The following is a 57,671-nucleotide window of genomic DNA, read 5'->3' on the forward strand; positions in this document are numbered from 1 at the left end:
GCAGCCATTTTTCACGTTCAAAATCGGTGCTGAACAGCGGCTGCACGCGGGAGATAAGATCGGCAGGTCGCTCACCGTTTGGCCACACCTCCGGCGGAAATTGCGTTAAATCCAGCGTGGGCTCGCTCAGGGGGACATTGTATTCTGGTCGCTGGTGTAAACCGCCGGTCACTCGCCCGGCAATTTTCATGGTCATCTCATAGCGACCTTTCTCCCCACGAATACGCAGTCCCATGTCGTGACCACGCAACCACTTATCCTCGGTCTCGTAGTAAATATTCAACAACGGGCTGGGCGCATGATGCTCGCCTCCGAGCGTATTCAGATGGTCACGCAGCGCGTTCACGGCATCGTGATTAACGATAAATTTTAATTCAATTTCCTGAGCCATGGCCTTGTACTTACCGGTTATGTCACATAAGAGAGAATCACGACGAACTTACGGTGATCTTTTTTGTCAGTAGATAGTATTTTGCGCCAAATTGCCATGCAACGAGCAATTTGACGGGCGTAAAAGTTTTGAAGTAGCGGTAAACCGGACACAGATGATTCCGATTGATGTCGAATGCTTTGCGTAGAGACACTGATACCACTACTATCGTTCCACTTTCTATGACAATAACGACAGCCTGATGCCAAAATTACGCCTGATTGGATTTATGTTACTCGCACTTAGCGCTACTGCCGTGTCACACGCCGAAGAAAAGCGCTATGTCTCTGATGAACTGAACACCTGGGTCCGCAGTGGTCCGGGGGATAATTATCGCCTCGTTGGCACGGTCAACGCGGGCGAAGAAGTCACACTGTTACAAACTGACGCCAACACGAACTACGCGCAGGTTAAAGACAGCACCGGGCGGACGGCCTGGATCCCGATGAAAGAGCTGAACAGCACGCCCAGCCTGCGCACCCGCGTGCCGGATCTGGAAAATCAGGTCAAAACGCTGACCGATAAGCTCAACAATATCGACACCACCTGGAATCAACGCACGGCTGACATGCAGCAGAAAGTGTCGCAGAGCGACAGCGTGATCAACGGGCTGAAAGAAGAGAATCAAAAGTTGAAGAACGAGCTGATTGTAGCGCAGAAGAAGGTCAGCGCCGCAAATTTGCAGCTTGATGATAAGCAACGCACCATCATCATGCAGTGGTTTATGTATGGCGGCGGCGTGCTGGGACTCGGCCTGCTTCTCGGTTTGATCCTGCCGCACATGATCCCAAGCCGGAAACGCAAAGACCGCTGGATGAACTAAATCGCCTTCTCCGCCACACTGTCATATGATTAAGGGATTGTATTTCCCTGGAGAGGTGGTGTGGCGTGAAGATTTATCTGGTCGGTGGTGCGGTTCGGGATACGCTGTTAGGGCTACCGGTTAAAGATAAAGATTGGGTGGTGGTTGGTGCTACACCGCAACAAATGCTCAACGCGGGCTACCAGCAGGTAGGTCGCGATTTTCCTGTTTTTCTCCATCCGCAAACCCACGAAGAGTACGCCCTGGCGCGTACCGAGCGTAAGTCCGGCTCGGGGTATACCGGATTCACCTGTTATGCTGCACCGGACGTCACGCTGGAAGACGATCTCCAGCGCCGTGACCTGACCATTAACGCCCTCGCGCAGGATGATGACGGTGAGATCGTCGATCCCTATCACGGTCGCCGCGATCTGGAGCAACGCCTGCTGCGCCATGTTTCGCCGGCCTTTAATGAAGATCCGCTGCGCGTACTGCGCGTGGCGCGCTTTGCCGCCCGCTATGCGCATCTGAGCTTCCGCATTGCTGACGAAACCATGGCGCTGATGCGCGAAATGACGCACGCCGGTGAACTGGAACACCTGACGGCAGAGCGTGTGTGGAAAGAGACCGAGAACGCGTTAACCACGCGTAACCCGCAGGTCTATTTCCAGGTCTTACGCGACTGCGGCGCGCTACGCGTGTTGTTCCCGGAGGTCGATGCGCTGTTTGGCGTCCCGGCGCCGGCGAAGTGGCATCCGGAAATCGATACCGGGATTCATACCCTGATGACGCTGTCGATGGCGGCGCTGCTCAGCCCAGAAGTTGACGTGCGTTTTGCCACGCTGTGCCACGATCTCGGCAAAGGCCTGACGCCGCCGGAGCTCTGGCCGCGTCACCACGGGCACGGCCCGGCGGGCGTCAGACTGGTTGAGCAATTATGCCAGCGCCTGCGCGTACCGAATGACATTCGAGACTTAGCCAAACTGGTGGCGGAGTTCCACGATCTCATCCATACCTTCCCGATACTGCAACCTAAAACCATCGTAAAACTGTTTGATTCGATCGATGCCTGGCGCAAACCGCAGCGCGTGGAGCAGATTGCGCTCACCAGCGAAGCTGACGTACGCGGACGGACGGGGTTTGAAGCCGCGGATTATCCGCAGGGACGTTTACTGCGTGAAGCGTGGGAAGTCGCGCAGTCGGTGCCCACCAAAGACGTTGTCGAGGCCGGATTTAAAGGTATTGAGATTCGCGAGGAGTTGACCCGACGCCGGATTGCGGCGCTTTCCCACTGGAAAGAAACCCGTTTCCCGAAGGCGGTCAGTTAAGGTGTGAATGCCGGATGGCGCTGCGCCTATCCGGCATGATCGGTCTGTCAGAAAAACACCACGTAAACCGCCGCGGCGACAATAAAGCGATAGATCGCGAACGGAATGAACGAGATCCGCTTAATCAACTGCAGGAAGGTTTTGATGGCGACCAGTGCAACCACGAAGGCGGTAATAAAACCGACGGCAAACATGGGGATATCGGCGGCTGTCAGGAACGACCAGCTTTTGTAGAGATCCAGTGCAGTGGCGCCCATCATCATCGGTACGGCCAGCAGGAACGAAAATTCAGACGCCGCATAACGGCTCACGCCCATCAGCATCCCGCCGGAAATGGTCGCCCCGGAGCGGGAGAAACCCGGCCACAGCGCCAGACACTGGAAGCAGCCAATCATGAACGCCTGACGGTAAGTCATGTCATCCAGACCCGGCGCACGTGGTTCTTTCGGCTTCAGACACTCTGCGGCGATCAGCAGTAAACCGCCTACCACCAGCGCATACATCACATTAACCGGGTTAAACAGCGATTTGATCGTATCGTGGAAGACCAGCCCCAGCACCACCGCCGGGATCATCCCCAACAGAATGTGGATCAGCGTTAAACGGCCTTTACTTTCCCCTTCACGCTGCAACGGACGACCAAAGTGAATGCCGATCAGGCCAAACAGGCGCCGCCAGAACATGACTACCACCGCGAGAATGGACCCTAACTGGATCACCACTTCAAACGTCTTTGCCGTGTCACCCTCAAATCCCAGCAGATGGCCCACAATGATCATGTGCCCGGTGCTGGAAACAGGTAAAAACTCCGTCAATCCTTCGACCACACCCAAAATTGCCGCAATCAGCAGCGAGTGCATATCGCTCATCAATAAACCCCTAAATAGAAAAATCTACAGCACAAAAAGATCCCGATTTTTACCCTAAATAATTCGAGTTGCGGGCCCCGAAGGGGCGAAGCCGAAGGCTGAGTCACGCAGCAAGGGAGTGACAAATTCGTCGGGAACGAATTTGACCAGCCGCAGGCTGACTTTCGGTGAGAGACATCCTGTCTCTCATTAATCCCCAGGAGCTTACATCAGTAAGTGACTGGGGTGAACGAGTGCAGCCAACGCACATGCAACCTGAAGTCTGACGGGTATAGGACTCTTTTATATCCGTTTGGTTTAACAAATATGAAGATAATTATTTTTCTTTCAGATTATTGCTACGCTCAATGATTACGCCCACATTGGCCGCGCGCGCCACCGCACCGGGCTTACTGAGTTTGATGCGCACCCACGGCGAGTTAAAGCGTGTGATCAGCAGTTCGGCCACCTCTTCGGCAACGCGCTCCACCAGCGCAAAACGTCCGCCCTCGACGTGGTTAACGATCGTCTCGGCGATATCCGCGTAGCTCAGGCAGTCGGCGACATCGTCACTTTTTGCTGATTTTCGGTTATCCCATGCCATTTCGATATCGAACACCAGCTTCTGTTCGATCGTCTGTTCCCAGTCGTAAACACCAATAGTGGTGATTACCGAAAGTTGCTCTATAAATACAATATCCATCACGACCTGCCTGCTTTTTGGCTAACCCGGATACCACTTCCGGCGAAATATGCGTATTATCCACAGAAGTAGCGTTTTACACGACATTTTCAAAACGGAACAGCTTATGAGTGCAATCGCGCCTGGAATGATCCTCTTCGCGTACCTCTGCGGCTCCATTTCCAGTGCCATTCTGGTCTGCCGCATTGCTGGCTTGCCCGACCCGCGTAGCAGCGGCTCCGGCAACCCTGGCGCGACCAATGTGTTACGAATCGGTGGCAAGGGAGCAGCCGCAGCGGTCCTGATTTTCGACGTCCTGAAAGGGATGTTGCCCGTCTGGGGCGCGTATGCGCTGGGCGTTAGCCCGTTCTGGCTGGGTCTTATCGCCATCGCCGCCTGTCTGGGGCATATCTGGCCAGTCTTTTTCGGTTTCAAAGGTGGGAAAGGCGTGGCGACAGCCTTTGGCGCTATCGCGCCTATCGGTTGGGATCTCACCGGCGTGATGGCGGGCACCTGGTTGCTCACCGTCCTGTTGAGTGGTTATTCATCGCTGGGGGCGATCGTCAGCGCGCTGATTGCCCCGTTCTATGTCTGGTGGTTCAAACCGCAGTTCACTTTCCCGGTCTCCATGCTGTCGTGCCTGATTTTGCTGCGCCATCATGACAACATCCAGCGCCTGTGGCGCCGCCAGGAGACGAAGATCTGGACCAAACTGCGCAAAAGACGCGAAAAAGATCCCGAGTAACGCTGGCCGGAAATGGCGTTGTCCAGTCCGGCCTACAGCACCTGATAGCCTTCGTCCGGCTTGCCTAAGCGCTGCTGGCACCATGCCGCCAGAAACTCCACGCAGACTCCGAGCTTCACGCTGCGGTACAGTGGTTCCTGATAGACCGCCCAGATGTTGGCGCTCTGCGCATATTCCGGCAACACCCGCACCAGCTTGCCGCTCGCCAGAAACGGCTGCACATCCCACTCTGAACGCAGCATGATGCCTTTGCCTTCCAGCGCCCATTGCAGAACGACTTCACCGCTGTTGGAAGAGAGATGCCCGCTCACTTTGACCGATTTTTTCGTCGTGCCATTTCCCAGTTCCCATATTCCGTGCGTCATATCACGCTCTTTTGTCACCAGACAATCGTGGTGACTTAATTCCTGCAAGGTTTTGGGTTCAGGATATTTTTGTAAATATCCTGGGGAGGCACACAATATTCTTTTATTCTTTGTTAACAAATGCGCAATATAATAATCCGGGATCTCATCGTTAATACGAATATCGAGATCGATATTATCCTGAACCAAATCAATTTGCCGATCGAAGAGTTCAAAATGGACCTGTAACTCAGGATAATTGCGCATCAGTTCGGTAATCGCGGGCGCAATATGACTGCGGCCAAATCCGAAACTACAACCAATACGAATCATCCCTTCCGGGCGCGTTTTGATTTGCGTCACGTCGTCGATCAGGCGCTGATATTGCGTCAGGATCACCAGCGCCTGTTCGTAACAGCGCTGACCGCTTTCCGTCAGCGCCACGCCGCGCGCCGAGCGGTTAAGCAGCGTGGTGGCAAGCGTGGTTTCCAGAATCTGGATCCGCTTTGTCACAAAGGCCGGCGTTTGTCCGAGGGCACATGCCGCGGCGCTAAAGCTGCCCGTATGGACGATTTCCACCAGCACCTGAAGGTCTTTGGCTAAGGGCCAGTTTTTGAGCATTTTTCGGGTTATCCATGAAATTGATACCTGAAGTGTAATTCGCAATCTCAGGTTAATCTCTGCCCTTGCTCAATTTTCATCATCTTTCTTCAGCATCATTCACGAACTGTTAATTGCATATACACAGTGGCAAATAATATAAAACCACACATTCAGTGGTAGTTTGTGAGGGAGAATTTATTTCCAGACAAATAAAAGAACTGGAGTTGACATGATGAGCAATCAAAATAATCAAAATGCGGTTAATACGCTGACGGAAATAGTCGCCAATTTTACCGCCATGATTTCCACGCGCATGCCCGACGATGTGGTGGACAAATTAAAACAGCTACGTGATGCCGAAACCTCAAAGATGGGGCAAATCATCTACCACACAATGTTCGACAACATGCAGAAGGCTATCGATCTTAACCGTCCGGCCTGCCAGGACACCGGTGAGATCATGTTCTTCGTGAAGGTGGGTTCCCGTTTCCCGCTGTTGGGTGAGTTGCAAAGCATTCTCAAGCAAGCGGTGGAAGACGCCACGGTGAAAGCGCCGCTGCGTCACAATGCGGTAGAAATTTTTGACGAAGTGAATACCGGTAAAAACACCGGTAGCGGCGTACCGTGGGTGACGTGGGACATCATCCCTGATGGCGAAGACGCGGAAATTGAAGTCTACATGGCCGGTGGCGGCTGCACGTTGCCGGGGCGATCCAAAGTGCTGATGCCTTCCGAAGGCTACGAAGGCGTTGTGAAATTCGTCTTTGAAAACATCTCGACGCTTGCCGTCAACGCTTGCCCGCCGGTGCTGGTCGGCGTGGGGATCGCCACCTCGGTTGAAACCGCCGCCGTGCTGTCGCGTAAAGCAGTGCTGCGTCCGATCGGCACCCGCCACCCGAATCCCAAAGCGGCAGAGCTCGAACTGCGTCTGGAAGAGGGGCTGAACCGGCTGGGCATTGGTCCGCAGGGACTGACTGGCAACAGTTCCGTGATAGGCGTGCATATCGAATCCGCCGCGCGTCACCCGTCAACCATTGGCGTCGCCGTCTCCACCGGCTGCTGGGCGCACCGTCGCGGTACGCTGCTGGTCCATTCTGACCTCTCCTTCGAAAACCTGTCTCACACCCGGAGCGCGTTATGAAAAAGATCCTCACAACCCCGATCAAAGCCGAAGACCTGGAAGACATCCGCGTTGGCGATGTGATCTATCTGACCGGAACGCTGGTGACCTGCCGCGACGTCTGCCACCGCCGCCTGATCGAACTGAAGCGCCCGATCCCCTACGACCTCAACGGCAAAGCGATTTTCCATGCCGGACCGATCGTGCGTAAGAACGGTGAAAAATGGGAGATGGTCTCCGTCGGCCCGACCACCAGCATGCGTATGGAAGCCTTTGAAAAAGAGTTCATTGAGCAAACGGGCGTCAAACTGGTGGTGGGTAAAGGCGGCATGGGGCCGTTAACGGAAGAAGGTTGCCAGAAATTCAAGGCGCTGCACGTGATCTTCCCGGCAGGATGCGCGGTGCTGGCAGCCACTCAGGTGGAAGAGATCGAAGAAGTGCACTGGATGGAGCTCGGTATGCCGGAATCGCTGTGGGTTTGCCGGGTGAAAGAGTTCGGTCCGCTGATTGTCTCTATCGACACCCACGGCAACAACCTGATTGCCGAAAACAAAAAACAGTTCGCCGAACGTCGCGGTCCCATCATCGACGAAATCTGCGAACACGTGCATTACATCAAATAACCCTTCCGGAGAGGCCTGTGCCTCTCCCTCTTTCGCAGGGATACGACAATGGCACCTTTATCTGGTTGGTGGCGATATCTGGCTCCGCTGGTGGTCATCGCCATTATTGCTGTTTTGCCCGTCCCCACCGGTCTTGAGAGCCACACCTGGCTCTACTTTGCGGTCTTTACCGGCGTCATCGTGGGACTCATTCTGGAACCGGTACCCGGCGCAGTCGTGGCGATGATTGGGATATCGATTATCGCGGTTCTCTCGCCGTGGCTTTTGTTCAGCCCCGAACAACTCGCCCAGGACGGATTCAAATTTACCTCCAAAGCGCTCTCGTGGGCGGTTTCTGGTTTTTCTAACTCGGTGATCTGGCTGATTTTCGCCGCTTTTATGTTTGGCACCGGCTATGAAAAAACCGGCCTCGGTCGGCGTATCGCGCTGATGCTGGTAAAAAAAATGGGGCACCGCACGCTGTTTCTCGGCTATGCGGTGATGTTCTCCGAGCTGATCCTCGCTCCCGTTACACCGTCTAACTCCGCACGCGGCGCAGGGATCATCTACCCAATTATCCGCAACCTGCCACCGCTCTATAACTCAAAACCCAACGATCCCAGCGCCCGTTCCATTGGTTCTTACATTATGTGGATGGGGATCACCGCCGACTGCGTGACCAGCGCCATTTTCCTGACGGCAATGGCGCCGAACCTGCTGCTGATTGGCCTGATGAAGACCGCATCCCATACGGCGCTGAGCTGGGGCGACTGGTTCTTAGGCATGCTGCCGCTGAGCATTTTGCTGGTTCTGTTGGTGCCGTGGCTCGCCTATGTGCTGTATCCGCCCGTGCTGAAGTCGGGCGATCAGGTGCCACGCTGGGCGGAATCGGAACTCAAGGAGATGGGGCCGCTCTGTTCGCGTGAGAAAAAAATGCTGGTGCTGATGGTAGGCGCCCTGGTGTTGTGGATCTTCGGTGGGGACTACATCGACGCCGCCATGGTCGGCTATAGCGTCGTCGCTCTGATGCTGGTGCTGCGCATCATCTCCTGGGATGACATCGTCAGTAATAAATCGGCGTGGAACGTCTTCTTCTGGCTGGCCTCGCTTATCACCCTCGCAACCGGACTGAACAACACTGGCTTTATCACCTGGTTTGGCAAGCTGCTGGCCAGCGGATTGAGCGGCTACTCACCGGTGATGGTGATGATCGCGCTGATCGTGGTGTTCTGGCTGTTGCGTTACTTTTTTGCCAGCGCAACGGCCTACACTTCCGCGCTGGCACCGATGATGATCGCTGCCGCGCTGGCGATGCCGGAAATTCCATTACCGGTATTCTGCCTGATGGTCGGTGCGGCTATTGGTCTGGGCAGCATTCTCACCCCGTATGCGACCGGACCAAGCCCTATCTACTATGGCAGCGGTTATCTGCCGACCGTCGATTACTGGCGGCTGGGGGCAATTTTCGGCCTGATTTTCCTGGTGCTGCTGCTGGCGACCGGGCTTATCTGGATGCCTCTCGTTTTGCTTTAACCCCGTTGGGGCGGCAGGGCTGTCGCCCCTTTTTTCCATAAGCGTCTCATATGACCGTTTTCCCGCCGCGCTGAGGCATACTTTTTGCTATGCAAACACCCTCACGCTGAGAAGGGAAACGCTCTGGAAACCGTTGCGCACAAGACACCGACACGGGGCTGGCAGGCCGAACTCGACCTGCGGTTTAGCCATACCGCGCACAAAACGGTGCTCACCCGCGCACGCCACGTCGGTCCCCTGACGGTTCAACGGCCGTTTTATCCGCAAGACGATGTTTGCCACCTCTATTTACTCCATCCGCCCGGTGGAATTGTCGGCGGCGATGAGCTTCAAATTTCCGTCACGCTGGACGAAAACAGTCACGTATTAATCACCATGCCCGGCGCGGGTAAGTTTTATCGTAGCGCAGGCCCGCAGGCGCGCCTGCATCAGACGTTCACGCTGGCCCCAAACGCGACGCTGGAATGGCTGCCGCAGGATACGATCCTGTTCCCCGGCGCTAACGCCAGCCTCCGCTCCGTATTTCATCTCACCGCGGAAAGCCGCCTGCTGGGCTGGGATCTGCTCTGCCTCGGGCGACCGGTCATGCAAGAGATGTTCAGCCACGGCACGCTGCATAACCGTCTGGAGATCTGGCGCGAGGGGCAGCCGCTGCTCATTGAACGCCTGACGCTGAGGGATGGGGATCTCTCAGCCATCGCCAACCAGCCATGGTGCGGCACCCTGCTCTGCTATCCGGCCACGGAACAGATGCTCGACGGTGCACGGGAACGTCTGGCTCCGCTCGGTGATTACGCCGGGGCAACGCTCGTCGACTCACTGCTGACGGTTCGTTTTCTGGCTGACGACAACCTGATTATTCAGCGCGTCATGCGCGACATCTGGCAGTTTTTACGCCCGCTGTTAACCCAAAAGCCACCGCACCTGCCGCGCATCTGGCAAACCTGAGAGACGCTTATGGAACTGACCCCCAGAGAAAAAGACAAACTGTTGCTCTTTACCGCCGCGCTGGTCGCAGAACGCCGACTGGCGCGTGGCCTGAAACTGAACTATCCGGAATCCGTGGCGCTCATCAGCGCCTTTATCATGGAAGGCGCGCGCGACGGTAAAAGCGTTGCCTCGCTGATGGAAGAGGGCCGCCACGTTCTGAACCGTGAGCAGGTGATGGAAGGCGTTCCGGAAATGATCCCGGACATCCAGGTGGAAGCGACTTTTCCGGACGGTTCGAAGCTGGTCACCGTCCACAGTCCGATCGTCTAAGGAGACCCTATGATTCCAGGTGAGTACCGGATCGCAGCGGGAAACATTGCGATCAATGCAGGGCGCGAAACGCGCACGATCGTGGTGGAAAACCATGGCGATCGCCCCATTCAGGTGGGGTCGCACTACCACTTTTACGAGGTCAACCCGGCGCTCCGCTTTTCCCGCGAATCTGCGCGGGGTTTTCGGCTGAATATTCCGGCGGGCACCGCGGTACGTTTTGAACCGGGCCAAAAGCGAGAAATCGAACTGGTTCGCGTGGCGGGCGCACAGCGTATTTTTGGCTTTCGCGGCGACGTCATGGGTGCGCTGGAGGTGAAGCATGGCTGAGATTTCCCGGCAGGCTTACGCCGACATGTTCGGCCCGACCACCGGCGATAAAGTGCGTCTGGCGGACACGGATCTGTGGATCGAAGTGGAACACGACTTCACTACCTACGGCGAAGAGGTGAAATTCGGCGGCGGCAAAGTGATCCGCGATGGCATGGGCCAGGGACAGATGCCGTCTCAGGAATGCGTGGATCTGGTGATCACCAACGCGCTGATCGTCGATCACTGGGGGATCGTCAAAGCGGACATCGGCATTAAAGACGGCAGGATCTTCGCCATTGGCAAAGCCGGGAATCCGGATATTCAGCCGGACGTGACGATCCCGATCGGCGTCGCCACCGAAGCGATCGCCGGTGAAGGCAAGATCGTCACTGCTGGCGGCGTGGATACTCATATTCACTGGATCTGTCCGCAACAGGCGGAAGAAGCGCTGGTCTCCGGCGTGACGACAATGATTGGCGGCGGCACCGGACCGGCTGCCGGCACCAACGCCACCACCTGCACGCCGGGGCCGTGGTACATCGCCCGGATGCTACAGGCGGCGGATACACTGCCCGTCAATATCGGCCTGCTGGGTAAAGGCAATGGCTCCCACCCCGATGCGCTGCGCGAGCAGGTTGCCGCCGGTGCCATTGGCCTGAAAATCCACGAAGACTGGGGCGCGACGCCTGCGGCTATCGACTGTGCGCTAACCGTGGCCGATGAGATGGACATTCAGGTGGCGCTGCACAGCGATACTCTGAACGAGTCAGGCTTTGTCGAAGATACGCTGGCGGCGATTGGCGATCGCACCATCCACACCTTTCACACTGAAGGGGCTGGCGGCGGACATGCGCCGGATATCATCACCGCCTGTGCACATGCCAATATTCTCCCCTCCTCCACCAACCCGACGCTGCCTTATACCGTCAATACCATTGATGAACATCTCGACATGCTGATGGTCTGCCACCATCTGGACCCGGATATCGCCGAGGATGTCGCCTTTGCCGAATCACGGATCCGTCGGGAGACCATCGCCGCCGAAGATGTGTTACACGATATTGGCGCGTTTTCTCTGACCTCATCGGATTCACAGGCGATGGGGCGCGTGGGGGAAGTGATCCTGCGCACCTGGCAGGTGGCGCACCGGATGAAGGTCCAGCGCGGTCCGTTAGCCGAGGAGACGGGTGAAAACGATAATCTGCGCGTGAAGCGCTATATCGCCAAGTACACCATTAATCCGGCGCTGACCCACGGTATTGCTCACGAAGTCGGTTCCATTGAAGCCGGAAAGCTGGCGGATCTGGTGCTCTGGTCACCGGCCTTTTTCGGCGTGAAGCCTGCAACGATCGTGAAAGGCGGCATGATCGCCTGCGCGCCGATGGGAGACATTAATGCCTCCATCCCCACGCCGCAGCCAGTACATTACCGCATGATGTTTGGCGCGCTCGGCGCGGCGCGTCACCATTCCCGGCTGACCTTTCTGTCGCAGGCGGCGATGGCAAACGGCATCGCACAGCAGCTCAATTTGCAAAGCCAAACCGCCGTGGTGAAAGGCTGCCGGACGGTGAAAAAAGCCGACATGATCCACAACAGCCTGCAACCGACTATCACCGTGGATGCCCAGACCTACGAGGTTCGTATTGACGGTGAACTCATTACCAGCGAACCCGCCGATGTTCTGCCGATGGCGCAACGTTACTTTTTATTTTGAGGAGCCGAGATGCTGTTATTGACGCAACGCGTTGACACCCCAGCGCACATCACCGCCACGCTGACGCTGCCGATTGATATCCGCGTGAAGAGCCGGGCGAAAGTACAGCTCAATGACGGGCGCGAGGCGGGGCTGATGCTGCCCCGTGGTCTGCTGCTGCGCGGCGGTGATTGCCTGAGCACGGAGGATGGCGCGGAAGTGGTGGAAATCATCGCCGCCAGCGAAGCGGTATCGGTGGTGCGTTGCGCCGATCCGTTCCTGCTCGCGAAAGCCTGTTACCACCTCGGCAACCGTCACGTCCCGCTACAAATTTTGCCGGACGAACTGCGCTATCACCACGATCACGTTCTGGACACGATGCTGCGCCAGTTCAGGCTAGAGGTGACGTTTGCCCATCTGCCGTTTGAACCCGAGGCCGGGGCGTATGCCGGTGAATCCCACGGCCATCACCACAGCCATGCGCACTGATGCGTGACGCACAACAGCAGTTGCGTCTGCTGCAACTCGCCAGCAGCAGCCTGCCGGTGGGCTCGTTTACCTGGTCCCAGGGGCTGGAGTGGGCGGTAGAAACCGGCTGGGTGGACAGCGTGGACGCCTTCGAATGCTGGCAAATCCGGCAGATGGAAAATAACGTTTTCACCGTTGATCTGCCGCTGTTTGCCCGTTTGTATCACGCCTGTGAACAGGATGATATTGACGCCGCACGCCGCTGGACCGCGTATCTGCTGGCCTGCCGGGAAACCCGCGAGCTGCGGGAAGAAGAGCGTAGCCGGGGTGTAGCGTTCACCCGACTGGTGGTCGACTGGCAGCCAGAGTGCCCGCAGCAATGGCGCACACGCTTTGCCGACAGTCAGCTCTGCGGTATGGCCTGGCTGGGCGTACAGTGGCGTATTCCGCTGCATGACCTGGCGTTAACGCTCGGCTACAGCTGGATCGAGAGCGCCGTGATGGCCGGAGTTAAGCTGGTGCCGTTTGGTCAACAGGCCGCGCAACGGCTGATTATTTCACTTTGCGCACAGTACGCCAAAGGCATGACGCAAGCGCTGGCGTGTCCGGACGACCGTCTGGGTTCCGCCACGCCGCTGGCAGCCATCGCCTCTGCACGCCATGAAACCCAATATTGCCGTTTATTTCGCTCCTGAGGAGAGACAATGAGTGAGTACAAACATCCCCTGCGCGTTGGCGTAGGCGGCCCGGTCGGTTCCGGTAAAACTGCCCTGCTGGAAGCGTTATGCAAAGCGATGCGCGACCGCTGGCAACTGGCGGTGGTCACCAACGATATCTACACCAAAGAAGATCAGCGGATTCTCACCGAAGCGGGCGCACTGGCGCCGGAACGTATTGTCGGTGTAGAAACCGGCGGCTGTCCGCATACCGCCATCCGCGAAGACGCCTCGATGAATCTGTCGGCGGTGGAAGCATTAAGCGAAAAATTCGGCAATCTGGATCTGATCTTTGTCGAGAGCGGCGGCGACAATCTGAGCGCCACCTTCAGCCCGGAGCTGGCGGATCTGACGATCTATGTGATCGACGTCGCCGAAGGGGAAAAGATCCCGCGTAAAGGCGGACCGGGGATCACCAAATCGGATTTCCTGGTGATCAACAAAACCGATCTCGCTCCCTATGTCGGCGCGTCGCTGGAGGTGATGGAACGCGATACGTTGCGCATGCGCGGCGAACGCCCGTGGACGTTTACCAATTTGAAATCGGGTGACGGTCTGGCGACGATTATTGCATTTCTGGAAGACAGAGGAATGTTGCGGGTATAATGCGGTGTATTGCCGGGTGGCGGCTTCGCCCGACCCGGCCTACGGTCTTGTCGATCCGGTAAACGCAGAGAATAGATTCGTAGGCCCGGTAAGCGTAGCGCCACCGGGCAGGACAAACAACATCTAAGCAGCAGGCAGTTCCGCCAATGGCCAACGTGGACGCACGGTCACGCCGAGATCCGCCGTAGCGCCCGCTTTAAAGCGCACCATACCGGCATAGGCAATCATCGCCCCGTTATCGGTGCAAAATTCCGGACGGGCATAAAATACTTCGCCACGGCGTTTTTGCATCATCTCCGCCAGCTTCGCTCGCAGCGTGCGGTTGGCGCTGACGCCGCCCGCCATCACCAGGCGCTTAAAGCCGGTCTGATCCAGCGCGCGTTTACACTTGATCATCAACGTATCCACCACCGCGTCTTCAAACGCCCGGGCGATATCAGCACGGGTTTGCTCATCGTCGCCGTTATTGCGGATCGTATTCGCCGCAAAGGTTTTCAGTCCGGAGAAGCTGAAATCCAGCCCCGGACGATCGGTCATGGGCCGCGGGAAAACAAAACGTCCGGCGGTGCCCTGCGACGCCATTTTCGACAGCATCGGACCGCCAGGATAGTCAAGCCCCAGCAGTTTTGCGGTTTTATCGAACGCTTCACCGGCGGCGTCATCAATCGATTCACCCAGCAGTGCATACTGTCCGACGCCAGTCACGCTGATAAGCTGGGTATGCCCCCCCGACACCAACAGCGCCACAAAGGGGAATTCCGGCGGATTATCTTCCAGCATTGGCGCCAGCAGATGTCCTTCCATGTGGTGTACAGGGATCGCGGGCACATTCCACGCAAACGCCAGAGAACGACCGACGGTTGCGCCAACCAGCAGCGCGCCAACCAGACCCGGTCCTGCGGTATACGCCACCGCATCAATCTCTTTTGCACTCAGTCCCGCCTCTTTCAGCGCCGCCTGGATCAACGGCACCGTTTTGCGAACATGATCGCGGGAGGCCAGTTCAGGCACGACTCCGCCGTAGTCAGCATGTAATTTCACCTGACTATACAATTGGTTGGCTAACAGACCTTTTTCGTCGTCGTAAATGGCGATGCCGGTTTCATCGCAGGATGTTTCAATTCCCAGTACACGCATGACTTGTTTCTACCTCACTTTATTACCGCGCAGTGTAGGTCGAATGCGGGTAGATGTATACCCTCACTCCCGATTTCGTGTATACTCTCCCCCCTTATAAAAGTCCCTTTCAAAATCGCATCGGTGCTTTACAAAGCAGCAGCAATTGCAGTAAAATTCCGCACCATTTTGAAATAAGCTGGCGCTGATGCCAGCGGCAAACCGAATTTATTAAAGGTGAGAGTTACATGCCGGTAATTAAAGTACGTGAAAACGAGCCGTTCGACGTAGCACTGCGTCGCTTCAAGCGTTCCTGCGAGAAAGCAGGCGTTCTGGCGGAAGTTCGTCGTCGTGAGTTCTATGAAAAACCGACTACCGAACGTAAGCGCGCTAAAGCTTCTGCTGTGAAACGTCACGCGAAGAAACTGGCTCGCGAAAACGCACGCCGCACTCGTCTGTACTAATCTCTGTCGAGGGCTGAGGCTCTCGATTCAGACCGAGTTGTAGTTGTAAGGCCGTGCTTCCGAAAGGAATGCGCGGCTTATTTTCGTTTATATACGTCGTCATTCAAGCTGCCTCTGCGTTGGCTGCGCTCGTTCACCTCAGTCACGTACTGATGTACGCTCCTGAGGATTCGCTCTCTTGCCGCCTTGATGCAACCTGAATGATTTTGTGTATATGAGTCATAAAAATAAACGGGGCATATGGCTGGACGAATCCCACGCGTATTTATCAATGACCTGCTGGCACGAACCGACATCGTCGATCTCATCGACGCGCGGGTAAAGCTGAAAAAGCAGGGCAAGAATTATCACGCGTGCTGTCCGTTCCATAACGAAAAAACCCCCTCTTTCACCGTAAACGGCGAAAAACAGTTTTATCACTGCTTCGGATGCGGCGCGCACGGCAACGTCATCGACTTCCTGATGAACTACGACAAGCTCGAGTTCGTGGAAACCGTCGAAGAACTGGCGGCCATGCATAATCTTGACGTCCCGTTTGAAGCAGGCACAGGCCCCAGCCAGATAGAGCGCCATCAACGGCAAAGCCTTTATCAACTGATGGATGGCCTGAACACGTTTTATCAGCAATCTCTGATGCAACCCGCCGCTACCCCTGCGCGCCAGTATCTGGAAAAGCGAGGACTCAGTAGTGAAGTGATCGCGCGTTTTGCTATTGGCTTTGCGCCCCCCGGTTGGGACAACGTCCTGAAACGGTTTGGCGGCAATAGCGAAAATCGCCAGTCGCTGGTGGATGCGGGCATGTTGGTCACCAACGATCAGGGACGCAGTTACGATCGTTTCCGCGAACGGGTGATGTTCCCCATCCGCGACAAGCGTGGCCGGGTGATAGGTTTTGGTGGTCGTGTGCTGGGTGATGCCCTGCCGAAGTACCTTAACTCCCCGGAAACCGATATTTTCCATAAGGGTCGCCAGCTGTATGGCCTTTATGAAGCGCAGCAGGATGACGCCGATCCGCAACGTCTGTTAGTGGTGGAAGGCTATATGGATGTGGTGGCGCTGGCGCAGTATGGCATTAACTATGCCGTGGCTTCGTTGGGCACTTCAACCACCGCCGATCATATTCAGCTTCTGTTCCGCGCCACGAACAACGTCATTTGCTGTTATGACGGTGACCGGGCCGGACGAGACGCCGCCTGGCGCGCACTGGAAACCGCGCTGCCGTACATGACGGATGGTCGTCAGCTACGCTTTATGTTTTTACCTGATGGCGAAGACCCCGATACGCTGGTGCGTAAAGAGGGGAAAGAGGCATTCGAAGCCCGGATGGAGCAGGCCCTGCCGCTCTCCGCGTTTTTGTTTAATAGCCTGCTGCCGCAGGTGGACCTGAGCACCCCGGACGGACGTGCGCAGTTGAGTACGCTGGCGCTGCCGCTCATCACACAGGTACCGGGTGAAACGTTGCGCATTTATCTGCGCCAGGAATTGGGCAACAAGCTTGGCATTCTGGATGACAGCCAACTTGAACGATTAATGCCAAAATTGTCCGAAAGTGGGGCTTCCCGACCCGCTCCGCAGCTAAAACGCACGACCATGCGTATACTGATAGGACTGCTGGTGCAAAATCCGGAACTGGCGCCGATGGTGCCGCCACTAAGTGGTCTGGATCAGAATAAACTGCCCGGACTTGGCTTATTCGCTGAACTGGTCAACACTTGTTTGTCCCAGCCCGGACTCACTACCGGACAACTTTTAGAACACTATCGTGGCACAAATGATGCGGCCACCCTTGAAAAACTGTCGATGTGGGACGATATAGCAGATAAGGATATTGCTGAAAAAACCTTCACCGACTCACTCAACCATATGTTTGATTCGATGCTTGAGCTGCGCCAGGAAGAGCTAATCGCCCGCGAGCGCACACACGGTTTAAGCAGCGAAGAACGCCGGGAACTCTGGACGTTGAATCAGGAACTGGCGAAGAAATAATTGAAACAGACAAAATCATTCGAGTTGTATCAAGGCAGCAAGAGAACGCCGCTAACACAGAGACAACTTGAAGGATGAAGTATTTAACGGCTTAAGTGCCGAATAGCGATCGGGAAGCCCCCGACAGCCGCACTGAGAGGCAGCGGCACAAATATAAGTACGCCCTCGCTTTAAATGTTGGCAGCAACGGCTTGCTGACGCTAATCAAACGAATTAAGTGTGGATACCGTCTTATGGAGCAAAACCCGCAGTCACAGCTGAAGCTTCTTGTCACCCGTGGTAAGGAGCAAGGCTATCTGACCTATGCCGAGGTCAATGACCATCTGCCGGAAGATATCGTCGATTCAGATCAGATTGAAGATATCATCCAAATGATCAACGACATGGGTATTCAGGTGATGGAAGAAGCACCGGATGCCGATGATCTGCTGCTTGCTGAAAACACCACCAGTACCGACGAAGACGCGGAAGAAGCGGCTGCGCAAGTTCTGTCCAGCGTAGAGTCTGAAATCGGTCGTACCACTGACCCGGTTCGCATGTACATGCGTGAAATGGGTACCGTTGAACTGTTGACCCGCGAAGGCGAAATCGATATTGCGAAACGCATCGAAGACGGGATCAACCAGGTTCAGTGCTCCGTGGCTGAATATCCGGAAGCCATTACCTATCTGCTTGAGCAGTACGATCGCGTTGAGGCTGAAGAAGCCCGTCTGTCCGATCTGATCACCGGTTTTGTCGATCCGAACGCGGAAGAAGATATGGCCCCTACCGCCACTCATGTCGGCTCTGAGTTATCTCAGGAAGACATGGATGACGATGAGGACGAAGACGAAGAAGAAGACGACGACAGCAGCGATGACGACAACAGCATCGACCCTGAGCTGGCGCGCGAGAAGTTCGGTGAACTGCGTACGCAGTACGAAGTCACGCGTGACACCATCAAAGCGAAAGGTCGTAGCCACGCCGATGCCCAGGCTGAGATCCTGAAGCTGTCTGAAGTATTCAAGCAGTTCCGTCTGGTACCGAAGCAGTTCGACTACCTCGTGAACAGCATGCGCGTCATGATGGACAGGGTTCGTACCCAGGAACGTCTGATCATGAAGCTCTGCGTTGAGCAGTGCAAAATGCCGAAGAAGAACTTCATCACCCTGTTCACCGGCAACGAGACCAGCGAAACCTGGTTCAACGCGGCTATCGCGATGAACAAACCGTGGTCCGAAAAACTGCACGATGTGGCCGATGACGTTCACCGTGGCCTGCAGAAGCTGCAACAGATCGAAGAAGAGACCGGCCTGACTATCGAACAGGTCAAAGACATCAACCGTCGCATGTCCATCGGCGAAGCGAAAGCGCGTCGTGCGAAGAAAGAGATGGTTGAAGCCAACTTACGTCTGGTTATCTCTATCGCCAAGAAATACACCAACCGTGGTCTGCAGTTCCTGGATCTGATTCAGGAAGGCAACATCGGTCTGATGAAAGCGGTCGATAAGTTCGAATACCGTCGTGGTTACAAGTTCTCCACCTACGCCACCTGGTGGATCCGTCAGGCGATCACCCGCTCTATCGCGGATCAGGCGCGCACCATCCGTATTCCGGTGCATATGATTGAGACGATCAACAAACTCAACCGTATCTCTCGCCAGATGCTGCAAGAGATGGGTCGCGAACCGACGCCGGAAGAACTGGCTGAACGCATGCTGATGCCGGAAGACAAGATCCGTAAAGTGCTGAAGATCGCCAAAGAGCCGATCTCCATGGAAACCCCGATCGGTGACGATGAAGATTCGCATCTGGGGGATTTCATCGAGGATACCACCCTCGAGCTGCCGCTGGATTCTGCGACCACCGAAAGCCTGCGTGCGGCAACGCACGACGTGCTGGCCGGTTTGACCGCTCGTGAAGCGAAAGTCCTGCGTATGCGTTTCGGTATCGATATGAACACCGACCACACGCTGGAAGAAGTGGGTAAACAGTTCGACGTTACCCGCGAACGTATCCGTCAGATCGAAGCGAAGGCGCTGCGTAAACTGCGTCACCCGAGCCGTTCTGAAGTCCTGCGTAGCTTCCTGGACGATTAATCCCGTCGCATAAACTGCAAACGCCACCTTCCCGGTGGCGTTTTTTTTACATTCCGCGCACGATCAGCGCCTCATCCAGTTCCCTGAAGGCTTCCACCAGTTTATCCAGGGTAATACGGCTCAATCCGCTGGTATTCGGCAATACCCACACCTGCGTTGCGCCAATCGTTATACTCTGCTTTCCCCACTGTACGCCGCGCTGGCTGAAGCCTTGTTCAAACGCCTGCTTACCCAGAATCGCCAGGGCATGCGGTTGGTACTGCTCAATCTTAGCAATCAGGCTACGTCCACCATCGTGCAACTCCTTACGCGAGACTTCATTAGCCTGCACCGTCGGTCTGTCGACCAGTTTGGTCACGCCACAGCGAAAATCCAGCAGGTGCTCTGCCTCTTCCGGTTTGAGCTGGCGATCGGTAAAACCAGCCTGATGGATCACCTTCCAGAAACGGTTTGCCGGATGCGCAAACGGAAACCCCGTCCCGGCAGAAGAGAGCCCCGGATTGATGCCGCAGAACACGACCCGCAACCCCGGCGCTAAAATGTCCTTAACCATGATGACTCCACTACATAACATCGTAGGGAAAAGTATAACGGATTGAAAATACGTTGTTTAATAAAACAGCATACGTACGGTTATGGCTGGATTGCGCGCAGGAGTTACTTTATAATTCACCGCCACGGCCCCTTAGCTCAGTGGTTAGAGCAGGCGACTCATAATCGCTTGGTCGCTGGTTCAAGTCCAGCAGGGGCCACCAAATTCAATGAGTTACACTCGCGCAGCAATACAGAGAAAGGGATGCTCTTCCCCACTGGCAAGAGCATCAAGACAGGTTGTTGGCTTCACGCGCGCTCAACTTCGACCAGTTCCTGAAGCTGCTCACGCATATACAATGAAAAATATTCAGGGTCTCTAATCAAAACCCGTTCACCGGCTTCAAACTTCTCAGCCCACTTAACCAGTTTTTGCGTAAACCCAGGGTTCCACCCCTCCTGCTCCCCACGCGCAACAATATCCGACGCACTTGCCGGGCGGCCCAGTTCTTTCAAATATTTCAAAATTCCTTTCGCCGTGCTTTCATCCATGGGTTCTGGAGATGAGGCCGAGGTGTTCATACCGTTAATGAAATCTAATGCTTTATCAATGACTGCAGGCATACTTTTATCCTTAAAATTTACCATGTAAAACACAAGACTACCCTATGACCTTAAACCGATTTCAGCATCAAAGAAATCATTAAATTTCATTGTCCCGACGGTGCTCACTTTACTTGCTGTGCCAGTACGCCGCTGCACGGACTAACTGCTGATCAAACGGCGCCTGCTCAAAGCGCTGACTGAGGTTTTTCACCACTTTCCCTTCCCCGGTGATCCAGATGAAGTAATCTTCTTCCGGTACTTCGATCTGCGCCAGTCGCGCGGCAATCGCCTGCTCATCGTGTCCCAGCCATTCAATGGCAAAATCGTCCAGATGCGCGAGGTAATCCTGATACGCAGGATCGGCGACGCTCACCAGCGCGGTCACCGTCGGTTTTACCGGTAAGCGACTCAGCGCCTCAAGACGACGCCGCAACGCTGGCATACCGGACTCATCACAAACATAGAGCTGATAAGCGTAGTCTTCCGGCACCACCAGCGAACCACGTGGCCCGCCGATCGTTAGCGTATCGCCTTCGCGCGCTTTCATCGCCCAGGAACTTGCCACGCCACCGTCGTGAATAAAGAAATCCAGCGCCAGCTCATGGCGGGCTTCATCGTACAACGGTGTGTAATCGCGAGAAGCCGGACGTACGCCCTCACCCCAGACAATGCCTTCTTCCGTCACGGTTGGCGGAACAAACTGGCTGCCGGGTTGCGGGAAAAACACCTTGCTATGGTCGTCAAAGCCGCGCGAATTAAAGCCTTCCAGCGCATCGCCACCGAGGACAATACGCTGAAAACCCGTGCCGATACGTTCTACGCGCAAAACGGTAAGTTCGCGAAAGCGCAGTTCATTGCGCACGCGCTGTGGGTAACGTGAAGTTTTATCCATCATTTTTTGGCCTTCGTGTGATAATCAGATATATCTAAATAGATTTTTCAAATGATAATGATTGTTAATAGCCAGAATTGCAAGTCATTTTTTGATAGCGTCTACAATGTTGCGTCGTTAAATATTTATCATTTAAATTCATATAATTAGTAAAAACTTCAACACTACCCTTGTCAAAATCTTAAATTTAGATATAAATTAGATATATCTAAACAACAGGAGATTATCATGCGACATCATCATGAAGGTTGCTGTAAAGGCGAAGGGCATCATCACGACGGTTGCGAACATCGTCACGGTAGAGGCGGCGGTGGCGGGCGGCGTCAACGCTTTTTCGGTCATGGGGAGTTGCGTCTGGTGATTCTGGATATTCTTTCCCGCGAAGCCAGCCACGGTTATGAGCTAATCAAAGCCATCGAGAATCTGACGCAGGGCAACTATACGCCAAGCCCTGGCGTGATCTACCCAACGCTGGATTTCCTCCAGGATCAGGCCTTTATTACGATCAGCGAAGAGGATGGCGGGCGTAAAAAAATCACCATCACTGACACCGGCGCACAATGGCTGGAAGAGAATCGTGAACATCTCGGTCACATCCAGGAACGCGTCAACGCACGTAATGTCGGCTTTGAACTGCGTAAGAATCCGCAGATGAAGCGAGCGCTGGAAAACTTCAAGGCGGTACTGGATCTGAGGGTGAATCAGGGTGACATCAGCGACGCACAGTTAAAAAAGATCATTGGCGTGATCGACCGCGCGGCGCTGGAAATCACTCAGCTTGATTAAGCAGGCAAGGCGTCGCCGTCGCGAACGCGGAACACTTTCACCATCTCTTTTAAGTGTAACGCCTGCTCATTCAGTGACGCCGCTGCCGCAACGGACTCCTCAACCAGACAGGAGTTCTGCTGGGTGGTGGCGTCAATCAGGCCAATCGCGCTGTTGATCTGCGAAATCCCCTCGGTCTGCTCACGACTGGCCTGGCCGATCTCCCGCAGGATCACATCCATCTCCTCGACGTTGCTGACCATGCCGTTTATCAGGCCGTTAGCCTTCTCGACCAGCAGCATCCCTTCCTGGGTCTGACCGGTGGAATCCTCAATCAGATGGCGGATCTCGCTGGCAGAGGATGCACTCTTCTGCGCCAACTGGCGTACTTCTCCTGCCACCACGGCAAACCCACGACCATGCTCACCGGCTCGCGCGGCTTCGACAGCCGCATTAAGCGCCAGAATATTGGTCTGGAATGCAATGGAGTCAATCAGGTTGATAATGTCCGACATGCGGTTAGATGTTTCATTAATCACGCGCATTTTTTGCGTCACCTGATTCATCATCTCGCCATTGTTCTTCACAACGGTCGCCGCCCCCGCAGAGAGCTTCGTCGCTTCTCCGGTATGTTCGGCCGTGTTTTTTACCGTGGCGGTGATCTGCTCCATTGACGCCGCGGTCTGCTCGACGGAGCTCGCCTGTTCTTCGGTACGCGCAGCCAGATCCTGGTTCCCGGCGACGATCTGCGCTGCCGCGCTGGAGATATTCTCCGACCCGTTCTGAACTTCCTGGACAATCTCCAGCAGACGAGTTTTCATTACCATCAGCGCATGCAGCAGTTCGCCGGTCTCATCTTTCTGCGTGGTGAGGATATTGCGGGTCAGATCGCCCTCGGCAATCGCTTCGGCAAACTGCACCGCTTCATTCAGCGGCCGGGTGATGGACCGTACGATATACCAGCCCATCATACAGCCCGCAGCAATACCAATGAGCGCCAGCGCGATAAGCAGCGCCCGGTTCGCGGTGAAGTCGCTTGCCACCTGGGCGCCAGCACGCAACATCTGCGTATCTTCAATGGCGATCAGCGCCTGAACTTTCTCTTTATAGGCCTGCTGTACATTGACCGTCGTGGTCATCATCTCCTGCATTGCCGCCTGTCGGTTATGGTTTTGCAGTTCCTGCAGAATGCGGAATCGGGAGGCGAGATATTGCTCGCGCACGTCGCGGATCCCGGCGATGACCTTTTTCGATTCGGCGTTTAGCGGCGCAGCGTCCAGTTCATCCAGCAGCACTGTAATCTGCTGGCTAATGGTATCGAGCTTTTTCTGTGACGTCTGGGCCCAGCGCCCCTCTTCGTCCATCAGCATCAGCTGCTGTGTGCTGACAAAATCCTGAAAATGATCGATGAGCTTATTGGCTTTTACCGTGACGGGATAGTCATTGGTAATGATGTTTTGCATACCGCTGTTGGCGCGGTCCAGGCTAAATAATGAAAGGCCCGAACTCACCATCATCAGTACAATAAACAATCCAAACGCGATAAATAATCTTGAGCGGATCTTCATGTTACGCAAAAACATATATTCTCCCTGGAGATAGTTTTCTTCAGACAGATTCCTTTATCGGTAACAAACTCACTAACTTTATGATATTGATCGCTTTTTATTATCAATAATTTTCTGAAAATAGTTTTTGACGATGAATAGACGCAGACCGATCGTTATATAAACGATTTTTTATAATGTCTTAATCGCCAAAAGACAGAAATTGAAAGATATGAATAAAATAAAAAAACCACCCGCAGGTGGTAATATTTAATATATCATTAACATTATTATTACAATAACGCTTACCATTACCGGTAAGCGTTGATGAGGATAAAAGAAAGGATCAGTGCAGCACCGTCACGGCATCCGCCAGACGGCTGGCACGGTGTTTAACCATAGCGGACACCTGCGCGCTCTCTTCAACCAACTCGGCGTTCTTCTGCGTGATGTCGTTAAGTTCGCCTACCGCACGCGTCAGACTGGTCAATCCGTCAGACTGCTCCAGCGTTGAATGGCTGATTTGCGCAATCAACTGGGTGACGTTTTGTACCTGAGAGACAATATCATCCATCGTACGTCCCGCCGCATGGACCTGCTGAGAACCCGACTGTACTTTATCCGCACTGGCATCGATCAACTTACGAATATCATTCGCCGCGCTGGCGCTGCGGCTGGCCAGATGGCGTACTTCACCTGCCACGACGGCAAACCCTTTGCCCTGCTCACCCGCCCTGGCCGCTTCAACCGCGGCGTTCAGCGCCAGGATATTCGTCTGGAAAGCGATGTCGTTAATCAGCGTGGTGATGGTGCCAATGCGCTGTGTGCTGTTGGCGATGTCATCCATGGTTTTAATCACGGTGTCCATCGCTTCACCGCCCTGCGTCGCCGCGCTACTGGCGGCAATCGACAGCTTATCGGCGGCGGATGCGGTTTCTGAGTTTTGTTTTACCGACGCCGCCATTTGATTCATGGTGGTCACCGTCTGCTGGACGTTATCGACCGTCTGACGCGTATGCTTATTCAGATCGTCATTGCCTTTCGCTAAGGTTTCGCTACCGTTTCTGACGCTCGACACCTGGCTTGAAACGTCGTTGATTAGCCAGCGACACATCAGACCAAGTTGCCCGACAGCGCGTAGCGTCAACCCCAGTTCATCACTGCGATTCAGATGCGCCACGCTGTTTCGCTCACCGGTCGCCACTTTCAGCGCCTGTTTCGCTACGTTCTCAATCGGGCGAACAATCTGCCACTCAAACGCCGCCGTACCCAACAGCATCACCAGCGCACACGTCAGTTGTGCAAGCCATGGCACGCCGGACAGGTGTAGCGCCGCCGCCAATACCACGTAGATCAGCGCCATCACGCTGCGGACCCGCCAACGCACCGGCATTGCCGGTAGTTTCCCGAGCCATCCTTTACGCACCACCAGTCCTTTGTGGATCCGGCGTCGACAACGCCCCTCATTGAGCGCCTTGTAAAGCGGCTCAACCGTGGCGATCTCCGCATCCGTTGCGCGGGTGCGAATTGACATGTACCCCGTCACGTTCCCCTCGCGCACCATCGGTACCGCGTTCGCCCGAACCCAGTAGTGATCGCCATTTTTACGCCGATTCTTGACGATGCCGCTCCACGGCTCGCCCTGCTGCAGGGTGTACCACATGTCGGCGAAGGCTGCTTTCGGCATGTCCGGGTGACGCACCAGGTTGTGCGGCTGCGCCAGCAATTCATTGAGTGAGTAACCGCTAATATTGACGAACGTATCGTTGGCGTGCGTGATGTAGCTGTGGAGATCGGTAGTCGACATGAGGGTCGTATCGTCATCCAGCGGTGTATTTTGCTGGGTAACGTAGAGCTGAGAAGACATAGTCGCGTCCTGTGCAAGTTATCTGGTTGTTAACTTCTTGTCAGATGTTATTTCGGCGCTAACAGATTTATCTTTAGATGTTAAATTTGATTTAGATCGCAATTTGCGATTAAACCTCATAATTTGTACGAATTCTAATTGATTGATTTAAAATACTTTCGCTTTGAAACTATAAAATCGCACTGTGGGACGCGCACTATCATCGCGCAAATTTTGCACTATTTCTGCACAATCGCCCCTTCTGATGCCGCTCTCGCACGGTCTTCACTTTGCGCAAAAACCCAGCAACTGTTAACAAATGAGATTAAATGTTGCGCAATAACAGTTCTCCCTGGTGTTTATCCCGATTTTCATCAGCGCCGCCGGGATGGCGCAATCCCTGCAATACTTAAATCGGTATCATGTGATACGCGATCTCCGGGAGCATATTTTGAACAGGTTACCTTCCAGCGCATCGGCTTTGGCCTGTAGTGCGCACGCACTGAATCTCATTGAGAAGCGAACGCTTGATCATGAGGAGATGAAAGCACTTAACCGAGAGGTGATTGATTACTTCAAAGAGCATGTCAATCCGGGATTTTTAGAGTATCGCAAATCTGTTACCGCCGGCGGGGATTACGGAGCCGTAGAGTGGCAAGCGGGGAGTCTGAATACGCTTGTCGACACCCAGGGACAGGAGTTTGTCGACTGCCTGGGAGGTTTTGGAATTTTCAACGTGGGGCACCGTAATCCAGTTGTGGTTTCCGCCGTACAGAATCAACTCGCGAAACAACCTCTGCATAGTCAGGAACTGCTTGACCCACTGCGGGCCATGCTGGCAAAAACCCTTGCCGCCCTGGCGCCCGGAAAACTGAAATACAGCTTCTTCTGCAACAGTGGTACCGAATCGGTCGAAGCAGCGCTGAAACTGGCGAAGGCGTATCAGTCACCACGGGGCAAATTTACCTTTATCGCCACCAGCGGCGCGTTCCACGGTAAGTCGCTGGGCGCGCTGTCCGCCACCGCCAAATCCACGTTCCGCAAGCCGTTTATGCCGCTGCTGCCGGGCTTCCGTCATGTGCCATTCGGGAATATTGAGGCCATGCGTACCGCGCTCAGCGAGTGCAAAAAAACCGGAGATGATGTGGCTGCGGTGATTCTGGAACCTATTCAGGGTGAAGGCGGCGTGATCCTGCCACCGCAGGGTTATCTCACCGCCGTACGTAAACTCTGCGACGAGTTTGGCGCGCTGATGATCCTCGATGAAGTCCAGACCGGGATGGGGCGTACCGGCAAAATGTTTGCCTGCGAGCATGAGAACGTGCAGCCAGACATTCTCTGCCTGGCAAAAGCGCTGGGAGGCGGCGTGATGCCGATTGGCGCGACGATCGCCACCGAAGAGGTCTTCTCGGTACTGTTCGATAACCCCTTCCTGCACACCACTACTTTTGGTGGTAATCCGCTGGCCTGTGCGGCCGCGCTGGCGACCATCAATGTGCTGCTGGAGCAGAACTTGCCGGCACAAGCGGAACAGAAAGGCGATATCCTGCTGGACGGTTTTCGCCAACTGGCGCGGGAGTACCCTGACCTGGTACAGGACGCCCGCGGGAAAGGGATGCTGATGGCAATCGAGTTTGTCGACAATGAAACCGGCTACAGTTTCGCCAGCGAGATGTTTCGCCAGCGGGTTCTGGTTGCCGGAACGCTCAACAACTCGAAAACGATCCGCATCGAACCGCCGTTAACGCTGACCATTGAGCAGTGTGAGCAAGTGCTGAAAGCCACGCGTAAAGCGCTGGCAGCGCTGCGGGTGAACGTGGAAGAGATGTAATTCTATGCCGGGTAAGTCAGTGCCGCATGGCGCTGCGCTTATCCGGTCTACAACGGCACACACTTTTTTTGAATCCCATCACAATCATCGCATTCCCCTTTTCCCTTTTACCCGCCGACGGCTAAATTAGTAACTCATCCGACCACATAACAATAATTTTACATACTGGACAATCTTATGAGCTATCCGTCGCTGTTCGCCCCGCTTGATCTCGGCTTTACTCAGCTTAAAAACCGTGTGCTGATGGGTTCAATGCACACGGGACTTGAAGAGTATCCTGATGGCGCGGAACGCCTGGCCGCTTTCTATGCTGAGCGTGCCCGACACGGCGTCGCATTGATTGTCACGGGGGGGATTGCGCCTGCCCAGTCTGGTGTCGGAATGGAAGGCGGTGCCACGCTCAATGATGCTCGCCAGGTGGCACATCATCGCGTCATTACCGATGCCGTTCACAACGAAGGCGGAAAAATTGCCCTACAGATCCTCCATACCGGGCGCTACAGCTATCAACCACAACTGGTAGCCCCTTCCGCGATTCAGGCGCCAATCAACCGGTTTACGCCACACGCCCTGAGCCACGAAGAAGTTCTGCAACTGATAGAGGACTTCGCGCACTGTGCCCAGCTGGCGCGGGAAGCGGGTTACGACGGCGTGGAGGTAATGGGCTCGGAAGGCTACCTGATTAACGAGTTTCTCGCCCTGCGCACCAACCAGCGCGACGATGAATGGGGCGGTGATTATGCCAGGCGTATGCGCTTTGCCGTTGAAGTGGTGCGTGCAATGCGTCAGCGGGTGGGGAACGACTTTATTATTATCTACCGCCTGTCGATGCTTGATCTGGTAGAAAACGGCAGCACCTTTGCAGAAACGGTGCAACTGGCGCAGGCCATCGAAGCCGCAGGCGCAACGCTCATCAACACCGGGATTGGCTGGCACGAAGCGCGCATTCCCACCATCGCCACGCCGGTGCCTCGCGGTGCCTTTAGTTGGGTGACGCGTAAACTGAAAGGTCACGTTTCGCTGCCGCTGGTCACCACTAACCGCATTAACGATCCGCAGGTTGCCGATGAAATTCTGGCGCGTGGCGATGCCGATATGGTGTCGATGGCGCGCCCGTTTCTCGCGGATGCCGAACTGCTGTCGAAAGCGCAATCGGGGCGTGCCGATGAAATTAACACCTGCATCGGCTGTAATCAGGCATGCCTGGATCAGATCTTCGTCGGCAAAGTCACGTCGTGCCTGGTGAATCCTCGCGCGTGCCATGAAACCAAAATGCCTGTGGTTCCGGCTTCCACAATAAAAAATCTGGCTGTCGTCGGTGCGGGCCCGGCGGGCCTTGCCTTTGCCATTAATGCGGCGGCACGCGGTCATCATGTCACTCTCTTTGATGCGCTGGGCGAGATCGGCGGGCAGTTTAACATCGCCAAACAGATCCCCGGTAAAGAGGAGTTTTATGAAACGCTCCGCTATTACCGTCGGATGATCGATATCACCGGCGTAACGCTGAAACTGAATCATTATGTCGCGGCAGACGATCTGCAGGCATTCGATGAGGTGATTCTCGCCAGCGGGATCGAGCCGCGCAGGCCGCCGATCGACGGCATTGATCATCCGAAGGTCTTAACCTATCTCGACGTGCTGCGCGACAAAACCCCGGTGGGACGTCGGGTGGCGATCGTTGGCTGCGGCGGGATCGGCTTTGATACCGCGATGTACCTGAGTCAGCCCGGCGAACCCACCAGCCAGAGCATTGCTGATTTCTGTGTGGAATGGGGTATCGACACCAGCCTGCAACAGGCCGGCGGATTACGTCCAGAAGGCCCGCACCTGGCCCGCAGTCCGCGCCAGGTTGTGATGCTCCAGCGTAAGGCCAGCAAACCCGGCGAGGGACTGGGGAAAACCACCGGCTGGATCCATCGCACCACGCTGCTTTCACGCGGTGTGAAGATGATCCCGGCAGTCAGCTATCAGAAGATCGACGATGTCGGCCTGCACGTGTTGATCGGCGGTGAAGCGCAGACGCTGGAAGTCGATAACGTCATTATTTGTGCGGGTCAGGAGCCGCGACGTGAGCTGGCGGAACCGCTGCGTGCGACGGGAAAAACGGTGCACTTAATCGGCGGCTGTGATGTGGCGATGGAACTGGATGCCCGCCGGGCCATTGCCCAGGGCACCCGTCTGGCATTGGGAATTTAAAGTGCCTGATGGCGCTACGCTTATCAGGCCTACGGGATAGCCTCCCAATACGTAGGCCGGATAAGGCGCAGCCGTCATCCGGCAAAACGTTAGCGGCGACGACCGACTTTCACCGCTTTAAGCACCACAAACTTATTGTTGGTCGCAACGGTGGCGCAGTTGCCGAAGATCTTCTTCAGCTTGTGGAAGTAGTCGAGGTGACGGTTGGCGACGATATACAGCTCGCCGTTGATCTTCAGGCAGCGACGGGCGTGGTGGAACATTTCCCAGGCAATGTTATCCGTCAGCGCATGCTTCTGATGGAACGGCGGATTGCACAGTACGGCGTTAAAACGAAAAGGCTCCACTCCGGACAGCGCGTTGTTAATCATAAATTCGCAGCGATCGATGGCTTCAGGCAGGTTAGTTTCCACATTCAGACGGCTGGAAGCCACCGCCATTGGGGATTCATCGACAAAGACCACGTTAGCCTGTGGATTTTTTTCCAGCAACGTCAGGCCAATTACCCCGTTGCCACAGCCGAGATCGACAATCTCCCCTTCCAGATTCTCTGGCAAGTGCTGCATAAAGAAGCGGGCGCCAATATCCAGCCCGGTGCGGGAGAAGACGTTGGCATGGTTATGGATGGTCCAGTCAGTGCCTTCCAGTTTCCAGCTCAGCGTTTCCGGCGCATCGGCCAGCGTCGGCTCGCTGAAGGTGCAATGGATGAGACGCGCCTTTTTCCACGCCAGCGTGGTGGTCGTTGGACCGAGCACTTTCTCAAACAGCTCCAGCGTAGAGTTATGGATATCCCGCGCCTTCGCGCCAGCAATGATACGGGTTTGCGGGGTCACCACTTTTCGCAGCGCGCGCAGCTGTTGCTCAAGCAGTGCCAGCGTTTTCGGCACTTTGATCAGTACCACGCCTGGCGCCTGCGGGTACTCTGCCGTGCTGTCGAGAAACTTGACGCTGGACTCCGCGATGTCGTTATGGCGCAGGTTTTCCCGCGTGGCCAGTTCGCTTAAATAAGAATCGCCAATGCTGTACGGCGACTGCTCCGCCAGCGCACAGCTCAGCGCACCGAAGGTATCATTCAGGATCAGCACCGGGCCGCGAATCTCCGTATCGTCCACCTGTTGCAGCAGATAGTCATCGGCCGCTTCCCACGCCAACAGTGGGTTAACGTCGTCCGTTTCCGGGAAACGTTTTAGTGTCAGTGAACGGAAACCGTTGTCTGTGTGGCTCATCGGCCCTCCTGAATGGTAAAATTTCGGCGTATCCCGTAAAAGGGTGCGTGAGTATACACTTTTTATGATTTGCATGGGTGACGATGAGCCAATTAACTTACCTCCAGGGCTACCCGGAGAACCTGCTTTCGCAGGTGCGCACGCTGATTGCCGAGCAGCGCCTGGGCGCGGTGCTGGAAAAGCGCTATCCGGGAACGCATGATTTCGCGACGGATAAAGCGCTCTGGCAATACACCCAGGATCTGAAAAGTCAGTTTCTGCGTAATGCCCCTCCGATCAACAAAGTAATGTATGACAATAAGATCCACGTACTGAAGAATGCGCTCGGCCTGCACACGGCAGTCTCTCGCGTACAGGGCGGCAAACTGAAAGCGAAAGCCGAGATCCGCGTCGCCACCGTGTTTCGCAACGCGCCGGAACCCTTTTTGCGAATGATCGTCGTCCACGAACTGGCGCATCTGAAGGAAAAGGAGCACAACAAGGCGTTTTATCAACTTTGTTGTCACATGGAACCGCACTATCACCAGTTGGAATTTGATACCCGCCTCTGGTTGACGCAGTTGTCGTTAAAGGAAACTGCGCAGTAGCGCACTGGCTTTGTCATAAAGGCGTGCTAAATTGACGACAGAATCCCTTTATGGAGCCTGAAGGCATTTATGATACGTTTCGCAGTGATTGGCACAAACTGGATCACCCGCCAGTTTGTGGATGCCGCCCATGAGACCGGCAAATATAAGCTAACCGCAGTCTATTCCCGCAGCCTCGAACAGGCGCAAACCTTCGCCAATGATTACCTCGTCGAGCATCTGTTTACCTCGCTGGATGCGATGGCGCAAAGCGATGCGATTGACGCGGTGTACATTGCCAGCCCGAACTCGCTGCACTTTCCCCAGACCCAACTGTTTCTGAGCCATAAAAAGCATGTGATCTGCGAGAAGCCGCTGGCGTCGAATCTGGCCGAAGTCGAAGCCGCCATCGCCTGTGCGCGGGAAAATCAAGTGGTGCTTTACGAAGCGTTTAAAACCGCCAGTCTGCCTAACTTCCTGCTGTTACAGCAGTCACTGCCGAAAGTGGGTAAGGTGCGCAAAGCGTTCCTCAATTACTGCCAGTACTCGTCGCGCTATCAGCGCTATCTTGACGGCGAAAACCCGAACACCTTTAACCCGGCCTTCTCAAACGGCTCGATCATGGACATCGGTTTCTACTGCCTGGCCTCCGCCGTGGCGCTGTGGGGTGAACCGCACAGCGTACAGGCCTCTGCCAGTCTGCTGGAGAGCGGCGTCGATGCCCACGGCGTGGTGGTGATGAACTACGGTGATTTCAGCGTCACCCTCCAGCATTCCAAAGTAAGCGATTCTGTTGTCGACAGTGAAATTCAGGGCGAAGCCGGATCGCTGGTGATCGAAAAAATCTCCGAATGTCAGAAGGTCTGCTTTGTTCCACGCGGCGGGAAAACCCAGGATCTTACCCAACCGCAGCACATCAATACTATGCTGTATGAGGCACAGGCGTTCGCAGCACTGGTGGACGCCAATGAAGTGAATCACCCAGGATTGTCCAACAGTCGCATCACGGCAAAACTGTTAACCGAGATTCGTCGCCAGACTGGCGTCATCTTCCCGGCAGACGATGTCAGCCGCGCAGCCACTGCGTAAAACATTGTAAAACAGATGTTACAGGCCATTGACGGAATGCGTGGCCTGTCATATTTTGTTACCTGCAAAGGGGAGTAACTTCATTGTCGGTCGATCGTCATTACGATGTGTGAAAAACCACATCCGGTCACCGGGCAACGAAAAAGGAATGCGTTAACGCATTCTTTTTTCGTTGTAAGTGAGACCTTGCCGGAAGGCGAGGTCTATGCATAAAAAAGCAGCGGCTGACGTCTTCCGACGTTGGCCGTTTTTTTATGTGTAAGGAATGATGATGAATACTGTCGGCACACCGTTGTTATGGGGCGGATTCGCTGTTGTTGTGGTGATCATGCTGGCTATCGACCTCTTTTTGCAGGGGCGTCGTGGCGTACATACGATGACCATGAAGCAAGCAGCCGCCTGGTCCCTGGTCTGGGTCACGCTCTCGCTGTTGTTTAACGCTGCATTCTGGTGGTACCTGGTACAAACTGAAGGCCGCGCCGTCGCCGATCCGCAGGCGCTGGCGTTCCTCACCGGTTATCTGATCGAAAAATCCCTCGCCGTCGATAACGTCTTTGTCTGGCTGATGTTGTTCAGCTACTTCTCGGTGCCGCCTGCCCTGCAACGTCGGGTACTGGTGTACGGCGTATTGGGCGCGATTATCCTGCGTACAGTCATGATTTTTGCCGGTACCTGGCTTATCACCCAGTTCGACTGGATCCTGTACCTGTTTGGCGCATTCCTCCTGTTTACCGGAGTGAAAATGGCGCTGGCGAAAGAGGACAATTCCGGTATCGGCGACCGACCGCTGGTGCGCTGGCTGCGTGGACATCTGCGTATGACGGATACCATCGAAAACGAGCATTTCTTTGTACGTAAAAAGGGTCTGTTATATGCCACGCCGCTGTTGCTGGTGCTGATTCTGGTGGAACTGAGCGACGTTATTTTTGCGGTCGACAGTATTCCCGCCATCTTCGCCGTTACCACCGATCCGTTCATCGTCCTGACCTCGAACCTGTTCGCGATCCTGGGCCTGCGTGCCATGTACTTCCTGCTGTCGGGGGTTGCAGAGCGTTTCTCCATGCTGAAATACGGTCTGGCGGTGATCCTGGTGTTTATCGGTATAAAGATGCTGATCGTCGACTTCTACCATATCCCGATTGCGATTTCGCTCGGCGTGGTATTTGGCATCCTGGTCGTGACGTTACTGATCAATGCCTGGGTCAACTACCAGCATGATAAGAAACAACAGGCGTAATTCTGTCGTGCCGGGCGGCGCTAGCGCGTCCCCGGCCAATAGACAATCTGACGTCTGCTATTTGCAGAACATGTCACATCATTGTTAATGTAAAGTTATAAAATATGACCGCAACATAAAATCCAGCATATTTCGCTTCCCGAAGCGTTATCTTTCCTTATACTCAACCAGGCAAACACTTTGTTACATCCGGAAAGAGACGTCCCAAGAACGTCCAGAGGATGGGCAATAACACAATGAAAGGATCAAGAAATGACTACGCAACGTTCATCGGGGCTGCTCCAGCGTTTGGCTCAAGGAAGCCTGGTAAAACAAATTTTGGTGGGTCTCGTACTGGGGATCTTACTGGCATGGATTTCAAAACCGGCGGCCATTGCCGTTGGCCTGCTCGGCACGCTGTTCGTCGGCGCATTAAAAGCCGTCGCACCGGTGCTGGTTCTGATGCTGGTGATGGCGTCGATCGCGAACCATCAGCACGGGCAAAAAACCAGCATTCGCCCGATTCTGTTTCTCTATCTGTTGGGGACGTTTTCTGCGGCGCTCGCCGCGGTAGTCTTCAGCTTCGCCTTCCCTTCAACGTTGCATCTGGCCACCAGTTCGCATGATATCGTGCCGCCGTCAGGCATCGTGGAAGTACTGCGTGGTTTGCTGATGAGCATGGTTTCCAACCCCATTGATGCACTGCTGAATGCCAACTATATCGGCATTCTGGTGTGGGCGGTCGGCCTTGGTTTTGCCCTGCGCCACGGCAATGACACCACCAAAAATCTGGTCAATGATATGTCGAACGCCGTTACCTTTATGGTGAAACTGGTGATTCGTTTTGCCCCGATCGGTATTTTTGGTCTGGTTTCTTCCACGCTGGCGACCACCGGGTTCGCAACGCTGTGGGGCTACGCGCAACTGCTGGTTGTGCTGGTCGGCTGTATGGCGCTGGTCGCGCTGGTTATCAACCCGCTGCTGGTGTTCTGGAAAATTCGTCGCAACCCATATCCGCTGGTCTTTGCCTGCCTGCGTGAAAGCGGCGTTTACGCCTTCTTCACTCGCAGTTCCGCAGCGAATATTCCGGTGAATATGGCGCTGTGTGAAAAACTGAATCTGGATCGCGATACCTATTCCGTTTCTATCCCGCTGGGCGCAACCATCAATATGGCGGGCGCGGCGATCACCATTACGGTGTTAACGCTGGCGGCGGTCAATACGCTGGGGATCCCGGTAGATCTGCCTACCGCGCTGCTGTTGAGCGTCGTCGCTTCTCTGTGTGCCTGTGGCGCATCGGGTGTTGCGGGTGGCTCGCTGCTGCTGATCCCGCTGGCCTGTAATATGTTTGGTATCCCGAACGATATCGCCATGCAGGTGGTTGCTGTCGGCTTTATCATCGGCGTGCTGCAGGATTCCTGTGAAACCGCGCTGAACTCGTCAACTGACGTTCTGTTTACCGCGGCAGCCTGCCAAGCTGAAGACGAACGTCTGGCGAATAATCCTCTGCGCAGCTAAGCCCCAGCCCCTTCCGTCATCTGGCGGAAGGGTTCTCTTCCTGTACGCTTTTCTCAATTTTGAACGGATCGATACCCCGGCGTTTCATACGCCAGAAGCGGATAATGTTCAGCCCGTTCATCACCAGAAAACTGCCTTCAATCAGCGTACCGCCGATCGATCCCAGCCAGAAGTTATGTACCACCCAACAGGCAGTCGCGCACCACATCACGCAGCGCACCGTTAATCCTTTACAGCGGAACAGCGCCCAGGTACTGGCGAGCGTGCCGATGATGGGCAGAATTTCCATCGCATGCTGTAGTTTTGCCAGCCCAAGCACCAGCGTGAGGATAATGAACAGCGCCATCACCCACAGCTTGCGGGTGCGCATCGACACCAGGGTACGCACGGTATTGAGTTCCGCGCTCATCCCGGCGGGCCAGGCGCCCATCAGAAAGAAGTGTACGCCTATCGTGGCGCTATAAACGGCAAGCTGGAGTCGGAAGCGGCGCTCATCGCGATTAAAAAACGTCGTAATGCCAATCAGAAACGCGAGCACACCGACGCCCTGAGCCAGCCAATACGCGGTCATGGGAGATCCTTGTCAGGAAATACAAAAACAAACGACGCTTCATCATATGAAACGTCGTTTTTAAAATCCAGATTCTCGTGATTACCCGAAAGGGAAAGGGTAATTACAACGTTACGCCGCTTTTAAAGATAGCCAGTTCGCGGAAATCATTGCGTTCGTTGCAGGTCGGCTTGCCGTTCGCAAAATCGACGATGGTATCCACGAACTCATTCAGCAGTTGCGGCATCGCTTTGCCGTGAATCAACTGACCCGCATCAAAGTCGATCCAGTGCTTTTTCTTCGCGGCCAGTTCACTGTTGGTGGCGATTTTCACCGTCGGCACAAATCCGCCGTAAGGGGTACCGCGACCGGTGCTGAACAACACCATATGACAACCGGCCCCCGCCAGCGCACTGGTAGCAACCGCATCATTACCCGGCGCGCTCAGCAGATTCAGCCCGTGGGTTTTCAGACGCTCGCCGTAGCGCAGCACGTCAACCACCTGGCTGGAACCCGCTTTCTGCGTGCAGCCCAGCGACTTATCTTCCAGTGTGGTGATCCCACCGGCTTTGTTACCCGGCGAGGGGTTCTCGTAAATCGGCTGGTTGTGGGCGATAAAATACTGCTTGAAGTCATTGACCATGGTGACCAGTTTGCCGAACGTCTCTTCGTCGCGACAGTGACTCATCAGCAGTTGCTCCGCACCGAACATCTCCGGCACTTCGGTCAGCACGGTGGTGCCGCCGTTGGCAATCATGTAGTCAGAGAAGCGACCGAGCATCGGATTCGCGGTGATCCCGGAAAGCCCGTCAGAACCGCCACACTCCAGACCAAACTTCAGCTCGCTCAGTTTCCCCGGCTCGCGTTTGTCATGACGCATCACGTCATAAAGCTGATGGAGATGCTCAAGTCCGGCCTCCACTTCATCGTCCTGATGCTGACAAATCATAAAGTGCACGCGTTCAGGATCGAAGTCGCCCAGCGTTTCGCGGAAAGCATCGACCTGGTTGTTTTCACACCCCAGGCCAATCACCAGCACCGCGCCGGCATTCGGGTGACGGACCATGTTTTGCAGCATCGTCCGGGTATTGATGTGATCGTCGCCAAGCTGCGAGCAGCCGTAAGTGTGGCTGAACAGGAAGACACCGTCGGTGCCCTCGGCATCATGGGTCTCTTTCAGGAAACGGCTCTGGATCTGGCGCGCAATCCCGTTGACACAGCCAACGGTTGGCAGGATCCAGAGTTCGTTTCGTACCCCGACGTCCCCGTTAGCGCGACGATAAATCTGCACGTCGCGATCCGCTGGTTGCGCAGGGAGATCCTGAAAATCAGGTTGATAGCTATACTCATCCAAATCGCTCAGATTGGTGCGAGTATTGTGGGCGTGAATATGTTCACCCGCCGCAATGTCCGCCAAAGCATGGCCGATAGGCTGGCCATACTTAATCACGTACGCCCCTTTCTTGATGTCACTCAGAGCAAATTTATGTCCGCGAGCAACATCCTGGCGAAGCGTTACGGTGTGGTTGTCCACAGTGACTTCTGTTCCCTGCGCCAAATCAGCCAGCGCGACCGCAACGTTATCCTGCACATGGATTTTGATGTATTGCATATCAACCCCGGACCTTAGTTCAGTTCAATGGCGAAGTAATCACGCGCATTGTTAAAGCAAATGTTTTTCACCATCTCACCCAGCAGTTGAATATCCGCCGGCGCTTCACCGGCCTGCACCCAACGACCAATCATCTGGCACAGAATGCGGCGGAAGTATTCATGACGGGTGTAGGAGAGGAAGCTGCGGCTGTCGGTCAGCATGCCGACAAAACGGCTTAACAGACCCAATTGCGCCAGCTGCGTCATCTGACGTTCCATGCCGTCTTTCTGATCGTTGAACCACCAGCCGGAACCGAACTGCATTTTGCCCGGCATCCCTTCCCCCTGGAAGTTGCCGATCATGGTGCCCAGCACCTCGTTATCGCGCGGGTTCAGGCAGTAGAGAATGGTTTTCGGCAACAGGTTTTCTTCGTTCTGCTTGCTGAGCAGTTTTGACAGCTCTTCAGCCATCGGACGGTCGTTGATGGAGTCAAAGCCCACGTCCGGTCCCAGCAGTTTGAACTGGCGCAGGTTGTTATTGCGCAGGGCGCCAATATGGTACTGCTGTACCCAACCGCGACGCGCATATTCCGCGCCCAGGAACACCAGCACAGCCGTTTTGAACTGCGCCACTTCATGTTCGTTCAGCGTCTCGCCCGCCAGGCGACGTGCCAGAATGCTATCCAGTTCAGCGTCGCTGGACTCGGCGAACAACACCACATCCAGCGCGTGGTCGGAAACTTTGCAGCCGTGCGCCGCGAAGTGATCCAGACGTTTGGTCAGCGCGCTTTGCAGATCGGTAAAACGGCGAATGTCGGTGTCAGACACTTCACCCAGTTTTGCCATGTAATCGTTGAAGGTCGCCTGCTCAATATTGAAGGCTTTATCCGGACGCCAGCTTGGTAAGACTTTCACGGAGAAGCTGCTGTCTTTTGCGACCGTTGCGTGATGCTCCAGCGAATCGATCGGATCGTCAGTCGTGCCGACCATTTTCACATTCATCTGCTGCATGATGCCGCGCGCGGAGAATTTATCCTGCGCCAGCAGTTCGTTGCACTGATTCCAGATTTCATCCGCCGTCGACGGAGAAAGCAGCTTACCTGTCACGCCGAATGGGCGACGCAGTTCAAGGTGTGTCCAGTGGTATAACGGGTTGCCGATAGTATGCGGAACCGTCGCCGCCCACGCGTCAAACTTCTCGCGGTCAGAAGCGTCGCCGGTACACAGGCGCTCGGCGACACCGTTGGTGCGCATCGCGCGCCATTTGTAATGGTCGCCTTTCAGCCAGATGTCATACAGATTCTTGAATCGGTAGTCTTCGGCGATTTGCTGCGGCGGCAGATGGCAATGGTAATCGAAGATAGGCTGGTCTTTAGCGTAATCATGATACAGACGGCGGGCAAATTCAGTATCAAGTAGAAAATCTTCTGTCATAAACGGGGTCATTATCGTCTTCCTCTCAACGAGTGCGTCTGATTGCTTATGTAGCGATGCTGACAAAGTTATCACACCAATTTCCATAGTCTGTAGATATTTTCGTGAGATAGATCAATAAATGCTGACAAATTGTTTACCCTCGAAGTGGTAAACATCGCCCCAGGCCGCGCCAGCTCTGGCATCGCCTAATCGAAATAATAACCCTGCTAAGATTCACACTTTTGTGATGGCACTCACCTTTTAAAGTTGTATGACAAGTTATCTTTCTGCCGTCGCGATACATAAGCCGACGGAATGCAAAGTTACCGATGATTCATCATCGGATTGACCGGTACGGAAACCGAATTAGCAAAATTTATTTATGGCAACGTTCGGGCGTACCGGCTTTTTTTTGGTTACCCCGTCGTAAACAGCATCCTCTGCCACAGGCAGGAAGATGACCGCGATCTTTGCGGAAATAACAAAACGATGAGGTTTTACATGCGTAAAATTAAAGGGTTACGTTGGTACATGATTGCGCTGGTGACGCTAGGCACCGTGCTGGGTTACCTGACGCGTAACACTGTGGCGGCAGCGGCGCCAACTCTGATGGAAGAGTTGCACATCTCCACCCAACAGTACTCCTATATCATCGCAGCCTATTCTGCTGCTTACACTGTCATGCAACCTGTTGCCGGCTATGTGCTGGATATACTGGGTACCAAAATAGGCTACGCAATGTTTGCCGTGCTATGGGCCGTTTTCTGTGGCGCAACCGCGCTGGCAGGAAGCTGGGGTGGCCTGGCGCTGGCGCGTGGCGCGGTCGGTGCGGCAGAAGCCGCGATGATCCCGGCGGGACTGAAAGCCAGTTCCGAATGGTTCCCGGCGAAAGAGCGCTCCATTGCGGTCGGCTACTTTAACGTCGGCTCCTCTATCGGTGCGATGATTGCCCCGCCGCTGGTTGTCTGGGCGATCGTGATGCACAGCTGGCAGATGGCGTTCATCATTTCTGGTGTCCTGAGCTTCATCTGGGCCATGTCCTGGCTTATCTTCTATAAGCATCCGCGTGACCAGAAAAAACTGACGGACGAAGAGCGCGACTACATTATTAATGGTCAGGAAGCGCAGCACAAAAACAGCACCAAAAAGAAAATGTCACTCGCGCAGATCCTGCGTAACCGCCAGTTCTGGGGTATCGCCCTGCCGCGTTTCCTGGCAGAACCGGCCTGGGGGACATTTAACGCCTGGATCCCGCTGTTCATGTTCAAAGTCTATGGCTTTAACCTGAAAGAAATTGCGATGTTCGCCTGGATGCCGATGCTGTTTGCAGACCTCGGTTGCATCGTGGGTGGCTATCTGCCGCCGCTGTTCCAACGCTGGTTTGGCGTTAACCTGATTGTCTCGCGTAAAATGGTCGTTACGCTGGGCGCCGTACTGATGATTGGCCCGGGGATGATCGGTCTGTTCACCAGCCCGTACATCGCCATCATGCTGCTGTGTATTGGTGGTTTTGCTCACCAGGCCCTGTCCGGTGCGCTGATTACGCTCTCTTCTGATGTCTTTGGTCGTAACGAAGTGGCAACGGCGAACGGTCTGACCGGGATGTCCGCCTGGCTGGCGAGTACGCTGTTCGCCCTGGTGGTCGGCGCGCTGGCAGACACCATTGGCTTCAGCCCGCTGTTTGCGGTACTGGCCGTGTTCGACCTGTTGGGCGCGCTGGTTATCTGGACCGTGCTGCAAAACAAACCGGCCAGTGACGTCGATTCTGGCCCGCAGTTCGATGAACCAGCGGCGCAAAGTTAGCCTGCCGACGGGTAACGCATAAGCAAACTCAGCCGCCTGCTGGCACTCGCAGGCGGCTTTTTCGTTTCTGCGTATAGAGCCAAACTCGCGAAAGTGGTATAACAAATACAGTCTGCCGTATCATGCCTGGAGTGCATATGGAAATCACTGAACCACGACGTTTATATCAACAACTTGCTGCTGATTTAAAAGAGCGCATCGAACAGGGCGTTTACCTGGTGGGTGATAAATTGCCTGCAGAGCGTTTTATTGCCGATGAAAAAAATGTCAGCCGTACCGTGGTTCGTGAAGCCATCATCATGCTGGAAGTCGAAGGGTTTGTTGAGGTCCGTAAGGGTTCCGGGATCCACGTGATTTCCAATCAACCGCGCCACCAGCAGGCCACTGACGAGTCGCTGGAATTTGCCAACTACGGTCCTTTTGAATTGCTCCAGGCGCGTCAGCTTATCGAAAGCAACATTGCGGAGTTTGCCGCCACTCAGGTCACCAAGCAGGACATCATGAAACTGATGGCGATCCAGGAACAGGCGCGCAACGAAAAATGTTTCCGCGACTCCGAATGGGACCTGCAATTCCATATTCAGGTCGCGTTAGCCACGCAGAACTCCGCGCTGGCCGCTATCGTGGAAAAAATGTGGACTCAGCGTAGTCACAACCCGTACTGGAAGAAACTGCACGAACATATTGATGCGCGTACCGTAGATAACTGGTGCGACGACCACGATCAAATCCTGAAGGCACTGATCCGCAAAGACCCGCATGCGGCAAAACTGGCGATGTGGCAGCATCTCGAAAACACGAAAATCATGCTGTTCAATGAAACCAGCGACGATTTTGAATTTAATGCCGACCGTTATCTGTTTGCCGAAAATCCGGTCGTTCATCTCGATACAGCGGCTAACGCGACAAAATAAACGTTCTTGATTCAACAGGCGCGCCGCTGCGCCTGTCAGTAAGCGAAAGGTATAAAGTGTCAGCCTGTGTAAATCCTCTCGCCACCCTCTCCTGCGATCAGCAAAATCACCTTTCACGGACGTGTAATTTCTATAACGGACTACGTTGACCTTTGTTACAATTAGATGCAATTCGAATTTATGTTTGTCAGTGCTTGCTTACTTCATAACTTTTAACAGGGAATAGTTCAGGCCGCGGCTTTGCGCCGTCCGCACACCATGTAAAACACTAACAATGATGCGGCGTAGCAAACTGTTAAACCCGGCGTGACGTTAACCAATTCGACCTGGAATACTGAATGGAACTTTTGACTCAATTACTGCATGCCCTGTGGGCGCAGGATTTTGAAACACTGGCCAATCCTTCCATGATTGGCATGCTGTATTTTGTTTTATTTATGATTCTGTTTCTGGAGAACGGGTTGCTGCCAGCCGCCTTTTTGCCTGGCGACAGTTTGCTGGTGTTAGTGGGCGTTCTGATTGCCAAAGGCGCCATGGGCTTTCCGCAAACCATTCTGTTGCTGACTGCAGCGGCAAGCCTCGGTTGCTGGCTGAGCTATATTCAGGGTCGATGGCTGGGCAATACCCGCATCGTACAAAACTGGTTATCGCACCTGCCGGCCCACTATCACCAACGCGCGCACCATTTGTTCCATAAGCATGGTCTTTCCGCCCTGCTGATTGGTCGTTTTATCGCGTTTGTTCGTACCTTGCTGCCTACCATCGCTGGCTTATCCGGCCTGAATAATGCCCGCTTTCAATTTTTCAACTGGATGAGTGGCTTGTTGTGGGTGCTGATTTTAACCAGCCTGGGTTATCTGCTGGGGAAAACGCCGGTATTTCTGAAGTATGAAGATCAGCTGATGTCATGCCTGATGCTGTTACCCGTCGTGCTACTGGTTTTTGGCCTGGGCGGTTCACTGGTCGTCCTGTGGAAAAAGAAATACGGGAATCGAGGGTAAGGGATGCTGAAACCGCGCATAACGCTTAAACAACTGGCCTGGAGCACTGCCTTTCTGCTGGCGTTGAGCGCCATGCTGTTAGTCTGGTCGGCCGTTCGTCAGCAAGAATCCACGCTGGCGATCCGTGCCGTTCACCAGGGGGCCAGCGTGCCGGACGGTTTCTCGATCTGGCATCACCTCGACGCTAACGGCATTCGTTTTAAAAGCATTACACCGAAGAATGACACTCTGCTCATCACTTTCGATTCCAGCGCCCAGAGTGCCGCCGCCAAAGCGGTGCTCGACAAAACGCTGCCGCACGGCTACATCATTGCCCAGCAGGATGATAGCAATCAGGCCGTCCAGTGGTTGTCACGTTTACGCGACACTCCACATCGGGTAGGGTAATCTCCAGGAATCCGAATCATATCACCCACTTTGGTGATTTCTGCGATTAATGTCTATGATTAATGAGGCGATGGGGTCACCCTGTCGCTTTATCACTGGATCATCGTTCCTGAATTCATGGGGACGAGTCACAATGGAAGGTTCAAGAATGAAATACCGCATCGCTTTCGCTATCTCCCTTTTCGCTCTCAGTGGCGGCAGCTACGCTAACACGCTCTGCCAGGAAAAAGAGCAGGATATTCAACGGGAAATCAGCTACGCCGAGAAGCACAATAACCAGAATCGCATCAATGGGCTGAAAAAAGCGCTCAGCGAAGTCAGGGCCCACTGTACTGACAGCAAGCTGCGTGCCGATCATCAGGAAAAAATTGCTGAGCAGAAGGAAGAAATCGCCGAACGTCAGCGCGATCTCGCCGAAGCAAAGCAAAAAGGCGATGCGGACAAAATTGCCAAACGCGAGCGTAAACTGGCTGAAGCGCGAGCGGAACTGAAAGAGCTCGAGGCTCGCGACTACTAAGTATCAGTACCACTTACTCACCTGGAGAATACTATGTCGAAAGAAAACACATCGGAACATCTGCGCGCTGAGTTGAAATCCCTGGCCGATACGCTGGAAGAGGTGCTGAACTCCTCTGGTGATAAATCGAAAGAAGAGTTGAGTAAGCTCCGCAGCAAAGCCGAGCGTGCGCTGAAAGAGAGCCGCTATCGCCTCGGTGAAACGGGTGATGCTATTGCCAAACAGACCCGTGAAGCCGCTGCGCGTGCTGACGACTATGTGCGCGAAAATCCGTGGACCGGCGTCGGGATTGGCGCGGCCGTGGGCGTCGTGCTGGGCGTTCTGCTGACGCGTCGTTAATGATGGCGGATCCTCATCACGCACAAGGGCCCGGGAAAAGCGTTCTGGGTATCGGGCAGCGGATTGTCACTCTTCTCGTTGAGATGGTGGAAACGCGGTTGCGTCTGGCCGTCGTCGAGCTTGAAGAAGAAAAGGCGAACCTTTTTCAGCTTCTGCTGATGCTGGGACTCACCATGCTCTTCGCTGCATTTGGTTTGATGAGCCTGATGGTGTTAATTATCTGGGCCGTCGACCCGCAGTATCGGCTCAATGCGATGATTGCCACCACGGTCGTTCTGCTGGCTCTGGCGCTTATTGGCGGAATATGGACGCTGCGAAAAGCGCGGCGCTCCACGTTATTGCGCCATACCCGCCATGAACTGGCGAATGACCGGCAATTGCTCGAGGAGGAGAGCCGTGAGCGGTAAAGTCGAACGCGCACAACGTAAGGCCCAACTGCTTCGTGAGATCCAACAGCAACGGCTGGATCTTTCAGCCAGTCGTCGTGACTGGCTGGATGCCACGGGCGCTTACGATCGTGGCTGGAACACGCTGCTGAGCTTGCGCTCCTGGGCGCTGGTCGGCAGCAGCGTGATGGCGATCTGGACGATTCGCCACCCTAACCTGCTCGTGCGTTGGGCAAAGCGCGGGTTCGGCGTCTGGAGCGCCTGGCGACTGGTTAAAAAGACGCTGCGCTCATCTGTTGCCTGATGGCGCTTCGCTTATCAGGCCTACGCACTCGACCTCTTCCTACTTCGCCTAATGGCGCTTCGCTTATCCGACTCTCACACTCAATATGTAGGCCGGATAAGGCGTAGCCGCCATCCGGCAGCTGTATTGGAAGCGCTTCGCTTACCCAATCTTCAATATCGCGCCACCGCAAATCAAAATTTTTGAAAGATATTAACAGTTTTCCTTGCTAACAATTCTCATTCTTCACGCTTATGATTCTCTCCATCGACAGCAATGACGCGGAACATCGCGAAATTGCACCCAAAAAACAAAATCAGCAGTCTGTGTAGTTCCTGGAGAGAAGAATGAAAAAATTAGAAGATGTTGGTGTACTGGTAGCGCGTATTCTGATGCCAATCCTGTTTATTACTGCAGGTTGGGGAAAAATCACCGGTTACGCAGGTACCCAACAGTATATGGAAGCGATGGGCGTTCCGGGATTCCTGCTGCCACTGACCATTTTGCTTGAGTTCGGCGGCGGTCTGGCGATTCTGTTCGGTTTCCTGACCCGTACCACCGCGCTGTTTACCGCAGGCTTTACACTGCTGACCGCGTTTATCTTCCACAGCAACTTTGCAGAAGGCGTGAACTCACTGATGTTCATGAAAAACCTGACCATCGCTGGCGGCTTCCTGCTGCTGGGCATCACCGGTCCGGGCGCATTCAGTATCGACCGTGTACTGAACAAAAAGTGGTAAGCGCTCTATAATGAATGAAAAAGAACGAGGGGATTTTCTCCTCGTTTTTGCTATCTGAGGGAAAGAAATCATGGGACAACTGATCGACGGCGTCTGGCACGACTCCTGGTATGACACCAAATCCACCGGGGGCAAATTTCAACGTTCGGTATCGGCATTCCGCAACTGGCTCACGGCGGATGGCGCGCCGGGCCCTTCCGGCGAAGGCGGTTTTGCGGCAGAAAAAGACCGCTATCACCTGTATGTTTCTCTCGCCTGTCCATGGGCGCACCGTACGTTAATTCTGCGTAAGCTCAAGGGACTGGAGCCGTTTATCTCCGTCTCGGTCGTGAATCCACTGATGCTGGAAAACGGCTGGACCTTTGACGATGATTTCCCGGCGGCCACAGGCGATACCTTATATCAGCACGAATTTCTGTATCAGCTTTACCTGCACGCCGATCCCCATTACAGCGGCCGCGTCACCGTGCCAGTCTTGTGGGATAAAAAGAACCATACGATTGTCAGTAATGAATCTGCTGAAATCATTCGCATGTTCAATACGGCGTTCGATGCGCAGGGTGCAAAAGCCGGGGACTACTATCCCCCTGAACTGCGCAACAAGATCGACGAACTGAACGGCTGGATTTATGACAACGTTAACAATGGCGTCTATAAAGCGGGCTTCGCCACCAGTCAGCAAGCCTATGATGACGCGGTAGAAAACGTCTTTACCGCGCTGGCGCGACTGGAGCAGATCCTCGGTCAGCATCGCTATCTGACAGGTAATCGACTCACAGAGGCTGATATTCGCTTATGGACAACGCTCATCCGCTTTGATCCGGTGTATGTCACACATTTCAAATGCGACAAGCATCGCATCAGCGACTATCTCAACCTGTATGGTTTTCTGCGTGATATTTATCAGATGCCAGGCATCGCGGAAACGGTCAATTTTGATCATATTCGCAATCACTATTTCCGCAGTCATAAGACCATTAACCCGACGGGCATTATCTCCATTGGCCCGTGGCAGGATCTCGACGAACCGCACGGGCGTGACAGCCGTTTCAAAGAGTGAATCCAGGCACCCTTCGTGGTGCCTCAGACCGCTGACAAAGAAGGAAAAAACGGGGTTTTTCCTTCTTTGTGATTATCAGCCGAAAATCAATGAATTGATTTTCCTGGTTTTTAATTAAGGAGCGCTCTGCTTGTCCGGTATCGGGATGAAGTTTGTCATCCCTCTCAAGGCACCCTTCGCGGTGCCTTATTAATTCACTATTCAGACATTTACCACCTAATCATTCGCATCTATTCTTATTCTGATTGCTTTTAAAACAAGTGATTGTCACAAGGTTGAGGCGAAAATGGACTGGTATATAAACGTTTTACGCAATTACATTGGTTTCGGCGGTCGGGCCCGTCGCAAAGAGTTCTGGATGTTTGTGCTGGTCAACATTATCTTCACGTTCGTTCTGGGCGTCCTGGATAAGATGCTTGGCTGGCAGCGCGCCGGAGGAGAAGGAGTACTGACGACGATTTACGCGATCCTCGTCTTTTTACCCAGTTGGGCCGTTCAGTTCCGACGTCTGCACGACACTGATCGAACGGCCTGGTGGCTGTTACTGTTAGTGATTCCCGTCATCGGCTGGTTGGTGATCCTCATCTTCAACTGTCAGGACGGCACGCCAGGTGAAAACCGCTTCGGGCCAAACCCTAAGTAAAACGAAATGCGCTGATCGGCTTCGGGGCAATCGGTTTGCCCCGAATATGGTAATCCTGAAGAAAGCGTCGTTTATTTCCTGGCAAACAGTTTGGGAATTTCACGCAGACACCAGGCTTTAGCTTCCCCCATACTGTCTCTTCGCCAGGCCATAATGATGTCAATCTCGCTGGTCGATTCCGGACTGACCACGCGCAGTCGTCCTTCCGCAATATCCTGTTCCACCAGCGGATACGGCATCGTCGCCACCCCTAATCCTGCCAGTAACGCCTGACGCTTATCTTCGATGGTGCTGACGGTGAGGCGCGCTTGTTTATCCAGCAGTTGCACGGTTAATACCGGACGTTCACGCGCGGTATCCGCGACCGCAACGCCGCGATACTTCACCCGCGTCACTTCCGACAGCGGCTCCGGCTCCTGATGAATCGGGTGATCCGGCGCGGCAACATAGACGTTCATCAGGGTATACAGCTTGCGAGAGTTAATTTCTGACGACGAACGAAAGTGCATGTCCGGGGCCACCACAATATCCGCCCGGCCTTGTTCCAGGCGCTCCCACGCCCCCGCCAGCACCTCGGTAATCACCGAAAGCTGCGTATTGGCTTTAACAGCCAGTTTGTCGATCAGCGGGAAAAAGGCCGGGGTTGGCACCAGCGCCTCGGTCACAATGGTCAGATGCGTTTCCCACCCTCGCGCCAGCGCCTCAGCGTCCGTGGTGAGCTTATCTGCCGCCTCCAGCAGCACACGCCCTCTTTCCAGCAGCATGCGCCCAACGTTTGTGAATTTTGTTCGATGTCCGGAGCGGTCAAACAACACCACATCCAGCTCTTCTTCCAGCTTCTGCATGGTGTAGCTGAGCGCAGACGGCACGCGCCCCAGTTCATCGGCCGCTGCGGCAAAGCTACCGCGGCGATCTATCGCGTCCATTACGCGTAATGCCTCAAGCGTTAACGCCCTTTCTTTGGCCATATCGTTCTCATTCAGGAAATTTGAACATACCGGGCAGAATATCTGGCTAACAATGCAGCGTCCAGCCCCTTAACATAAAAGGAAGTAAAGAGAGGTCAAGAACTATGATTACTACCCGAACAGCCAAACAATGCGGACAAGCAGACTACGGCTGGCTGCAGGCCCGTTATACCTTCTCCTTTGGACACTATTTCGACCCAAAACTGCTGGGCTACGCATCGCTGCGTGTGCTCAATCAGGAAGTCCTGGCGCCCGGTGCGTCCTTCCAGCCGCGCACCTGGCCAAAGGTGGACGTGCTTAATCTGATTCTCGAAGGCGTTGCAGAGTATCGTGACAGTGAAGGCAACCATGTGCAGGCCCAGGCGGGTGAAGCGTTGCTGCTCGCGGCGCAGCCGGGTATCAGCTACAGCGAACATAATATCAGCAAAGACAAACCGCTTACGCGTATGCAGTTGTGGCTCGACGCCTGTCCAGAGCGCGAGAATGCTCTGGTGCAGAAGACAAAACTGACGAAGGCTAAACAGCAACTGATCGCCTCACCCGATGGTGAGAACGGCAGTCTACAGTTGCGCCAGCAGGCGTGGGTACACCATATTGAGCTGAATCAGGGCGAGTCACTGAGTTTTCAGCTTCACGGCCCGCGCGCTTATTTGCAGTCCATTCACGGCACCTTTCACGCCGTCACCCACGATGAAGCGCGTGAAGCGCTGACCTGTGGCGACGGGGCCTTTATTCGTGACGAAGCTAACATAACGCTCGTTGCCGATACGCCGTTACGCGCTTTGCTGATAGATTTGCCGGTGTAATCGGTAACCGGAGTGGTGTATGAGTAAGAAAGCGAAAAAACAGGCCCCGACAGGGAAAGTGGCAACGGCAGAAACCGACACCGCGCCCCGTGCGTTTGACTACGAGGCGATGCTGACCGAGCTGGAGGCGATTGTCGCGGACGCGGAAGTTCGTCTTTCCGAGGAAGACGCTGCCGCCTGATCCTCGTTGCCGGATGACAGCGCAAGCGCTTTATCAGGCCTACACGTTCGTAGGCCGGATAAGCGTCGCGCCATCAGGCTGTCAGCCCTCCACTTAATGCGCTTTACGGGCCATGATCTCGATAATCTGTTTGTCCGTTTGCTGCATGGAATGACACGCCAACGCGCACAGGTTGGCAATAGATTGTTCCACGTTGTGCGCCACAATCCCTTCGTTACCGGTGACCGCCGTATCGTCCAACGCCATCAGCACCGCCTTCCACGCCGCAGAAGCACTGGTGGAGACTTTCATCGCACAACTGTTAGATGCCCCATCGCAAATCATTCCGCTGACATCGCCAATCATGCTGCTGATCGCCATCGAGATCGTGCTGTAGCGCCCTTCGTCCACCAGCCAGGCCATCCCTGCCGCGGCACCCATCGCGGCAGTCGTTGCAGCACACAGCGCCGACAGACGCGGGAGCTGGTGGTGTATGTAGATTGCGCTCAGATGGGAAAGCATCAGCGCACGCGCCAGTTTCTCTTCATCCACGCCAAAGTGTTCAGCCACCACCATCACCGGTACCGTGGCGGTGATCCCCTGATTGCCGGAGCCGGAGTTACTCATGGCGGGCAGCGTCGCGCCGCCCATACGCGCATCCGACGCCGCACTGGTCCGGATAAGGATCGCCGTCGAAAGATCGTTTGCCAGCAGACCGCGTGCGCACTGCTTTTCCAGCGTTGCGCCAATGTGCAGTCCCCAGTTTCCCCGTAACCCTTCCTGTGACAGCGCGCCGTTAAGTCGGGCGGCGTCGAGAATAAAACGAATAGCGTCGAACGGTACGGTATTCACAAACGCCAGAATTTCTTCCAGCGAGGTCTCAGAAAGCACCGCCAACGGCGATTCCTGCGCCTCATCGTCCGCATTCGCCTGCTGAGTAAACTTCACGCCGGTATGGGTTTCGATCCGCACAATGTGAGTATGACCGCCGACAATGGTGACGCACGCCCAGCCGTCATGGCTATAGACCTTCGCGCGAGAAAACAGGATGTCATCACAGGGTTGCTGCAACATCACCGACACCTTGCCCGCTTTCAGCATCGCTTTCGCATCGGCAATGGCCTGCGCAGAGGCATCTTTCAGCACCTCCAGTCCGGCGTTCGCATTCCCGCCAATCGCCCCCAGCGCGGCGGCGATTGGCAGCCCAACCATACCGGTTCCCGGCACCGTCACCCCCAGTCCGTTTTTCATCAGATTGGGCGAGACCCAGGCATCGATTCGCTCCACCGCGCCCTGCAGTTCAGAGGCCGCCACCGCCGCTGCCAGTGCAAGGGAAACCGGTTCCGTACAGCCCAGTGCGGGTTTCACCTCTTCCTCTACTGCGCGGATGAAACGCTGCCACAACGGATTTTTTATCGTCTCAGACATAACAACAACCTTCAGGATAAATCAGGAAAAAGCCAGGAACGGAGATACGCACAGCAACAAACCGGTGACGATAATCAGATACAGCGACGCCCCTTTGTATTTGTGCAATGCAGGGACTTTGTAGACCAGCCAGGCGGGGATCAAACATCCCACCATGCCGAAAATGGGACTACAAATCGACGTAAAGCTCAGAACCGGCGCGTTGAGCACGATAGCGCTCCAGGCCAGTAAAATGGCAAACAGCATGATGCCGCGCTGCACCAGCGTTTCATTGATCTTCTCAGCCGGCAGTTTGCGACGCAGAATGTTCATCGCAATCCCCTGCGTGGCTTCGCGAAAGCCTAAATAGACGCCAAAGAACGCGGTCATCACGGCGAAAATGTTCAGGATGACGCTCACGACTTTCACCCAACCGGCGCCCGCACCGCTGATGAACTGTGCAGCAATCGCCAGCGCGGAGATATTCTGCTCATAGGCTTTAACCGCTTCGTCGTGTCCCATTGCCAGCGTAAAGGAGACGGCGTAGAAGAACACGGTGACAAACAAAATGCCGAAGGCAATATTCATGGCGCGTAGCGCTTTGTGACGCGCCACCTCGACGGATTTCTCACGGGAGCGGTAGGAGATCACCATCGGGCTCAGGGTCTGGATAAACAGGATCGAGGTCAGGGTAAACGGTAGCGTGATAATCGCGTTCTTAACCAGCAGCGCCATCGGCGGCAACGCGCCAATATTGTACAAATGCCACATGCCAACCATCGACACCCCCAGCGCCGCCACGACCAGCAGTTTGGTCAGCACCATACCGGTAGAGATTTTGAACAACAGTTTCTCACCGCGTGAAGAGATAGCCACGAGAATGCAGATCAGCACCAGACCATAGAACGGGTTATCGGATAGCAGTCCCTCTGTCACACCAAAAGTATGCAAATAGGAAGCGCTGTCGTTGGTGATAGCGGTGGAATAAACGAACATCCAGATAACCAGCATCACAAAGTACAGCGCGCCTAACAGAATGCCCCAGTTTTTCCCCAGATACCCGCTGATGACGCTGGGATAATCTTTACATTCCGGGGACTCCGCCAGCGTATTAATAAACAGACGCTGAAACAGATACATAGCGGGATAACCGATAACCGACGAGAGCAAAAAGACCCACAGCCCCATCAAACCGACCTGGACCGGGAGAAAAACAATCCCCGCGCCAATCGCCATCCCGATACTCATAATGACCCAACCGGTGTCGGTACTGTCGAATTTAATCGCTTCCCGCCACTCACTCTCTGTCATTCCAGCCCGGCGCGCAGGGGCGCTGGCGTCGAGAATGACGCTACTGTTCGTTGCCGTTTCCATAAAATTCTCGCTCATTGTGTAGGGTATATTTTTATTTTTTGTCGTGCCGCATCAAGGCGATACGCGGTACGGGGTATGCAGGCGAGTCATTAGAATGGAAAAAAGGATACGCTCAGGCGCAGAGAAAAACGTCACAAAATAACCCTGATATTTTCTATAAGTTAAGAAATTTTTTCTATTTAAAAACGCTTATATGTCATTTTTTTCTAAGTTTGAAAGAGATCACAACAAAAAAGCACACCAAAGTGTGCTTTCCAGATGGCTGAAATGAATGAAATGCCCGATGGCGCAAGCTTATCGGGCCTACGAATGATGAACGTGTAGGCCCGATAAGGCGACAGCCGTCATCCGGCAAAAACAACTAAATGCCCGATGGCGCAAGCTTATCGGGCCTACGAACGATGAACATGTAGGCCGGATAAAGCGACAGCCATCATCCGGCAAAAACAACTAAATGCCCGATGGCGCAAGCTTATCGGGCCTACGAACGATGAACATGTAGGCCGGATAAGGCGACAGCCGTCATCCGGCAAACTTTCTGGCGTTAGCTAACTGCACACCACTTTGATCGCTAAACCACCGCGTGATGTTTCGCGGTACTTATCGTTCATGTCCTTACCCGTCTCGTACATGGTTTCGATGACCTTATCCAGCGAGACACGCGGCTCGGAGGTACGGCGCAGCGCCATACGTGCGGCGTTAACCGCCTTGACTGCGTTGATCGCATTGCGCTCAATACACGGGATCTGCACCTGCCCGGCGACCGGGTCGCAGGTTAAGCCGAGGTTGTGCTCCATGGCAATTTCCGCCGCGATGCAAACCTGCGCCGGGCTACCGCCCAGCAGTTCGGTCAACCCCGCCGCCGCCATTGAACTGGCCACGCCGATCTCCCCCTGACAACCGACTTCCGCCCCGGAAATTGACGCATTCATTTTGTACAGCGCCCCAATGGCCCCGGCCGCCAGCAGATAGCGGGCGATGGAGTTGGCATTCAGCGGACGACGGAATTTATCGTAATAGGCCAAAACGGCTGGAATAATACCGCATGCCCCGTTGGTGGGCGCAGTGACCACGCGCCCGCCCGCCGCATTCTCCTCACTGACTGCGAGAGCAAACATGTTGATCCAGTCGATGACGTTCATCGGGTCGCTGGAGAGACTGTCACTGGAGACCAGCAGACGGCGTAACGCTACCGCGCGGCGCGGTACATTCAGCGGGCCGGGTAAGACGCCTTCGGTATTCATCCCGCGTTCTATGCCAGCGTGCATCACTTCCCAGATCTGAGCAAATCCGGCATCAATCTCCACCTTGCTGCGCAGCGCCAGTTCGTTTTGCATCATCAGCCCGGAGACTGAAAGGCCATTGCGCTCGCACAGTTTCAGCAGCTCGCTGGCGGAATGAAAATCATAAGGGACCGGCGCTTCCACGTCGTGCGCCTGACCAAAGCGCTCTTCCTCCACGATAAACCCGCCGCCAATCGAGTAGTAGGTTTTACTCAGCAGCGTCTCCTGGTTTTCCCAGGCGGTGATCCGCATACCGTTCTCGTGCCGTGGCAGCGTTTCACCATGAAAAACAATGCTGTCGGTAACCGGGAAATCGACGACATGTAACCCCTCAGCGACCGGCAAGCGACCGGTACGGTTCACCTCGTCAATAAACGCGGGGATGGCGTCAATGTTGACGCTTTGCGGAGTGTTTCCGGCCAGCCCCATCATAATGGCGGTATCGGTCGCGTGGCCTTTTCCGGTCAGCGACAGTGAACCATACAGATCAACCGACATGCGCGTCGTGCGCGATAAGCTTCCACTGCTGACCAGTTGATCGATAAACCGTTTTCCTGCATTCATCGGCCCTACGGTATGGGAGCTGGATGGACCAATGCCAGGTTTGAAAATATCGAATGCGCTAATCATTTCTAGACCCTCGGACTCGTTCAGTGGAGACCAGGTTTTTATACGCATAGTGAATCGGGGCGATCCGCAGACCGCCCCGATAACGTTACATCGCCTGGGTGAAAGTACGCGAAATGACGTCCTGCTGCTGCTCACGGGTGAGCGCGTTGAAGCGCACAGCGTAGCCGGAGACGCGGATCGTCAGGTTCGGATAGTTTTCCGGATGTTCAATGGCATCCAGTAACATCTCCTTGTTCATTACGTTAACGTTCAGGTGCTGACCACCTTCCACATGCGCTTCATGGTGGAAGTAACCATCGAGCAGCCCGACCAGGTTGGTTTTCCGCACCGGATCCTCTTTCCCAAGTGCCGCAGGCACAATCGAGAAGGTGTACGAAATCCCGTCCTTCGCGTAGGTGAACGGCAGTTTCGCCACGGAGGTCAGCGAGGCGACAGCACCCTTGCGGTCACGCCCGTGCATCGGGTTAGCGCCCGGCGCAAATGGCGTTCCGGCGCGGCGTCCATCCGGGGTATTCCCGGTTTTCTGTCCGTACACCACGTTGGAGGTGATAGTCAGAATCGACTGCGTCGGTACCGCGTTCCGGTAGGTCGGCAACACTTTAATTTTCTTCATAAAGCGTTCAACCAGATCGCAGGCAATGCTATCCACGCGCTCGTCGTTATTGCCGTATTGCGGATATTCCCCTTCAATCACGAAATCGACCGCCAGCCCGTTATGGTCGCGAACCGGTTTCACCGTCGCGTACTTGATTGCAGAAAGTGAATCCGCCGCCACCGACAGCCCGGCAATCCCGCACGCCATCGTGCGATAGACGTCGCGATCGTGCAGCGCCATCAGCGACGCTTCGTAGCTGTACTTGTCGTGCATGTAGTGAATGATGTTCAGTGCGCTGATGTACTGTACCGCCAGCCAGTCCATAAAGTGGTCCAGACTGTCCATCACCGTGTCGTAATCCAGCACATCATCCAGCAGCGGCGCGGTTTTCGGCCCCACCTGAATTTTCAGCTTCTCATCCACCCCGCCGTTGATTGCGTACAGCAGCGTTTTGGCGAGGTTGGCGCGCGCACCGAAGAACTGCATCTGCTTACCGATAACCATCGGGCTCACGCAGCAGGCGATCGCGTAATCATCGCTGTTAAAGTCGGTCCGCATCAGATCGTCGTTTTCATATTGCAGTGACGAGGTGACGATAGAGACCTGCGCGGCATACTTTTTAAACGCGATGGGCAACGCTTCTGACCACAGCACGGTGAGGTTTGGCTCCGGTGCCGGCCCCATCGTGTGCAGCGTATGCAGGTAACGGAAAGCGTTTTTGGTCACCAGCGTGCGGCCATCCAGCCCCATCCCGCCGATGACTTCGGTCGCCCAGATCGGATCGCCGGAGAACAGCGTGTCAAACTCCGGCGTACGCAGGAAGCGCACCATCCGGATCTTCATGATGAAGTGGTCGATCAACTCCTGCGCCTGTTGCTCTGTCAGGATCCCGGCATTGAAATCACGCTCGATATAAATATCGAGGAACGATGCGGTGCGACCCAGCGACATCGCGCCGCCGTTTTGCGATTTCACCGCCGCCAGATAGGCAAAATAGACCCACTGTACCGCTTCCTGCGCGTTACGCGCCGGGCGAGAGATATCGCAGCCATATTTCGCCGCCATCTCCTGCATTTGCAACAACGCGCGACGGTGCTCCGCCAGCTCTTCACGCAGGCGAATCGTGGCTTCCAGACTCTGTCCCCACTCCAGATTTGACTGGAGATCGGCGAACTGCAACTCACGCTCACGCACCAGATAGCGGATGCCGTACAGCGCCACACGGCGATAATCACCGATGATGCGCCCACGACCATAGCCGTCCGGCAAACCGGTCAGCACACCGGATTTACGGCAGCGCAGCATGTCCGGAGAATAGGCGTCAAAAACGCCCTGGTTGTGGGTTTTACGCAGTTCGGTGAACAGGTACTCGAAGTTCGGATCCATCTCACGACCATAAGCATCGAACGAGCTTTTGATCATGTTGACGCCGCCAAACGGATGCAGCGCACGCTTCAGCGGCTTATCCGTTTGCAGACCGACAATCTTCTCCAGTTCCTGCTCAATGTAACCCGCATCGTGCGCAGTAATGGTGGTCGCAATATTGGTATCGAAATCGACCGGCGCATGGGTCGCGTTTTCGATACGAATGCCCGCCATCACCTTTTCCCACAATGCCGTAGTTGCAGGCGTTGCATCCGCAAGGAAGGATTCATCCCCTTCATAAGGCGTATAGTTGTGCTGAATAAAATCACGGACATTAATTTCTTCTTTCCAGTCCGTACCTTTAAAGCCAAGCCATGCTTCGGCATACAGCATATCGCTGGTATCGATATCTACCTTCATGAAAAATAATCTCTCTACAGAACAACAAATAAATTAGGCGTATTCCACGGCTGCGTTAATGCGGCCTAATTGAATCGCATCGAGCGCAATCATTTTTTCTTCGTTCGTCGGGATCACGGCGCAAATAACCCGGGCATCAGGGGTGGAAATAATGCGCTCGCCATGAGAATTCGACAGATTATTTCGGTCACTGTCGATATTCACCCCCAATACCGCCAGATGCTCAACCACCAGACGACGAATTAATACCGAGTTCTCACCAATACCACCGGTAAAAATAATGCCGTCCAGACGGTGTAACGAAGCGGCATGTCCGGCAATATGACGGGCAATGCGGTGAACAAAGGTTTTAATCGCCAGCTGTGCCCGCTCGTGTCCTTCATGCCAGGCTTTTTCCAGCACTCTTAAGTCGGACGACAGGCCAGAAATGCCGAGCAAACCGGACTCTTTATTCACTACCCGCTCCAGATCGCTCAGAGTCTGGTGGGTTTCGCTGGCGACCCACGCCATCGCGCCGAAGTCCACGTCGCCGCTACGCGTACCCATCATCAACCCTTCCAGCGGCGTCATCCCCATTGAGGTGTCGACGCTGTGACCATTACGGACGGCACAAATTGACGCGCCGTTGCCGAGGTGGGCGATCACCAGGCCGGAGTCCTGTTCGGACAGCGCAAGCAGTTCATGCGCGCGTTGAGAAACATAGCGGTGCGACGTTCCGTGAAAGCCGTAGCGCCGCACGCCCAGCTCTTCGAAATACTTCCACGGCAGGCCATACAGATACGCTTCTGGCGCCATGGTCTGATGGAAGCTGGTATCAAACACCGCCACCTGGGTGACGCCGGGGAACAGATGCTGTGCGGATTCAATTCCGCTCAGATTGGCGTAATTATGTAACGGCGCCAGGGGTGAAACACGGCGAATATTATCAATAACCTCATCGGTAATAATCGCTGACTCGGTAAAGATATTTCCACCGTGGGCAATGCGGTGGCCAATTAAGGCCACGCTGTCATTTAAATTGCGTTTTTCCAGTTCAAACGCAATCGCTTTTAATGCGCCTTCGTAGCTGTGGTGAGCCAGCGTGACTGGCTCACCTCCATTTACAGATAAGAACGCATTTTCCGAGTTAATACCATCCGCAATACCTGCCATTAATACGTCGCAGTTATTTGCATCGAGTACTGAAAACTTAATTGAAGACGATCCACAATTAATAACCAGAACTATCGGAAACTCATTCATTTCACTACTCCGCTCATCCTGAGCTTAAGGATTAAAACAGTTTATACACGATATTCAGAATGGTCAGCAGACCGATGACGGTGACAAACACGTTATCCAGACGGCCACGGTATTTCGCCAGCGACGGTGCCTTACGAATGGCATACATCGGCAGCAGGCACAGCAGTGAGGCAATAATTGGCGCGCCCATCGCTTCAATCAGGTCCAGAATGTTCGGGTTGGCG

57 protein-coding genes and 1 tRNA gene (2 of these 58 only partly in view) are annotated in these 57,671 nt (G+C 54.6%); 37 read left to right on the top strand and 21 right to left on the bottom strand.

The window, feature by feature from the left end:
• Positions 1-391, bottom strand: partial view of an inorganic triphosphatase gene (locus WM46_RS16205; RefSeq protein ID WP_102602819.1) — the start only. Its footprint begins 911 nt before the window's first position; only the first 391 of its 1,302 coding nucleotides appear in the window; its start codon is at positions 389-391; its stop codon lies beyond the left edge, outside the window.
• Positions 392-632: 241 nt separating this feature from the next.
• Between WM46_RS16205 and WM46_RS16215 the strand changes: the two genes are divergently transcribed.
• Positions 633-1,253: a TIGR04211 family SH3 domain-containing protein gene (locus WM46_RS16215; protein ID WP_042998183.1), complete on the top strand. Its 621-nt coding sequence runs from the start codon at positions 633-635 to the stop codon at positions 1,251-1,253.
• Positions 1,254-1,318: 65 nt separating this feature from the next.
• Entirely contained in the window at positions 1,319-2,560 is a 1,242-nt protein-coding gene (locus WM46_RS16220) for a multifunctional CCA addition/repair protein (RefSeq protein WP_102602820.1), read from the top strand.
• 47 nt (positions 2,561-2,607) lie between these two features.
• Here the strand turns inward: WM46_RS16220 and bacA are convergent, their stop codons facing one another.
• Entirely contained in the window at positions 2,608-3,429 is an 822-nt protein-coding gene (bacA, locus tag WM46_RS16225) for an undecaprenyl-diphosphate phosphatase (RefSeq protein WP_061076262.1), read from the bottom strand.
• Between the two features lie 316 nt (positions 3,430-3,745).
• The gene (folB, locus tag WM46_RS16230; RefSeq protein ID WP_102602821.1) at positions 3,746-4,111 is read right to left on the bottom strand and encodes a bifunctional dihydroneopterin aldolase/7,8-dihydroneopterin epimerase; all 366 of its coding nucleotides are present in this window, start codon (positions 4,109-4,111) and stop codon (positions 3,746-3,748) included.
• 106 nt (positions 4,112-4,217) lie between these two features.
• Here folB and plsY point away from each other — a divergent pair, with 106 nt between their 5' ends.
• On the top strand, positions 4,218-4,835 hold the full coding sequence (gene plsY, locus WM46_RS16235; RefSeq protein WP_042998187.1) for a glycerol-3-phosphate 1-O-acyltransferase PlsY: 618 nt from the start codon (positions 4,218-4,220) through the stop codon (positions 4,833-4,835).
• 32 nt (positions 4,836-4,867) lie between these two features.
• Here the strand turns inward: plsY and WM46_RS16240 are convergent, their stop codons facing one another.
• Positions 4,868-5,800, bottom strand: coding sequence for an L-tartrate utilization transcriptional activator TtdR (locus WM46_RS16240; protein ID WP_102602822.1), 933 nt, complete (start codon positions 5,798-5,800; stop codon positions 4,868-4,870).
• Between the two features lie 211 nt (positions 5,801-6,011).
• Here WM46_RS16240 and ttdA point away from each other — a divergent pair, with 211 nt between their 5' ends.
• From ttdA to ureG, 10 genes are all read left to right on the top strand, one after another.
• Positions 6,012-6,923: a L(+)-tartrate dehydratase subunit alpha gene (gene ttdA / locus WM46_RS16245; protein WP_102602823.1), complete on the top strand. Its 912-nt coding sequence runs from the start codon at positions 6,012-6,014 to the stop codon at positions 6,921-6,923.
• Positions 6,920-7,525 (top strand): L(+)-tartrate dehydratase subunit beta, encoded by a 606-nt coding sequence (gene ttdB / locus WM46_RS16250; protein ID WP_102602824.1) that lies wholly within the window; start codon positions 6,920-6,922, stop codon positions 7,523-7,525. Before ttdA ends, ttdB begins: the two co-directional genes overlap by 4 nt.
• A 48-nt stretch (positions 7,526-7,573) precedes the next feature.
• Positions 7,574-9,037, top strand: a complete 1,464-nt coding sequence (locus WM46_RS16255) for an anion permease (RefSeq protein ID WP_042998189.1) — start codon at positions 7,574-7,576, stop codon at positions 9,035-9,037.
• 123 nt (positions 9,038-9,160) lie between these two features.
• Positions 9,161-9,985: an urease accessory protein UreD gene (locus tag WM46_RS16260; RefSeq protein ID WP_262360502.1), complete on the top strand. Its 825-nt coding sequence runs from the start codon at positions 9,161-9,163 to the stop codon at positions 9,983-9,985.
• Positions 9,986-9,994: 9 nt separating this feature from the next.
• The gene (locus WM46_RS16265; RefSeq protein WP_061076260.1) at positions 9,995-10,297 is read left to right on the top strand and encodes an urease subunit gamma; all 303 of its coding nucleotides are present in this window, start codon (positions 9,995-9,997) and stop codon (positions 10,295-10,297) included.
• 9 nt (positions 10,298-10,306) lie between these two features.
• Positions 10,307-10,627 carry an urease subunit beta gene (locus tag WM46_RS16270; RefSeq protein ID WP_102602825.1) on the top strand — a complete coding sequence of 107 codons (321 nt, stop codon included), beginning with the start codon at positions 10,307-10,309 and terminating at the stop codon, positions 10,625-10,627.
• Positions 10,620-12,323, top strand: a complete 1,704-nt coding sequence (gene ureC / locus WM46_RS16275; RefSeq protein ID WP_102602826.1) for an urease subunit alpha — start codon at positions 10,620-10,622, stop codon at positions 12,321-12,323. The genes WM46_RS16270 and ureC overlap by 8 nt, the downstream gene beginning before the upstream one ends.
• A 9-nt stretch (positions 12,324-12,332) precedes the next feature.
• Positions 12,333-12,791: an urease accessory protein UreE gene (gene ureE / locus WM46_RS16280; RefSeq protein ID WP_102602827.1), complete on the top strand. Its 459-nt coding sequence runs from the start codon at positions 12,333-12,335 to the stop codon at positions 12,789-12,791.
• Positions 12,791-13,465, top strand: coding sequence for an urease accessory protein UreF (locus tag WM46_RS16285; protein WP_102602828.1), 675 nt, complete (start codon positions 12,791-12,793; stop codon positions 13,463-13,465). Before ureE ends, WM46_RS16285 begins: the two co-directional genes overlap by 1 nt.
• Before the next feature lie 9 nt (positions 13,466-13,474).
• Positions 13,475-14,092, top strand: a complete 618-nt coding sequence (gene ureG / locus WM46_RS16290; RefSeq protein ID WP_102602829.1) for an urease accessory protein UreG — start codon at positions 13,475-13,477, stop codon at positions 14,090-14,092.
• Between the two features lie 123 nt (positions 14,093-14,215).
• On the opposite strand, the gene tsaD is transcribed toward ureG, so the two are convergent.
• Positions 14,216-15,229 (bottom strand): tRNA (adenosine(37)-N6)-threonylcarbamoyltransferase complex transferase subunit TsaD, encoded by a 1,014-nt coding sequence (tsaD, locus tag WM46_RS16295; RefSeq protein WP_102602830.1) that lies wholly within the window; start codon positions 15,227-15,229, stop codon positions 14,216-14,218.
• A 227-nt stretch (positions 15,230-15,456) separates the two neighbouring features.
• Between tsaD and rpsU the strand changes: the two genes are divergently transcribed.
• From rpsU to rpoD, 3 genes are all read left to right on the top strand, one after another.
• Entirely contained in the window at positions 15,457-15,672 is a 216-nt protein-coding gene (rpsU, locus tag WM46_RS16300) for a 30S ribosomal protein S21 (RefSeq protein WP_001144069.1), read from the top strand.
• Between the two features lie 240 nt (positions 15,673-15,912).
• Positions 15,913-17,658, top strand: a complete 1,746-nt coding sequence (dnaG, locus tag WM46_RS16305; protein WP_102602831.1) for a DNA primase — start codon at positions 15,913-15,915, stop codon at positions 17,656-17,658.
• A gap of 233 nt (positions 17,659-17,891) precedes the next feature.
• Positions 17,892-19,736, top strand: coding sequence for an RNA polymerase sigma factor RpoD (rpoD, locus tag WM46_RS16310; protein WP_061076252.1), 1,845 nt, complete (start codon positions 17,892-17,894; stop codon positions 19,734-19,736).
• A 46-nt stretch (positions 19,737-19,782) separates the two neighbouring features.
• On the opposite strand, the gene mug is transcribed toward rpoD, so the two are convergent.
• Positions 19,783-20,289 (bottom strand): G/U mismatch-specific DNA glycosylase, encoded by a 507-nt coding sequence (mug, locus tag WM46_RS16315; RefSeq protein ID WP_061076251.1) that lies wholly within the window; start codon positions 20,287-20,289, stop codon positions 19,783-19,785.
• A gap of 126 nt (positions 20,290-20,415) precedes the next feature.
• Between mug and WM46_RS16320 the strand changes: the two genes are divergently transcribed.
• A tRNA-Ile gene (locus WM46_RS16320) sits at positions 20,416-20,491 on the top strand.
• 85 nt (positions 20,492-20,576) lie between these two features.
• Here the strand turns inward: WM46_RS16320 and WM46_RS16325 are convergent.
• Positions 20,577-20,915, bottom strand: a complete 339-nt coding sequence (locus WM46_RS16325; protein WP_102603844.1) for a DUF1889 family protein — start codon at positions 20,913-20,915, stop codon at positions 20,577-20,579.
• 85 nt (positions 20,916-21,000) lie between these two features.
• On the bottom strand, positions 21,001-21,765 hold the full coding sequence (locus tag WM46_RS16330; RefSeq protein ID WP_102603845.1) for a siderophore-interacting protein: 765 nt from the start codon (positions 21,763-21,765) through the stop codon (positions 21,001-21,003).
• Between the two features lie 225 nt (positions 21,766-21,990).
• Between WM46_RS16330 and WM46_RS16335 the strand changes: the two genes are divergently transcribed.
• On the top strand, positions 21,991-22,551 hold the full coding sequence (locus WM46_RS16335) for a PadR family transcriptional regulator (protein ID WP_187394508.1): 561 nt from the start codon (positions 21,991-21,993) through the stop codon (positions 22,549-22,551).
• Here the strand turns inward: WM46_RS16335 and WM46_RS16340 are convergent.
• Positions 22,548-24,113 carry a methyl-accepting chemotaxis protein gene (locus WM46_RS16340; protein ID WP_102602833.1) on the bottom strand — a complete coding sequence of 522 codons (1,566 nt, stop codon included), beginning with the start codon at positions 24,111-24,113 and terminating at the stop codon, positions 22,548-22,550. The two genes, WM46_RS16335 and WM46_RS16340, sit on opposite strands and share 4 nt — an antisense overlap.
• Before the next feature lie 310 nt (positions 24,114-24,423).
• Entirely contained in the window at positions 24,424-25,944 is a 1,521-nt protein-coding gene (locus WM46_RS16345) for a PAS domain-containing methyl-accepting chemotaxis protein (protein WP_102602834.1), read from the bottom strand.
• A 430-nt stretch (positions 25,945-26,374) separates the two neighbouring features.
• Between WM46_RS16345 and ygjG the strand changes: the two genes are divergently transcribed.
• Together ygjG and WM46_RS16355 are read left to right on the top strand one after the other, a co-directional pair.
• Positions 26,375-27,754 carry a putrescine aminotransferase gene (gene ygjG / locus WM46_RS16350; protein WP_187394393.1) on the top strand — a complete coding sequence of 460 codons (1,380 nt, stop codon included), beginning with the start codon at positions 26,375-26,377 and terminating at the stop codon, positions 27,752-27,754.
• A 177-nt stretch (positions 27,755-27,931) separates the two neighbouring features.
• A complete protein-coding gene (locus WM46_RS16355; RefSeq protein WP_102602836.1) occupies positions 27,932-29,950 on the top strand; it encodes an NADPH-dependent 2,4-dienoyl-CoA reductase in 2,019 nt (672 codons plus the stop codon).
• An 89-nt stretch (positions 29,951-30,039) separates the two neighbouring features.
• Here the strand turns inward: WM46_RS16355 and rlmG are convergent, their stop codons facing one another.
• On the bottom strand, positions 30,040-31,176 hold the full coding sequence (rlmG, locus tag WM46_RS16365; protein WP_061076243.1) for a 23S rRNA (guanine(1835)-N(2))-methyltransferase RlmG: 1,137 nt from the start codon (positions 31,174-31,176) through the stop codon (positions 30,040-30,042).
• Positions 31,177-31,259: 83 nt separating this feature from the next.
• Here rlmG and WM46_RS16370 point away from each other — a divergent pair, with 83 nt between their 5' ends.
• From WM46_RS16370 to sstT, 4 genes are all read left to right on the top strand, one after another.
• Positions 31,260-31,763: a M48 family metallopeptidase gene (locus WM46_RS16370; protein WP_061076242.1), complete on the top strand. Its 504-nt coding sequence runs from the start codon at positions 31,260-31,262 to the stop codon at positions 31,761-31,763.
• A 69-nt stretch (positions 31,764-31,832) separates the two neighbouring features.
• The gene (locus WM46_RS16375; RefSeq protein ID WP_102602837.1) at positions 31,833-32,831 is read left to right on the top strand and encodes a Gfo/Idh/MocA family protein; all 999 of its coding nucleotides are present in this window, start codon (positions 31,833-31,835) and stop codon (positions 32,829-32,831) included.
• Positions 32,832-33,102: 271 nt separating this feature from the next.
• Positions 33,103-34,068 (top strand): TerC family protein, encoded by a 966-nt coding sequence (locus tag WM46_RS16380; protein ID WP_102602838.1) that lies wholly within the window; start codon positions 33,103-33,105, stop codon positions 34,066-34,068.
• Between the two features lie 252 nt (positions 34,069-34,320).
• Complete coding sequence (gene sstT / locus WM46_RS16385) at positions 34,321-35,565, top strand: serine/threonine transporter SstT (RefSeq protein ID WP_061076239.1); 1,245 nt, start codon at positions 34,321-34,323, stop codon at positions 35,563-35,565.
• A gap of 16 nt (positions 35,566-35,581) precedes the next feature.
• On the opposite strand, the gene WM46_RS16390 is transcribed toward sstT, so the two are convergent.
• From WM46_RS16390 to uxaC, 3 genes are all read right to left on the bottom strand, one after another.
• On the bottom strand, positions 35,582-36,136 hold the full coding sequence (locus tag WM46_RS16390) for a YgjV family protein (protein WP_061076238.1): 555 nt from the start codon (positions 36,134-36,136) through the stop codon (positions 35,582-35,584).
• Between the two features lie 103 nt (positions 36,137-36,239).
• Positions 36,240-37,727, bottom strand: a complete 1,488-nt coding sequence (locus WM46_RS16395) for a UxaA family hydrolase (RefSeq protein WP_102602839.1) — start codon at positions 37,725-37,727, stop codon at positions 36,240-36,242.
• Between the two features lie 14 nt (positions 37,728-37,741).
• Positions 37,742-39,154: a glucuronate isomerase gene (gene uxaC, locus WM46_RS16400; RefSeq protein ID WP_061076236.1), complete on the bottom strand. Its 1,413-nt coding sequence runs from the start codon at positions 39,152-39,154 to the stop codon at positions 37,742-37,744.
• Positions 39,155-39,625: 471 nt separating this feature from the next.
• On the opposite strand from uxaC, the gene exuT reads away from it, so the two are divergent.
• From exuT to WM46_RS16455, 11 genes are all read left to right on the top strand, one after another.
• Positions 39,626-40,927 (top strand): hexuronate transporter ExuT, encoded by a 1,302-nt coding sequence (exuT, locus tag WM46_RS16405; RefSeq protein ID WP_061077970.1) that lies wholly within the window; start codon positions 39,626-39,628, stop codon positions 40,925-40,927.
• A 137-nt stretch (positions 40,928-41,064) separates the two neighbouring features.
• Entirely contained in the window at positions 41,065-41,841 is a 777-nt protein-coding gene (exuR, locus tag WM46_RS16410; RefSeq protein ID WP_061076235.1) for a transcriptional regulator ExuR, read from the top strand.
• A 338-nt stretch (positions 41,842-42,179) separates the two neighbouring features.
• Positions 42,180-42,842 (top strand): DedA family general envelope maintenance protein YqjA, encoded by a 663-nt coding sequence (gene yqjA, locus WM46_RS16415; RefSeq protein ID WP_042998225.1) that lies wholly within the window; start codon positions 42,180-42,182, stop codon positions 42,840-42,842.
• Between the two features lie 3 nt (positions 42,843-42,845).
• The gene (gene mzrA, locus WM46_RS16420) at positions 42,846-43,229 is read left to right on the top strand and encodes an EnvZ/OmpR regulon moderator MzrA (RefSeq protein WP_061076234.1); all 384 of its coding nucleotides are present in this window, start codon (positions 42,846-42,848) and stop codon (positions 43,227-43,229) included.
• A gap of 148 nt (positions 43,230-43,377) precedes the next feature.
• Positions 43,378-43,746, top strand: a complete 369-nt coding sequence (locus WM46_RS16425) for a DUF1090 domain-containing protein (protein WP_102602840.1) — start codon at positions 43,378-43,380, stop codon at positions 43,744-43,746.
• A 33-nt stretch (positions 43,747-43,779) separates the two neighbouring features.
• The gene (locus WM46_RS16430) at positions 43,780-44,085 is read left to right on the top strand and encodes a YqjD family protein (protein ID WP_061076232.1); all 306 of its coding nucleotides are present in this window, start codon (positions 43,780-43,782) and stop codon (positions 44,083-44,085) included.
• 2 nt (positions 44,086-44,087) lie between these two features.
• Positions 44,088-44,492, top strand: coding sequence for a phage holin family protein (locus tag WM46_RS16435; protein WP_061077969.1), 405 nt, complete (start codon positions 44,088-44,090; stop codon positions 44,490-44,492).
• Positions 44,482-44,775: a YqjK-like family protein gene (locus WM46_RS16440; RefSeq protein WP_102602841.1), complete on the top strand. Its 294-nt coding sequence runs from the start codon at positions 44,482-44,484 to the stop codon at positions 44,773-44,775. The genes WM46_RS16435 and WM46_RS16440 overlap by 11 nt, the downstream gene beginning before the upstream one ends.
• A gap of 326 nt (positions 44,776-45,101) precedes the next feature.
• Positions 45,102-45,494 (top strand): DoxX family protein, encoded by a 393-nt coding sequence (locus WM46_RS16445; protein WP_040073926.1) that lies wholly within the window; start codon positions 45,102-45,104, stop codon positions 45,492-45,494.
• A gap of 70 nt (positions 45,495-45,564) precedes the next feature.
• Complete coding sequence (locus WM46_RS16450) at positions 45,565-46,554, top strand: glutathione S-transferase family protein (RefSeq protein WP_102602842.1); 990 nt, start codon at positions 45,565-45,567, stop codon at positions 46,552-46,554.
• A gap of 286 nt (positions 46,555-46,840) precedes the next feature.
• A complete protein-coding gene (locus tag WM46_RS16455; protein WP_102602843.1) occupies positions 46,841-47,197 on the top strand; it encodes a DUF805 domain-containing protein in 357 nt (118 codons plus the stop codon).
• 71 nt (positions 47,198-47,268) lie between these two features.
• Here the strand turns inward: WM46_RS16455 and yhaJ are convergent, their stop codons facing one another.
• The gene (yhaJ, locus tag WM46_RS16460; protein ID WP_061076228.1) at positions 47,269-48,165 is read right to left on the bottom strand and encodes a DNA-binding transcriptional regulator YhaJ; all 897 of its coding nucleotides are present in this window, start codon (positions 48,163-48,165) and stop codon (positions 47,269-47,271) included.
• 104 nt (positions 48,166-48,269) lie between these two features.
• Between yhaJ and WM46_RS16465 the strand changes: the two genes are divergently transcribed.
• Positions 48,270-48,971, top strand: coding sequence for a pirin family protein (locus WM46_RS16465; protein ID WP_061076227.1), 702 nt, complete (start codon positions 48,270-48,272; stop codon positions 48,969-48,971).
• Between the two features lie 19 nt (positions 48,972-48,990).
• Positions 48,991-49,152, top strand: a complete 162-nt coding sequence (locus tag WM46_RS26400) for a hypothetical protein (RefSeq protein WP_187394394.1) — start codon at positions 48,991-48,993, stop codon at positions 49,150-49,152.
• A gap of 93 nt (positions 49,153-49,245) precedes the next feature.
• On the opposite strand, the gene WM46_RS16470 is transcribed toward WM46_RS26400, so the two are convergent.
• The 6 genes from WM46_RS16470 to tdcC form a co-directional block, all read right to left on the bottom strand.
• Complete coding sequence (locus WM46_RS16470) at positions 49,246-50,559, bottom strand: serine dehydratase subunit alpha family protein (protein WP_061076226.1); 1,314 nt, start codon at positions 50,557-50,559, stop codon at positions 49,246-49,248.
• Positions 50,560-50,580: 21 nt separating this feature from the next.
• Positions 50,581-51,912: an amino acid permease gene (locus WM46_RS16475; protein WP_061076225.1), complete on the bottom strand. Its 1,332-nt coding sequence runs from the start codon at positions 51,910-51,912 to the stop codon at positions 50,581-50,583.
• A 548-nt stretch (positions 51,913-52,460) separates the two neighbouring features.
• Positions 52,461-53,825 (bottom strand): L-serine ammonia-lyase, encoded by a 1,365-nt coding sequence (gene tdcG, locus WM46_RS16480; RefSeq protein WP_102602844.1) that lies wholly within the window; start codon positions 53,823-53,825, stop codon positions 52,461-52,463.
• Between the two features lie 85 nt (positions 53,826-53,910).
• The gene (gene tdcE / locus WM46_RS16485; protein ID WP_102602845.1) at positions 53,911-56,205 is read right to left on the bottom strand and encodes a 2-ketobutyrate formate-lyase/pyruvate formate-lyase; all 2,295 of its coding nucleotides are present in this window, start codon (positions 56,203-56,205) and stop codon (positions 53,911-53,913) included.
• A 33-nt stretch (positions 56,206-56,238) separates the two neighbouring features.
• On the bottom strand, positions 56,239-57,447 hold the full coding sequence (gene tdcD / locus WM46_RS16490) for a propionate kinase (RefSeq protein ID WP_102602846.1): 1,209 nt from the start codon (positions 57,445-57,447) through the stop codon (positions 56,239-56,241).
• 31 nt (positions 57,448-57,478) lie between these two features.
• Positions 57,479-57,671, bottom strand: partial view of a threonine/serine transporter TdcC gene (gene tdcC, locus WM46_RS16495; protein WP_061076221.1) — the final stretch only. Its footprint extends 1,139 nt past the window's final position; the window shows 193 of its 1,332 coding nt (coding positions 1,140-1,332); the start codon falls outside the window, past its right edge; the stop codon is at positions 57,479-57,481.

This window comes from Citrobacter freundii complex sp. CFNIH2 (assembly GCF_002880615.1).
Classification (GTDB): Bacteria; Pseudomonadota; Gammaproteobacteria; order Enterobacterales; family Enterobacteriaceae; genus Citrobacter_A; species Citrobacter_A amalonaticus_F.

Excerpts from the sequence above, each read along its gene's own strand:
- WM46_RS16215 (WP_042998183.1), top strand. The coding sequence starts at position 633 with ATGCCAAAATTACGCCTGATTGGATTTATGTTACTCGCACTTAGCGCT.
- bacA (WP_061076262.1), bottom strand. The coding sequence starts at position 3,429 with ATGAGCGATATGCACTCGCTGCTGATTGCGGCAATTTTGGGTGTGGTC.
- folB (WP_102602821.1), bottom strand. The coding sequence starts at position 4,111 with ATGGATATTGTATTTATAGAGCAACTTTCGGTAATCACCACTATTGGT.
- plsY (WP_042998187.1), top strand. The coding sequence starts at position 4,218 with ATGAGTGCAATCGCGCCTGGAATGATCCTCTTCGCGTACCTCTGCGGC.
- WM46_RS16240 (WP_102602822.1), bottom strand. The coding sequence starts at position 5,800 with ATGCTCAAAAACTGGCCCTTAGCCAAAGACCTTCAGGTGCTGGTGGAA.
- ttdA (WP_102602823.1), top strand. The coding sequence starts at position 6,012 with ATGATGAGCAATCAAAATAATCAAAATGCGGTTAATACGCTGACGGAA.
- ttdB (WP_102602824.1), top strand. The coding sequence starts at position 6,920 with ATGAAAAAGATCCTCACAACCCCGATCAAAGCCGAAGACCTGGAAGAC.
- WM46_RS16255 (WP_042998189.1), top strand. The coding sequence starts at position 7,574 with ATGGCACCTTTATCTGGTTGGTGGCGATATCTGGCTCCGCTGGTGGTC.
- WM46_RS16265 (WP_061076260.1), top strand. The coding sequence starts at position 9,995 with ATGGAACTGACCCCCAGAGAAAAAGACAAACTGTTGCTCTTTACCGCC.
- WM46_RS16270 (WP_102602825.1), top strand. The coding sequence starts at position 10,307 with ATGATTCCAGGTGAGTACCGGATCGCAGCGGGAAACATTGCGATCAAT.
- ureC (WP_102602826.1), top strand. The coding sequence starts at position 10,620 with ATGGCTGAGATTTCCCGGCAGGCTTACGCCGACATGTTCGGCCCGACC.
- ureE (WP_102602827.1), top strand. The coding sequence starts at position 12,333 with ATGCTGTTATTGACGCAACGCGTTGACACCCCAGCGCACATCACCGCC.
- WM46_RS16285 (WP_102602828.1), top strand. The coding sequence starts at position 12,791 with ATGCGTGACGCACAACAGCAGTTGCGTCTGCTGCAACTCGCCAGCAGC.
- ureG (WP_102602829.1), top strand. The coding sequence starts at position 13,475 with ATGAGTGAGTACAAACATCCCCTGCGCGTTGGCGTAGGCGGCCCGGTC.
- tsaD (WP_102602830.1), bottom strand. The coding sequence starts at position 15,229 with ATGCGTGTACTGGGAATTGAAACATCCTGCGATGAAACCGGCATCGCC.
- rpsU (WP_001144069.1), top strand. The coding sequence starts at position 15,457 with ATGCCGGTAATTAAAGTACGTGAAAACGAGCCGTTCGACGTAGCACTG.
- dnaG (WP_102602831.1), top strand. The coding sequence starts at position 15,913 with ATGGCTGGACGAATCCCACGCGTATTTATCAATGACCTGCTGGCACGA.
- rpoD (WP_061076252.1), top strand. The coding sequence starts at position 17,892 with ATGGAGCAAAACCCGCAGTCACAGCTGAAGCTTCTTGTCACCCGTGGT.
- mug (WP_061076251.1), bottom strand. The coding sequence starts at position 20,289 with ATGGTTAAGGACATTTTAGCGCCGGGGTTGCGGGTCGTGTTCTGCGGC.
- WM46_RS16325 (WP_102603844.1), bottom strand. The coding sequence starts at position 20,915 with ATGGTAAATTTTAAGGATAAAAGTATGCCTGCAGTCATTGATAAAGCA.
- WM46_RS16330 (WP_102603845.1), bottom strand. The coding sequence starts at position 21,765 with ATGGATAAAACTTCACGTTACCCACAGCGCGTGCGCAATGAACTGCGC.
- WM46_RS16340 (WP_102602833.1), bottom strand. The coding sequence starts at position 24,113 with ATGTTTTTGCGTAACATGAAGATCCGCTCAAGATTATTTATCGCGTTT.
- WM46_RS16345 (WP_102602834.1), bottom strand. The coding sequence starts at position 25,944 with ATGTCTTCTCAGCTCTACGTTACCCAGCAAAATACACCGCTGGATGAC.
- WM46_RS16355 (WP_102602836.1), top strand. The coding sequence starts at position 27,932 with ATGAGCTATCCGTCGCTGTTCGCCCCGCTTGATCTCGGCTTTACTCAG.
- rlmG (WP_061076243.1), bottom strand. The coding sequence starts at position 31,176 with ATGAGCCACACAGACAACGGTTTCCGTTCACTGACACTAAAACGTTTC.
- WM46_RS16370 (WP_061076242.1), top strand. The coding sequence starts at position 31,260 with ATGAGCCAATTAACTTACCTCCAGGGCTACCCGGAGAACCTGCTTTCG.
- WM46_RS16375 (WP_102602837.1), top strand. The coding sequence starts at position 31,833 with ATGATACGTTTCGCAGTGATTGGCACAAACTGGATCACCCGCCAGTTT.
- WM46_RS16380 (WP_102602838.1), top strand. The coding sequence starts at position 33,103 with ATGAATACTGTCGGCACACCGTTGTTATGGGGCGGATTCGCTGTTGTT.
- sstT (WP_061076239.1), top strand. The coding sequence starts at position 34,321 with ATGACTACGCAACGTTCATCGGGGCTGCTCCAGCGTTTGGCTCAAGGA.
- WM46_RS16390 (WP_061076238.1), bottom strand. The coding sequence starts at position 36,136 with ATGACCGCGTATTGGCTGGCTCAGGGCGTCGGTGTGCTCGCGTTTCTG.
- WM46_RS16395 (WP_102602839.1), bottom strand. The coding sequence starts at position 37,727 with ATGCAATACATCAAAATCCATGTGCAGGATAACGTTGCGGTCGCGCTG.
- uxaC (WP_061076236.1), bottom strand. The coding sequence starts at position 39,154 with ATGACCCCGTTTATGACAGAAGATTTTCTACTTGATACTGAATTTGCC.
- exuT (WP_061077970.1), top strand. The coding sequence starts at position 39,626 with ATGCGTAAAATTAAAGGGTTACGTTGGTACATGATTGCGCTGGTGACG.
- exuR (WP_061076235.1), top strand. The coding sequence starts at position 41,065 with ATGGAAATCACTGAACCACGACGTTTATATCAACAACTTGCTGCTGAT.
- yqjA (WP_042998225.1), top strand. The coding sequence starts at position 42,180 with ATGGAACTTTTGACTCAATTACTGCATGCCCTGTGGGCGCAGGATTTT.
- mzrA (WP_061076234.1), top strand. The coding sequence starts at position 42,846 with ATGCTGAAACCGCGCATAACGCTTAAACAACTGGCCTGGAGCACTGCC.
- WM46_RS16425 (WP_102602840.1), top strand. The coding sequence starts at position 43,378 with ATGAAATACCGCATCGCTTTCGCTATCTCCCTTTTCGCTCTCAGTGGC.
- WM46_RS16430 (WP_061076232.1), top strand. The coding sequence starts at position 43,780 with ATGTCGAAAGAAAACACATCGGAACATCTGCGCGCTGAGTTGAAATCC.
- WM46_RS16435 (WP_061077969.1), top strand. The coding sequence starts at position 44,088 with ATGGCGGATCCTCATCACGCACAAGGGCCCGGGAAAAGCGTTCTGGGT.
- WM46_RS16445 (WP_040073926.1), top strand. The coding sequence starts at position 45,102 with ATGAAAAAATTAGAAGATGTTGGTGTACTGGTAGCGCGTATTCTGATG.
- WM46_RS16450 (WP_102602842.1), top strand. The coding sequence starts at position 45,565 with ATGGGACAACTGATCGACGGCGTCTGGCACGACTCCTGGTATGACACC.
- WM46_RS16455 (WP_102602843.1), top strand. The coding sequence starts at position 46,841 with ATGGACTGGTATATAAACGTTTTACGCAATTACATTGGTTTCGGCGGT.
- yhaJ (WP_061076228.1), bottom strand. The coding sequence starts at position 48,165 with ATGGCCAAAGAAAGGGCGTTAACGCTTGAGGCATTACGCGTAATGGAC.
- WM46_RS16465 (WP_061076227.1), top strand. The coding sequence starts at position 48,270 with ATGATTACTACCCGAACAGCCAAACAATGCGGACAAGCAGACTACGGC.
- WM46_RS26400 (WP_187394394.1), top strand. The coding sequence starts at position 48,991 with ATGAGTAAGAAAGCGAAAAAACAGGCCCCGACAGGGAAAGTGGCAACG.
- WM46_RS16470 (WP_061076226.1), bottom strand. The coding sequence starts at position 50,559 with ATGTCTGAGACGATAAAAAATCCGTTGTGGCAGCGTTTCATCCGCGCA.
- WM46_RS16475 (WP_061076225.1), bottom strand. The coding sequence starts at position 51,912 with ATGGAAACGGCAACGAACAGTAGCGTCATTCTCGACGCCAGCGCCCCT.
- tdcG (WP_102602844.1), bottom strand. The coding sequence starts at position 53,825 with ATGATTAGCGCATTCGATATTTTCAAACCTGGCATTGGTCCATCCAGC.
- tdcE (WP_102602845.1), bottom strand. The coding sequence starts at position 56,205 with ATGAAGGTAGATATCGATACCAGCGATATGCTGTATGCCGAAGCATGG.
- tdcD (WP_102602846.1), bottom strand. The coding sequence starts at position 57,447 with ATGAATGAGTTTCCGATAGTTCTGGTTATTAATTGTGGATCGTCTTCA.